42 protein-coding genes (2 of these 42 running past the window's edge) are annotated in these 57,671 nt (G+C 70.6%); 8 read left to right on the forward strand and 34 right to left on the reverse strand.

Going from position 1 to position 57,671, the window contains the following annotated elements:
* On the reverse strand, nt 1-475 hold the 5' portion of the coding sequence (gene pglW, locus OG417_RS22820) for a BREX system serine/threonine kinase PglW (RefSeq protein WP_329259573.1). The gene continues 3,773 nt to the left of window position 1, outside the view; 475 of the gene's 4,248 nt are visible here — the first part of the coding sequence; the start codon lies at nt 473-475; its stop codon lies off the left edge, out of view.
* A gap of 223 nt (nt 476-698) precedes the next feature.
* Between pglW and OG417_RS22825 the strand changes: the two genes are divergently transcribed.
* A complete protein-coding gene (locus OG417_RS22825) occupies nt 699-2,675 on the forward strand; it encodes a protein kinase domain-containing protein (protein WP_329259576.1) in 1,977 nt (658 codons plus the stop codon).
* Here the strand turns inward: OG417_RS22825 and OG417_RS54380 are convergent.
* The 3 genes from OG417_RS54380 to OG417_RS22835 form a co-directional block, all read right to left on the reverse strand.
* Nucleotides 2,617-2,829 (reverse strand): PIN-like domain-containing protein, encoded by a 213-nt coding sequence (locus OG417_RS54380; protein WP_442875713.1) that lies wholly within the window; start codon nt 2,827-2,829, stop codon nt 2,617-2,619. The two genes, OG417_RS22825 and OG417_RS54380, sit on opposite strands and share 59 nt — an antisense overlap.
* 72 nt (nt 2,830-2,901) lie before the next feature.
* Complete coding sequence (locus tag OG417_RS22830; protein ID WP_329259579.1) at nt 2,902-3,582, reverse strand: PASTA domain-containing protein; 681 nt, start codon at nt 3,580-3,582, stop codon at nt 2,902-2,904.
* Nucleotides 3,583-4,074: 492 nt separating this feature from the next.
* The gene (locus tag OG417_RS22835; protein WP_329259582.1) at nt 4,075-5,310 is read right to left on the reverse strand and encodes an HNH endonuclease; all 1,236 of its coding nucleotides are present in this window, start codon (nt 5,308-5,310) and stop codon (nt 4,075-4,077) included.
* A gap of 383 nt (nt 5,311-5,693) precedes the next feature.
* Here OG417_RS22835 and OG417_RS22840 point away from each other — a divergent pair, with 383 nt between their 5' ends.
* Nucleotides 5,694-5,930 (forward strand): hypothetical protein, encoded by a 237-nt coding sequence (locus tag OG417_RS22840; protein ID WP_329259584.1) that lies wholly within the window; start codon nt 5,694-5,696, stop codon nt 5,928-5,930.
* Nucleotides 5,931-6,249: 319 nt separating this feature from the next.
* Here OG417_RS22840 and OG417_RS22845 read toward each other — a convergent pair whose 3' ends face one another.
* The 7 genes from OG417_RS22845 to OG417_RS22875 all read right to left on the reverse strand — a co-directional run bounded on the left by OG417_RS22845 (nt 6,250) and on the right by OG417_RS22875 (nt 18,311).
* Nucleotides 6,250-9,003, reverse strand: a complete 2,754-nt coding sequence (locus OG417_RS22845) for a glycosyl hydrolase family 65 protein (protein WP_329259587.1) — start codon at nt 9,001-9,003, stop codon at nt 6,250-6,252.
* 254 nt (nt 9,004-9,257) lie between these two features.
* The gene (locus tag OG417_RS22850; RefSeq protein WP_329259590.1) at nt 9,258-10,640 is read right to left on the reverse strand and encodes a DNRLRE domain-containing protein; all 1,383 of its coding nucleotides are present in this window, start codon (nt 10,638-10,640) and stop codon (nt 9,258-9,260) included.
* Between the two features lie 125 nt (nt 10,641-10,765).
* Entirely contained in the window at nt 10,766-13,939 is a 3,174-nt protein-coding gene (locus OG417_RS22855; protein ID WP_329259594.1) for a glycoside hydrolase family 38 C-terminal domain-containing protein, read from the reverse strand.
* A gap of 58 nt (nt 13,940-13,997) precedes the next feature.
* Nucleotides 13,998-15,182: a glycoside hydrolase family 76 protein gene (locus OG417_RS22860; protein WP_329259596.1), complete on the reverse strand. Its 1,185-nt coding sequence runs from the start codon at nt 15,180-15,182 to the stop codon at nt 13,998-14,000.
* Between the two features lie 37 nt (nt 15,183-15,219).
* Nucleotides 15,220-16,035 (reverse strand): carbohydrate ABC transporter permease, encoded by an 816-nt coding sequence (locus OG417_RS22865; protein WP_329259598.1) that lies wholly within the window; start codon nt 16,033-16,035, stop codon nt 15,220-15,222.
* Between the two features lie 3 nt (nt 16,036-16,038).
* Complete coding sequence (locus tag OG417_RS22870; RefSeq protein ID WP_329259601.1) at nt 16,039-16,914, reverse strand: carbohydrate ABC transporter permease; 876 nt, start codon at nt 16,912-16,914, stop codon at nt 16,039-16,041.
* Between the two features lie 83 nt (nt 16,915-16,997).
* Nucleotides 16,998-18,311, reverse strand: coding sequence for an ABC transporter substrate-binding protein (locus tag OG417_RS22875; protein ID WP_329259604.1), 1,314 nt, complete (start codon nt 18,309-18,311; stop codon nt 16,998-17,000).
* A 136-nt stretch (nt 18,312-18,447) separates the two neighbouring features.
* Here OG417_RS22875 and OG417_RS22880 point away from each other — a divergent pair, with 136 nt between their 5' ends.
* The 3 genes from OG417_RS22880 to OG417_RS22890 are packed head-to-tail and all read left to right on the forward strand — an operon-like array spanning nt 18,448 to nt 22,186.
* On the forward strand, nt 18,448-20,169 hold the full coding sequence (locus OG417_RS22880) for a class I mannose-6-phosphate isomerase (RefSeq protein ID WP_329259607.1): 1,722 nt from the start codon (nt 18,448-18,450) through the stop codon (nt 20,167-20,169).
* Nucleotides 20,166-21,101: an ROK family protein gene (locus tag OG417_RS22885; RefSeq protein ID WP_329259609.1), complete on the forward strand. Its 936-nt coding sequence runs from the start codon at nt 20,166-20,168 to the stop codon at nt 21,099-21,101. The genes OG417_RS22880 and OG417_RS22885 overlap by 4 nt, the downstream gene beginning before the upstream one ends.
* Nucleotides 21,102-21,142: 41 nt before the next feature.
* Nucleotides 21,143-22,186 carry a LacI family DNA-binding transcriptional regulator gene (locus tag OG417_RS22890; protein WP_329259611.1) on the forward strand — a complete coding sequence of 348 codons (1,044 nt, stop codon included), beginning with the start codon at nt 21,143-21,145 and terminating at the stop codon, nt 22,184-22,186.
* A gap of 58 nt (nt 22,187-22,244) precedes the next feature.
* Here the strand turns inward: OG417_RS22890 and OG417_RS22895 are convergent, their stop codons facing one another.
* From OG417_RS22895 to OG417_RS22915, 5 genes are all read right to left on the reverse strand, one after another.
* Complete coding sequence (locus OG417_RS22895; protein ID WP_329259614.1) at nt 22,245-24,092, reverse strand: hypothetical protein; 1,848 nt, start codon at nt 24,090-24,092, stop codon at nt 22,245-22,247.
* A 124-nt stretch (nt 24,093-24,216) separates the two neighbouring features.
* Nucleotides 24,217-25,041: a uroporphyrinogen-III synthase gene (locus OG417_RS22900; protein ID WP_329259617.1), complete on the reverse strand. Its 825-nt coding sequence runs from the start codon at nt 25,039-25,041 to the stop codon at nt 24,217-24,219.
* Between the two features lie 159 nt (nt 25,042-25,200).
* Nucleotides 25,201-27,372 carry an FUSC family protein gene (locus tag OG417_RS22905; protein WP_329259620.1) on the reverse strand — a complete coding sequence of 724 codons (2,172 nt, stop codon included), beginning with the start codon at nt 27,370-27,372 and terminating at the stop codon, nt 25,201-25,203.
* A gap of 117 nt (nt 27,373-27,489) precedes the next feature.
* On the reverse strand, nt 27,490-28,134 hold the full coding sequence (locus OG417_RS22910; RefSeq protein ID WP_329259623.1) for a response regulator transcription factor: 645 nt from the start codon (nt 28,132-28,134) through the stop codon (nt 27,490-27,492).
* Nucleotides 28,122-29,276 (reverse strand): sensor histidine kinase, encoded by a 1,155-nt coding sequence (locus tag OG417_RS22915; protein WP_329259626.1) that lies wholly within the window; start codon nt 29,274-29,276, stop codon nt 28,122-28,124. The genes OG417_RS22910 and OG417_RS22915 overlap by 13 nt, the downstream gene beginning before the upstream one ends.
* A 113-nt stretch (nt 29,277-29,389) precedes the next feature.
* Here OG417_RS22915 and OG417_RS22920 point away from each other — a divergent pair, with 113 nt between their 5' ends.
* Nucleotides 29,390-30,616, forward strand: coding sequence for a serine hydrolase domain-containing protein (locus tag OG417_RS22920; RefSeq protein WP_329259630.1), 1,227 nt, complete (start codon nt 29,390-29,392; stop codon nt 30,614-30,616).
* A 116-nt stretch (nt 30,617-30,732) separates the two neighbouring features.
* On the opposite strand, the gene OG417_RS22925 is transcribed toward OG417_RS22920, so the two are convergent.
* The 3 genes from OG417_RS22925 to OG417_RS22935 all read right to left on the reverse strand — a co-directional run bounded on the left by OG417_RS22925 (nt 30,733) and on the right by OG417_RS22935 (nt 39,222).
* Nucleotides 30,733-33,882, reverse strand: a complete 3,150-nt coding sequence (locus tag OG417_RS22925; RefSeq protein ID WP_329259633.1) for a TIM-barrel domain-containing protein — start codon at nt 33,880-33,882, stop codon at nt 30,733-30,735.
* Nucleotides 33,883-34,062: 180 nt separating this feature from the next.
* A complete protein-coding gene (locus tag OG417_RS22930; protein WP_329259636.1) occupies nt 34,063-35,196 on the reverse strand; it encodes a hypothetical protein in 1,134 nt (377 codons plus the stop codon).
* Between the two features lie 192 nt (nt 35,197-35,388).
* On the reverse strand, nt 35,389-39,222 hold the full coding sequence (locus OG417_RS22935) for a glycoside hydrolase family 2 TIM barrel-domain containing protein (RefSeq protein WP_329259639.1): 3,834 nt from the start codon (nt 39,220-39,222) through the stop codon (nt 35,389-35,391).
* Nucleotides 39,223-39,471: 249 nt separating this feature from the next.
* Here OG417_RS22935 and OG417_RS22940 point away from each other — a divergent pair, with 249 nt between their 5' ends.
* Complete coding sequence (locus tag OG417_RS22940; protein ID WP_329259642.1) at nt 39,472-40,203, forward strand: nucleotidyltransferase domain-containing protein; 732 nt, start codon at nt 39,472-39,474, stop codon at nt 40,201-40,203.
* Nucleotides 40,204-40,376: 173 nt separating this feature from the next.
* Here OG417_RS22940 and OG417_RS22945 read toward each other — a convergent pair whose 3' ends face one another.
* The 12 genes from OG417_RS22945 to OG417_RS23000 all read right to left on the reverse strand — a co-directional run bounded on the left by OG417_RS22945 (nt 40,377) and on the right by OG417_RS23000 (nt 54,434).
* On the reverse strand, nt 40,377-41,219 hold the full coding sequence (locus tag OG417_RS22945) for an urease accessory protein UreD (RefSeq protein WP_329259645.1): 843 nt from the start codon (nt 41,217-41,219) through the stop codon (nt 40,377-40,379).
* Nucleotides 41,216-41,899: an urease accessory protein UreG gene (gene ureG / locus OG417_RS22950; protein ID WP_329259648.1), complete on the reverse strand. Its 684-nt coding sequence runs from the start codon at nt 41,897-41,899 to the stop codon at nt 41,216-41,218. Before ureG ends, OG417_RS22945 begins: the two co-directional genes overlap by 4 nt.
* A gap of 40 nt (nt 41,900-41,939) precedes the next feature.
* Nucleotides 41,940-42,614: an urease accessory protein UreF gene (locus OG417_RS22955; protein ID WP_329259651.1), complete on the reverse strand. Its 675-nt coding sequence runs from the start codon at nt 42,612-42,614 to the stop codon at nt 41,940-41,942.
* Between the two features lie 23 nt (nt 42,615-42,637).
* Nucleotides 42,638-44,467: an urease subunit alpha gene (locus OG417_RS22960; protein ID WP_329259654.1), complete on the reverse strand. Its 1,830-nt coding sequence runs from the start codon at nt 44,465-44,467 to the stop codon at nt 42,638-42,640.
* Nucleotides 44,464-45,120, reverse strand: a complete 657-nt coding sequence (locus OG417_RS22965) for an urease subunit gamma (protein ID WP_329259657.1) — start codon at nt 45,118-45,120, stop codon at nt 44,464-44,466. The genes OG417_RS22960 and OG417_RS22965 overlap by 4 nt, the downstream gene beginning before the upstream one ends.
* Nucleotides 45,121-45,334: 214 nt before the next feature.
* Nucleotides 45,335-46,159 carry a transporter substrate-binding domain-containing protein gene (locus tag OG417_RS22970; RefSeq protein WP_329259660.1) on the reverse strand — a complete coding sequence of 275 codons (825 nt, stop codon included), beginning with the start codon at nt 46,157-46,159 and terminating at the stop codon, nt 45,335-45,337.
* 12 nt (nt 46,160-46,171) lie between these two features.
* The gene (locus OG417_RS22975; RefSeq protein ID WP_329259663.1) at nt 46,172-47,590 is read right to left on the reverse strand and encodes a hypothetical protein; all 1,419 of its coding nucleotides are present in this window, start codon (nt 47,588-47,590) and stop codon (nt 46,172-46,174) included.
* Nucleotides 47,591-47,601: 11 nt separating this feature from the next.
* A complete protein-coding gene (locus tag OG417_RS22980) occupies nt 47,602-48,420 on the reverse strand; it encodes an FHA domain-containing protein (RefSeq protein WP_329259666.1) in 819 nt (272 codons plus the stop codon).
* A 3-nt stretch (nt 48,421-48,423) separates the two neighbouring features.
* Nucleotides 48,424-49,734: a vWA domain-containing protein gene (locus tag OG417_RS22985; RefSeq protein ID WP_329259669.1), complete on the reverse strand. Its 1,311-nt coding sequence runs from the start codon at nt 49,732-49,734 to the stop codon at nt 48,424-48,426.
* A 34-nt stretch (nt 49,735-49,768) separates the two neighbouring features.
* Nucleotides 49,769-50,767, reverse strand: a complete 999-nt coding sequence (locus OG417_RS22990; RefSeq protein WP_329259672.1) for a PP2C family serine/threonine-protein phosphatase — start codon at nt 50,765-50,767, stop codon at nt 49,769-49,771.
* Nucleotides 50,767-53,169, reverse strand: coding sequence for a serine/threonine-protein kinase (locus OG417_RS22995; RefSeq protein ID WP_329259675.1), 2,403 nt, complete (start codon nt 53,167-53,169; stop codon nt 50,767-50,769). The genes OG417_RS22990 and OG417_RS22995 overlap by 1 nt, the downstream gene beginning before the upstream one ends.
* Before the next feature lie 65 nt (nt 53,170-53,234).
* Nucleotides 53,235-54,434 (reverse strand): hypothetical protein, encoded by a 1,200-nt coding sequence (locus tag OG417_RS23000; RefSeq protein WP_329259678.1) that lies wholly within the window; start codon nt 54,432-54,434, stop codon nt 53,235-53,237.
* 329 nt (nt 54,435-54,763) lie between these two features.
* On the opposite strand from OG417_RS23000, the gene OG417_RS23005 reads away from it, so the two are divergent.
* Nucleotides 54,764-55,435, forward strand: a complete 672-nt coding sequence (locus OG417_RS23005) for a FadR/GntR family transcriptional regulator (RefSeq protein WP_329259681.1) — start codon at nt 54,764-54,766, stop codon at nt 55,433-55,435.
* A gap of 109 nt (nt 55,436-55,544) precedes the next feature.
* On the opposite strand, the gene OG417_RS23010 is transcribed toward OG417_RS23005, so the two are convergent.
* The 3 genes in view from OG417_RS23010 to OG417_RS23020 are tightly spaced (at most 23 nt apart) and all read right to left on the reverse strand, a layout consistent with a single transcriptional unit that may run on beyond the window.
* Nucleotides 55,545-56,759 (reverse strand): ABC transporter permease, encoded by a 1,215-nt coding sequence (locus tag OG417_RS23010; protein ID WP_329259684.1) that lies wholly within the window; start codon nt 56,757-56,759, stop codon nt 55,545-55,547.
* Nucleotides 56,756-57,421 carry an ABC transporter ATP-binding protein gene (locus tag OG417_RS23015; protein WP_442875714.1) on the reverse strand — a complete coding sequence of 222 codons (666 nt, stop codon included), beginning with the start codon at nt 57,419-57,421 and terminating at the stop codon, nt 56,756-56,758. The genes OG417_RS23010 and OG417_RS23015 overlap by 4 nt, the downstream gene beginning before the upstream one ends.
* 23 nt (nt 57,422-57,444) lie before the next feature.
* Nucleotides 57,445-57,671, reverse strand: the 3' portion of a protein-coding gene (locus tag OG417_RS23020) for a peptidoglycan-binding protein (RefSeq protein ID WP_329259689.1). It continues 835 nt past the right edge of the window; only the last 227 of its 1,062 coding nucleotides appear in the window; its start codon lies beyond the right edge, outside the window; it ends in the stop codon at nt 57,445-57,447.

Here is a 57,671-nt window from a genome sequence, read left to right on the forward strand (position 1 = left end):
GCAGGCCGGTCTGCTTCTCCAGGCCCTCCCGGCCGAACACCATGATCCGCTGGACGTCGTCGAATTCGCAGCGCAGGTCCGGCGCGGACAGGAAGACGGCCTCCTGGATGAACGGGACGGGGGCCCGGACGCCGAGCTCGCGTGCCGCCCAGCGGAGCTGGTCCTTCAGCTCCTTCGCCTTGAGGTTCGTCAGATGCAGCGGGTTGTCGATCGTACGGACCCGGTCACCGCGGAAGGTCCAGGTGCCGCCGTGGTTGGTGGCCCGGCCGGGGTGGCTTTTGATCTCGATGAGGAACAGCCCGGCCGGGGCGGCGACGAGCAGGTCGACCTCGCGCACGTGACCGGACCTGGCGGTGAAGGTGAAAGTGTGCCAGGCGCGGTACTGAGCGGCGGGCGGCATGAGGTCCCGGATGTGCTTGAGCGCGTCCTCCTCCCACGGGAAGTCGGACCGCGGACCCCACCACCGGTCTGACACCCTTGCCCCCTTCTCGACCTACACGCGCCCGACAGGATACGGTCCCACGCCCCCGCGCGGACGGCACTCTGTGCAGGAAAGGACGCGCACCGCAGTGATCCGGTCTACGCAATCGCGATCACGTTTCTGCATCGAACGGCCGTTTGGCCTGGTCCGGCCGGAGATGCGCCATTTGTCGGTGCGCAGCGCTATCGTCCGGTCACTTCGACAGGGGAGCGTGCGCATGGGGGGCAGGGCGGCCGTCATCGCGGCGGAACAGCGGGCGGTGGATCACGCCTACGTCTGCTACGAGCAGAAGCTGGCCAAGAACCGCGGACTCAAGAAGAAGACCTGGGACGTGACCGACTCGGAGGCCGGCACCGACTTCATCCCGGATACGCCACCAGAGATCAGGTACGTCGACGACCTCGGGGGTCAGGCTCTCGTGTTCCAGCGGGTCGACGTCGCCGAAGACGATGACGATACTCCGAGGACCTACTACGTCGGGCGTCGCTTGGTGCGCGATCCCGCAGGCGACATCATCGTTGTGGCGTGGCAGGCACCCATCGTCACGGAATGGCGCCTCGCCAGGCTGGACGCGCCGGGAGACGTCAGGCTTCGCCGGACCCTGAGCTGCGACGGCCGCCTGGTGAAGGACTACAGCGACGAACTTCGGATCGATCTCCCACAACGGGATGCGGCGAGGGCGGTACAGGAGACTTACGACCCTGCGCAGGAACGCCAGCGAATGAGTGACTTCCTGCTCGATGACCTCGAACGTGCCCGCGACGGGAAGATGCGGGACATCGTCGAGACGATCCGGCAGGAGCAGCTCCAGCTCGTATCGGACCAGCGTAAGGGGTTGCTCGTCGTCCAAGGAGGACCAGGCACCGGCAAGACCGCGGTCGGTCTGCACCGCGTCTCCTGGCTGCTCTACAACGGGGTCTTCGAACCCCGGAGAGTGCTCGTCGTTGGTCCGCACCGCGGCTTCCTCGACTACATCAGTCAGGTGTTGCCCTCCCTCGACATCCATGAGGCGCCGAGAGTCGAACTAGACCTCCTGTGGGCCGGCCAGTCGCGGCGGAACAGCCGACCGCAGGCAACGGACACCGCCCAGGCCGCCGCCGTCAAATCCGATGGCCGCATGGCCGAGGTGCTGAGCCGCGCTGTGGACAACCTGGTCCCTGTCGATGTGCTGACACGTCTCAAGGGCGGACGGCTCAGGATCTCTTTCGAAGGTGTCGAGCTGACGGTCACCGCGGAAGAGATCCGGTCGTTCGTGGAGTCGGACGTGCGGGGAATCCCCTATAAGGCGAGGCGGAAGCGATCCTCCGACGCCCTCGTCGACCGGCTGATGCACGCGTTCGCCGGAGTGAGGCCCAGGCAGACCCTCGATTCCGGACTTCGCGGCCGTATCAGCCGTCACCCCGGGGTGGCGAGCCTGATGCATTCGATGTGGCCTCAGATGACAGCTGAAAGCGTCCTGCGCAGCCTCCTCGGCAACCCGGACACACTCCGGGCGGCCGCCTCCGGGATCCTGGACGTGGAGGAGCAGCGGGCGATCTACCGCCCGGCCAACGTCATCCTGTCGCCCTCTGGTCCGCGTGTGGTGGACCTGGGGATCGCGCGTGCTGTGGACGAGACCCGGGTCACCCGCACGGGTCTGCTGATCGGCTCGCCAGCGTGGATGAGCCCGGAGCACTATCAAGACGGTGACGTGGGCCCGGCGACTGATGTTCACGCCTGGGGGCTTCTCGTCGCCTTCGCAGCGACCGGCCGGCGTCCGTTCGGCTCTGGACGGCCAGAGGTGCTCGCGGTCCGCATCATGCAGCAGAATGTCGACCTGACCGGCCTGGACCCGGACCTGCGCGGCATCGTCGCCGGCGCACTCGCCAAGAAACCGGAGGACCGGCCCACAGCACCCGAACTACTCGCCTCTGTCACTGCGGCATGGCGCCGCCGGACGGGTGTGGACGCCGGTGATCGGCCGGACGCCGACGTAACCGCCGTACTGATCGAACGTACGTGGGTGATGCCGGCCGTGGAGGACCCGGCATGGTCCTCCACGGCGTCGGACAAACCTCTCGGAAAGAAGATACGTCGACCGGCGATGCTTCTGAGCGGTGCTGCCGTTGTTACTGCCGTTGCGCTCTTTGGCGGCCTCATTCTTGTCCAGGGTGACAAATCGCAGCATTCTTCTCGGTACCGCGTGGATCCTTGAGCACGGCCTCGCGGCTACCCCAGAACTCGGCCATGACCTGATGGGGAACCCAGAGCTGGTTGCCGAGCGCGTTCAGCACCGACAGCAGGTCGTCGCGCGTCTGGTCGTGGTACCGGTAGAGGCGTCTCGTCTTCACGGCCGCCCTGCTGACCACCCGTACGGCCTGCGTCGTCCTACGCTCCGTACGTTAGCGATTCAGCTAGGTTAAGTCTTGGATGCCTCGTGTTCACTTCGCTACGAGTAGAATGATCACGGCATTCTTGTTATTGACTTTTGAGCCCGCGCTAGGGTTCTGGGCGACGACCCTCCAGTTTGACTTCAGCCACACGCCTTTTCCAGTCACGGATTTCCAGGTGATGTGATTGGTGGAGATACCGTTGGCCTGCAGCGTCCCGACGGCCGCATTTCCGTACTTGCCGACGAGATCTGGCATACGGACCAGTTTTTCAGGGTCGGCGGAAATCTTAACCTGGCTCCCGCTCCGGTAGTCCACCAGGATCCACCGATACTTAGGAATCCCTTGGGGATCTCCGGCCATGTTCCCGAACCACTTGGCCAGACCGCGAAGGGTGGCTGCCGGTATATGCAACTTCGAGTCGATCGCCACGCGTGCCTGGCCGTCCTCGATGTGCAGCCCCTTATAAGAACGAGTCCCCCAGTAGATGTTGTCGAATTTCTTCTCCGCAGCAGGGTCGAGGTTCGATCTGATCTCCTTGTCGTACTTTTTCTCTTCCGCCGTCCTTGGCTTCGGGTCGAAGCGCTTGGGGTTGGGGTGGGCATCAGCGGTCGCCGTAGGCGAAGAGCGCGAGACGCCGGAGGCTGAATTCGGCTCTTGATGGCTTCGGCAGCCCGTCGGCAGCAGACTCACACATGCCACGACGAACAGCGTGATGGGAAGAGAAGGCACTCGTCGTCCGCCGCTCGCCGCTCCGGTCCAGCGGGGCGCGGACGAAATTCTGGTCTGCAAAGCCGACCTCCAAGCTCCCGACGAGCTGCCGTTGAAAACAGAGCCGCATGTGCGCTGAGATTCACCGTGTAGCCGATCGTCGGGGGTGGCGAAGACGCTCCATGCGTCGCGTGAACCAAGCTCCCCGCTCTCCTCTGACCGTCATAAACGGACATCTGGAACCGTAGCGGTGACACGCCTATCTTTGGGATCTGTTCTGTATCGACCGTATAACTCTGCCTGTGAGTAGGTTCACCGAACTTGGTGATACAGATCGCCGTTGGCGTGGATTCGGGCCATCTCATGGCTTGTATTGACTGCGACGAGCCCTGACATCCACTGGGATAAGCATGGTGCTCACCGACCGAACAGCATGCGCAGCTCCGGGTTCCGAAAATCGGGCATCCGGCCAGGTTCGCCACATGCCGCCCGCGCCCTTGTGGCCGCGGCTGGCTACTCAGCACTTACGAACCCATCATGGAGTTCGCGTGCCCGCTGGGCGAGTACGGGAATGAGCCGGTGACGGCTTTGCCCGTGCGTCTTGATCTGATGGCAGTCGGGACACAGGGCGATCATCTGGATGGGATAGTCTCGGCCGCCGTCGGCCAGTTGCTCGATGTGGTCGACTTCCAGTAGCGCTTCTCCGCGGTCATTCCGGTCCGGGGCCGGCTTGGCACATCGAGGGTTCTCGCAGTGGCCTCCGCTGCGTATCAGCACCGCCCGGCGGGCGGTGCTGATACGCAGCGGGTCGTTGACGGTCCTGGTGCGCCGTTGCCCGTACGTGTGGCTCTCCCGGCGCGCCACCAGTTCGCACAGGCGGGCGTATTCGGCTCTGGAGTTTTCAGGGGTACTCCCGGGCGCCGTCTCCCGTCCGTGGCCTCCGGATGGCGGTGCTTCGTCGGTGGCGACGTCTTCGTCGTAGAGCCCGACGGCGGCAAGGAGTCCGCTCTCGTCAAAGTCCTCGAAGAACCGCGCGGTGATCGCGTCGATCATCCGGACCCGCGCCGTGCCCGAACGGCGGGCGAGTGCGTAGACGGACCATGGGAGACCGCCTTCGGGCGCGTGCTCGGCGAACCACGTCCGTACGGCGGCGTCGCCGTGAGCACGAGGAACGTCGGTGTGGCCGAGCAGGTCCCACAGCCCGGCGTGGAACAGCGCGGCGATCGGGTAGTCCGGCCGGCCCTCGCGGCGTTCGCCGTCTCGGCGGTGCGTCTCCAGCAACGGGGTCAGCGCGCCGATGGTGTCGGCCCATCCCAGGAGGCGATCGTGGCCGGCGCGGGCGCGGCCGATCGCCCACAGGAGGACCACGGCCTGCTTCAGCATCGGCTTGCCGGCGATCGAGGCGCGGCGCAGGCCGCCGATGGCCGACGCGATCTCGTCCGCGGTCTGAAGGCCGATCGGGTCGGCATCGGGTTCGCTGGTCACTTCGAACCCAAGACGGCGCAGAACGGTGACCGCGTGGCCGATGCCGCCGGAGAAGTCTTTCGCCGCCAGGGAAGACCGGCCAGGAAGGTGACCATGGGCGACTCCCGCGATGGCCTTGGAGTCGTAGCGCGCTCCGTCGTACCGGAGCCAGTATCGCCGGGAGGAGTCGAACCCGTGCTTTTCCAGGAAGGCGTCCCGGCCCAGGTGGTCGAATTCCGCGATCGCGGCGAGGACTGCTTCGCGCGTGATGTCGGAGAGCGCCATGATGGCACCGTACGCCCGCTATATGACAGACATGCCGCGTTGCGGGCCGGTCGGGCCCCGCTCCAGGCCGCGCAGCGAGAACAGGTCTGGCGGGCCATCGAGGAGTTCGCCCAACGGCTCGGAGCCGAGGGGAAGCGGACCTATCTGCAGCTGTGCGCGGACGCCGTCGACCTGTTGAAAGCCGCCGGCCGCAGGGACTTCAGCGGCCCGGGTACGGGGACGACACTGTGGAGCACCGAGAGACACGAACCAAGGCGCACGACTGAGCCGGCGAACCTCTGTGGTCACCGTATGAGCGGTGAATGGCGTGGTCTTTACGGAAGGACGCGCATCCGTTCGCCACGCGCCCCCGTGGTGGCGCGTGGGACGGGTATCACCGTCGCGTGGAGCCGAAACTGTTCCTGTCGGGCGTCGTGACCAGCGATTTCTTCCACCACATCGGGTGGATCCACAAGGTTCTGATTGCGGTGGGCCTGGTGCTCGTGGTCACGTTCGTCGTGAGCCGGATCGTCGTGGCCCGGCGGGGTCATGACCGGGAGAAGTCACGCCGTCGGCACCGAGGCGGACGGCACGGCCCCGGAGAGGAGGGGGCCGGTGGGCCCGGCGACGAACGGAGGTGACCGCGCCCGTACCGAGGCCGGCCACCGTGTCCTGGGACAGCGCCCCGACGTACCAACGTCTCCGCGAGGTGCCTTCCAGCCCCGGAGAGGTCGAGCGGCTCATCAACGGTGAGCTGGATCGCGGGCTCACCGATGACCGAGATGCGCAAGGAGATCCGGGAGCGCTACCTGATCGAGTCGCATGCTCGTCGCCCTCGGCCGGAGTGCCCGGGTGGGCGCGGCCGAGGGCGACGATCGGCACGGCCGGCACGCCACAAGCGTGCCGGCCGTGCCATGGGTCACGGCGAGGGCGGGGTGGTCGGGTCCGCGCCCGGCGTGGTCACGGGCATTGCGTCGCGTCGCCTGCCGGGTGCCTGGTCGGCGCTTGGAGCGCCTTGCCGGGCGTGACCTCGCGCACGTCGCCGTCCGCGATCCGGACCGGGAGTGGCGGGCCGGACCGCAGGGTCAGCTTCGTCGTCTGCTGTCCGACGGAAAGGTCGAACGTGCGTCCGTGCCACTTCACGCCCGTGATGTCGACGCCCGGCAGTTGCGGCGGCAGGAAGGGGTTGATGGTGATCTCGTCGGTTCCCCAGCGCAGGCCGGTGAAGCCGTACAGGAACTCCTGCAGGTAGCCGCCCTCACCGGTGGTGAAGGTGAACGCTCCGCCGTTGCGGGTCTCGTACCACTGGTTGAACGGTGCGGCCAGGAACGGGTCCGCGCTGTCGCGCAGGTAGGTGTAGACCGTGCAGCCGGGGGATCCGAGGGCGGCGCTGTTGATGGCGGCGATCGCGTCGGTCATCGACGGGCCGTTCGGGTCGGTGTGCTGCTTGTAGTAGTCGAGGTCGTTCTGCGCCAGGCCGGCCGGCATCGGCACACCCCACGGGTACTGCAGCAGGGTGACGTCGGCCTGCTTGACGGTCTGCCCGTTGTAGCCCTCGAACTCGGGGTGGATATTGGCCGTTGCGTCCACCGGGATCTTCAGGCCGTTCGCGACCTTGCTCCACGCCGGATCGGCGGTACGGCCGAGGATGCCGGCGGCGCGGGTCGCGATGCGCAGGGACGCCTGGGCGCCGGCGTTGGTCGTCGCGCTGTTGTTCACGTTGTCGTGGTACTCATCCGGGCCCATGACGTCGTTGACGTCGTATCCGCCGGCCGGGTCGGGCACGGCGCGCGTGGCCCAGTAGTCGGCGATGTCCCTCAGCACCGGCCAGGCCTTGTCCCGCAGCCACGCCTTGTCGCCGCTCGTCTCGTAGTACTGCCACTGCGCCAGAGCGACATCCGAGTTGATGTGGATCTCGCTCTTGCCCGTGGTGCAGCACGGCGGGGTCTGCTCCGTGCCGCTCAGCGCGCTCTCCCACGGGAACTTCGCGCCCTTGATCGGCTGGGTGGGAGTGGACAGTTTCGCGGCGTCGGCCTCGGCCCCGGGCAGCAGCCTCTGCCGGTAGGTGTTCGCGCCGACCGCGATGTCGGGGAACTGCGCGAGCAGCGCCGGGTACATCCAGGTCTCCATGTCCCAGAACACGTGACCGGCGTAGCCGTCCGAGGACAGCCCGCCCGGGCTGGTGCTCCAGGTGACACCGGCGCGCATGCTCGCGAGCAGGTAGAACATCGACGCGTGGATCCGCGCGGTCGTGGTCGTGTCGCCGGGGACCGAGATGCCGGACCGCCACAGGCGGGCCCAGGCGCTGTCGTTGCGGGCGAGCGCGTGCCGGTAGCCGCCCTTGGCGGCGCGGGACGCGGTGTCCGCGGCGGCCCGCTGCGGGCTGGCGGCCTTGAGCGACCGGTCCGTGTCGACGCTGGAGGCCACGCCGACGTACTTGGTGATCCGGTATGTCTGACCGGCGTGGACGGGGAAGGTCGCGCTCTGCCCGGCGCTGCCATCGCCGGGCGCGGCGATCGCCTCCGTGGGCACGGTCTTGTCATCGACGCGCAACACCGAGTTCAGCCCGGCGGTGACCAGCTTCCCGTCGCTCACGACGGTCTGTGACAGCGTCGCGGTCCTGCCGTCCACGCGCGGGTCCGAGGTGGAGGCGTGGTTCAGTCCCCGGCCGTCGAACTCGTCCACGACGGTGGCCGTTCCGCTCCAGTGCGGCACGGCCTTCACGCTCACCGTCCCCAGATGACCGTCCGCGCGGTTGGCGTTGACCTCGTACGTGAAGCTGGTCCTGTCACCCGCGGGCGAGGTCCAGTCGAACGACGTGCTCAGTACCCCGGTACGCAGGTCCAGCGACTGTTGGTAGTCGCTGGTGGTGCCGACCGTGTCGGGGGCGATCTGCGTCGGTCGCTGCCCGCCGTCCGGATACAGGGCGAGGTAGTCGACGTTCACCCGGGCCTCGTCACCCTGGGCGACGGTGATCTCGAGCGTGTTCGCGCCCGCGTTCAACGTCACCGGCACGGTCACCACCCCCCAGTCGTCCCAACTGGACAGGCTGGGCACCGTCAGCTGTTGGAGCGTGCCATTCACGCCGAGGTGGATGGTCTGCGGGCTCCCGCTCGCGTTGCCGTACCGTACGGCCAGCGTCGCCTTGCCGGCCGGCGCGTCGCGGATCTCGATCACGTCGGTGCCGCCGACCGTCGGTTGGCCATTGGTGTTCAGGCCGGCCAGGTAGCCGCCGACGGTCGAGCCGGAGTGGGAGGTCTCGACGAACGCGCCGCCGGAGATCTTCCCGTACGCCGCCGGGCACAGCTGGTCGAACGCGCAGGACCAGCTCCCCGTCCCGTAGACGCCACCGCTGCGGCCGAAGCCGAGCGTGGTCCAACTCGGCAGGCTGGCTCGCTGCTCGTTCTGGCCGGCGGGGTGGGCGTAGAAGCCGGCGAGCTCGGACTGGGTGACGATGGGCCTGCTGCCGTACCCCTCGCCCGCCGCGGGCACCCGCGCGGCCAGGTAACCGTTGCCGACGAACGTCGGGGAATAGTTCTTCGAGGCGTCGGTCGTGCTCAGCACCCAGCCTTCGCCGGTGAGCCGGCCCGGCGGCGCGGCCGAGGCCGGCACCGTCACCGTGCCCAGCACTACGCAGCCGAGTGCCGACACGACGGCCGCCGCGCTCCGTACGAGATGGCGGGGTCGGTAACGATGGGAGCGCGATCTCGTCATTCGACGCACATCCTTGCCCGGTTGATTCGGTGGATACGTCCAGGTGGGGGGTCTGGGCCCGGGTCAACGTACGGTCCGGCCGAATACGCCGTCAAGAGTGTATGAAGGGCGGCATGCAATCCTTTCCGGCGAATAATGGCGGCGCGGAAACCGATGAGCGCCCCTTTCGGCCCGGAAGCTGCGACGAGACGTCTCCGCAGGGTCAGCTCACCGCCCGCTTCACCAGCGCGCTGATCCGCGCCTCCCTTGACGGCCTAGGCAAGTGGCATCGGTGCGTACGGCGAGGGCCGCGTGGGCGTTCGCACCTGCCCGGCTCGCTTGGGCGACGTGTAGGTGATCACAAGTGTCGGGTCCAGCCCGGGGTTTTCGTCCTGGAGCCCGGAGAAGGTCATCTGATTCAGCGGAGCCGATGTCTCGTTGTCGGCCTTGAGCAGCAGCCCGTGCGTCGAGCCGGGTGAGTCGATCCAGTCGCGTACGGGCGCGGTCGCGTCGACGTCGCACGTCATCGGATCGTCGTGGTCCTTGGCCGGAATGACTCTGCCGGCTGGTTCGCCGTAGTCGCCTCCGGGGTCGGTCCACGCTTTTCCGGCCGCCGCGTTGTTCCATGTCGCCTGGGAACCGGTGAACGGGCGACGCAGCTCATAAAGCCGGAACGGGTCGGGCCGGCCCGACCTGGAGCCGCGGGTACAGTTCCACAGGCTCAGATGTGCCTCGACCTTGGCCGCGTGGCGGAGCATCGCCGGTAGTGGGCCGAAACGGAAGATCACGCGGTCGACGCCGGTGCCGGCGGTGTGGTGGCCCGCCCGCAGCGCGGGGGAGTCCGAGTGGCTGTCGGCGGCAACGGTCTTCGGGCGGTTCGAGGACAGCGTCGCGGCCGCGTCGGCGCGTAGGACGATCTCGGTACGGCCGACCGGCGGGAACTGCACCGGCAGGTTCTCGCCTGGGATCGACGCCCCGGACCTGGTCCATACGGTCACCCGGTAGGTGTAGCTTCCTCCGTTCGGGCCGGTGAGGGCGGGTACGGCCGAGTCGACGTACCTGGTGTCGTGCGGGCCCAGCCTCGCGATCACCTCCGACGTTGGGGCTGTGAAGGGTTTGTACGGGCCACTGCGGTACACCAGATACCCCATGACGTCGCCGGCGGGGAGGCTGGTCTCGCCGTCGTGGCTCAAATAGGTCGAGACGCAGCCGGCGATGGTGGAGTCCAGGTAGACGAGGTCGCCCTTGGTCCCGACTGGAGTTTTGGGGAAGGGCCCGCAGAGGTGTTCCGCCCACAACCGGCTGATCTCGTGGAGCATCGCCTCGTGTCCGTCAGCGCCGGGCCAGCGGCAGCCGTACAGGTACAGACGATCGGCCGTTGTCGGTGACCGGCGATGCCGCCGTTTTTCGGCACGGCGCCGGGCGGCGAAAGCCTCCATCTCGGCGAGCCAGGCGTTTCGGCCGGCCTCCAGGATGTCCAGCGCGCGGATCAACGCCTCTTCATCCGCTTTCATGTCGCCCACGGTGCTCAGGTAGGACCAGGTCCCGTTGAAGCCGATCGGGCAGTAGTGGCCGACGGCGCATCTCAACGCGCGGTACCGCGCCCCGTAGGGAAGATCGCGATCTCGCACGCGACGGGCGTAGGTCCCGAAGCTCACGAGCCGATCATGTCCTGGGTGTTCGAGTGGACGCCATCGGAGGGAACTTCCGACTGACGAGCGGCGACGGCCGAACGTCCGGTGATGCCGGCCGGGCCACGGGTCTCGGGGAGGAGAACGGCAGGTCAGAGCTGTTGGCTTTCGGCGTGGGACGCTGTGGGCGGGTGCAGATGGAGGATGACCGCGGCTGTTCCGAGCGCGGGCACGTCGATCGGGATGGCGCCGTCCGGTTCCAGGCCGAGTTCGCTCGGGGCAAGGCCGAGGAAGTTGGTGCGGAGCGCCCGCGTGACGGTGAACGGGCTGCTCAGGCGGCAGGTGATCGGGGTCTCGGTCAGGGACTGCAGGCGGACAAGGAGCGCGTCTTCGCTCGGGGAGGTCAGGCCCACGAGACGTACGCGAGGATCGTCGACGGTCAGGAACCGGGTCTGCGCCGGTGGCCGTGCCTGGGTTTCGGCACGCGCGCGGACCGGCACGAGCGGGTGGCCGGTGACGGCCGCGACGCGTACGGCCAGCCGCTCGGCGAGCCCCGCGGAGGCGCCGGCGGCGAAACCGACGCTGTAGCGGAAGACGTGGTCGAATGCCTGCTGGGACGGGAAGTTCGTGTCCCAGATGTTGTTGTGCACCCAGGAGAAGACGGTGGCCGGCTCCTCCTGCGGCAACGACTGCGGGTAGGGAACGTAAGGGATCGCGATTCCGCCGAGCTGGACCAGGGGAGCGTCGGTCGTGGCCAACGCGGCGTGGTGAGTGCCGTCGCTCAAGCCGATCCAACGCCGGATGGCCCGCATGTGGGTGGCGGACCCCGGCACGGTCGGCAGCCCGGTGCCCGTGACGCCCCCGGTGGCCTCCATGCGCACCGCGGGCTCGTCCAGGGCGAAGGGGAAGGCGAAGAACGCGCTCTCCTTCGTCAGCGTCGCGGTCTTGTCGATGCGGTTCTCGATGTCGATGCGAGCCGCGTCGTGAGGCAGGTGCACCTTTACGCGGAGCCGCTGGGTGCCTGCCGGGGCGCATTCGTAGACGATCGTCTGGCCGGTGGCGTCCGAGGTACGGTCGACGAGTGCCGCAGGGGGTGCGGTCCGGCGTGAGGCGAGCAGGTGCATCGAGTCGTCGGCGACGGTCTTGCTCGATTGGTGGTTGAACCCGCCGGCCGTGGCGTACTCGTCGTACACGTAGCCGTTGAAGCCGATGACGGCGTCCTGCCGGACGAGCTCGCGCCCGGTGCCCTTGTCGACGATGGAGGCGATACACGCCTGCCTCAGGTCGACCGTGACGCGCAGGTGGTCGTTCTCCAGGACGGCCGGGTCCGCGGGCGCGTCGATGCCGTCACCGTCCGTCGCGGCAGAGGGGGCACCGGGGACGATGTCCAGGCGTACGGCGCCGCAGGCCGGCACGTCGGTGAGGGGAATGCGCAGGAACCGGCCGGCCGCACGGTGGCGTTCGTTGCTCTGCGCCTCCTCCGTGAACGGCAGGGTGCCGGTGCGCGCGTCGAGGACCTGGACGGCGTCGCTCGGCGCCACGGTGCTCTCGGGCAGGAAGATCCGTGCCGTTTCGGTACGCGGCCAGTTGCAGGTGTTCACCACGTAGTAGGAGGCCAGAGCGCCGGTGAGGGGCGCGAAGGCTTCGCCGAGCAGAGCGGCGGCGGAGTCCAGCATCGCCTCCGCGTCGTCGTGGGCGCGCAGGGCCTGGGAGTACTTCCAGTGCCACTGTTTCTCGCCGGAGCCGTGACCGTGTTCGCCATGGGTCCAGGGATCGCCGCCACCCCAGGTGTGTTCGTTGAACAGCGAGGCCGCGCGGTAGACGGCCGGCGCCGTCGCGGCGACGGCCGTACTGCCGGGCACGCCCATCAGCCGGGCGTAGCCGGCCACGGTCTGGGCTTCGGCGAGGGCGGCCTGGCCACGGCGCGTGGCGGCGAGTGGGACGGCGCCGGCGCCGACTCCGTCCACCCACCAGTCGCTCCAGTCTCCCCGGAAGGTCTCCAGCCGGTCACCGATCCGCTTTTCGGCGTCTTCGAAGAAGTCCTGGTTGCGGGAGGCACGCAGTCGCGGGAAGGCCCACTGCTCGTTCCAACGGCGCACCGTGTCGGAGATGATCCGGCGGGGCGGGCCGTTGTCCGCGAACTTGCCCAGTACCCGCAGGTGCAGCACGTCCCACGGATAAGGGTCGGAGGTGACGGTGTGATCGAGGATGGGGAAGCCGGGGATCCCGCGGCCCTCGTGGGGGTAGGGGAACTCGGCCAGCGCGCTGAGGTAGGCGGGCAGAAGGTCGTCGACGTGGTCGTAGGACTCGTCGAAACCGAGGATGGAGCCTTCCATGTACGCCAGGCCGTGCGGCGTGTCCGTACGCCAGACCAGGACGCTGTTGCCGCTGGGCGCCTGCCAGCGGAACAGCCGTGGCAGGTGTTCGCCGCCGACGAGGTGCGGTACGGCGCGCCCGGCCCAGTTGTGCGCCACGGAGAGGTACCGGATGCCGTTGGTGGCCAGGACGTCGGGGAGGCCGACGACCTGCCCGGGCACGTCGGTCTGCATGGCGGTGCGGATGTCGATGCCGTGCCGGTCGCGTAGGTCCGCCACGGGGCGCACGAGCTCGTGCAGTTCGTCCGTGGAGCAGGTCTCCGTATGGAGGTTGAACGGCAACGCCGTGAGCTCGATGCGGCCTTCGCGCACGCGGTCGAGGAAGTGCTCGACCTGGCGGTGGGGGCGGTGCGCCCGCCAGTCCTGGAAGGAGTGGAAGCCTTCGACGGCCCAGCGGAACCGGGCGGGTTCCGGGCGGTCGTCGGTGTCGCGGCACAGCTCGAGCAGCGAGTCGAGGTAGGCGCGGTGCTCGGCCATGACCCGCCCCTGCGGATCGGTATAGCCGATGTCGAGGTGGGAGTGCTGCACCAGGTGCAGTGTCCAGTGACGCTGCGGGCGCGCCTCGAACGCGAACCGGTGGCCTTCTTCCAGGTCGGGAAGCTCGATCAGCAGGGGAGTCGGCTCGTCCACTTCCGGCACCAGGATGCGGGTGTCGGCCCCGGGGCCGGAAAGGATCTCGCAGTGAACGGGTGTGCCCCCGCTGGTGGTGACCCGCGCTCGGGTGATGCGCGGCGGGGCGTCGTGCCCGGCCGTGCCGGGGCGGCGCACCCGTACCCGGATCGACTGGAGCAGTCCATCGGCGCCGTCGCGGCGGCGCAGCAGGGGCTCGCCGGACAGTCGCACCTGCGTGTCGCCGATGCCGGCGGTGGTGGTGACCACGCGGTCACGCAGGATGTCGCGCGCGATGTCGGAGTCCCACCAGGAAGGCCGGGTCAGCGGTGGCTTGGACATGGTGCCGTGGTGTCCTTCGCGTTGCGGAATGGTGACGGGTGCCGGGACGGTGGCCCGGCTAGCGGCGCGTGTGGGCCAGGGTGGCGAAGATCTGGACCATGGCGGACTGTTCGAGGGTCTCGGCCGGTGCCTCGGGGTCGTAGTCGCCGCCGCCCGACGGCTGGAAGCGGAACAGCCCGGTGGCGGCGTCCCGGTTGCTGTCGTAGGTGCCGTCCGCGTAGGCGCTCATGGCCTTCAGGTACGCGGGGTCGGGACGGACGGCGTCGAGGGCGAGCAGATCCTTGAGGTAGAAGGCGTTGAAGATGGCCGGCTGGTCGTGCAGGCGGTCCTGCGTCCAGTACGCCAGGGAGCCACGGGCGTCTTCGAGGGCCTTCCTCAGGTAGCCGGCGTCACCGGTGCCGCGGTAGAGAGCGGTGGCCGTGCCGATCATCGCGCCTGAGTTGTAGCTCCACAGTGTCGGGTTGGTGGTGCCGTCGTCTCCACGGTCGTTGGCGTACAGGCCGGGCGCCGTGCGCATGCACGAGTACACCCACCCGTACCACCGCTCGGCCTGGTCGAGATAGGCGCGGTCACGGGTGTGCTCGTACAGCCTGGCGGCGAGCTGGGCGGACAGGGCGGTGACGTTGGTGGCGCGGATGTCGTTGCCGGGCGCGTCGAACCAGTCCATGCCGCCGGGGCAGGCCTTGGCGGTATCGCCGTCCCAGGCGCGGGCGACGATGGGTACGACCCGCTCGGCCCGGTCCAGGAATCCGCGGTCGCCGGTGCGTTCGTACTGGTCGAGCTCGCTCAGGCCGACCACGGCGTTGTCGTCGTAGTACACGTCACCGTCCGACCCCAGCGGGGCGGGCAGGTAGGAGTGGTAGCCCGGCCGGTCGCCGGACGCGAAGTACAGCTCGACGGTGTCGAGGCGTTCGGCCGCGTCCGGGCGGTAAGCCGCGCCCGTACGCGGGAGCCTCTCCATGTCCACGGCTGCCGCGGCGGCCTCGCGCATCGGCCACAGGTAGGAGTGTTCCGGGTCCGTGGCCTGCCTGGGTGTGCGCTCCAGGTACAGGCCGTGGTCGTCGGGGCCTTGGTACAGATGTGCCTGCAGCGCGTTGTAGGCGTCGGTGGCGCGGTCCGCCCACCGGGCGGCGGAGGTGGGGCGTACGGGGTGAGCGGCCTGGGCGTACGCGGGGGTGGCGCCGCAGAGCAGGCCCGCGCAGACGGCGGTGACGGTGGCACGGCGGAGCAGCGATCGCGACATGGTCAATCCTTCGCGGCGAGGGGGAAGCGTGCGGGGATCAGCGGTGGATCTTGAGGCCGCTGACGAAGAAACGTTGTGCGGAGAAGAACAGCACCAGGGTCGGCAGGGACACGAGGAGGGCTCCGGCCAGTACGACCGGGGGCCCGACGTTGGAGTAGTTGCCCTGCAGGTCGGCGAGCGCGGCCATGATGGGCCGGATGTTGCGGCTCGTGGTCAGCGTGATGCCGAACATCAGGTCATTCCAGACCGCCACGAACTGGAACACGAAAACGGCGATCATGGCGGATCTGGTCAGCGGGACGTGAATCTGCCAGAACAGCCGCCACCACGACGCACCGTCCATGCGTGCGGCCTCGACGACCTCCCGCGGGAGCGTCAGGGCGTAGTTGCGCATGACGAAGAACGCGAAGGGGATCGCGATGGCCGCGTAGATCAGAACGAGACCGATCTGGGTGTCGTACAGCGACGACTTCGCGTAGGAGAGGAACAGCGGCCGGATGAAGACCTGCAGGGGCAGCAGGGTGCCGGAGTAGATGACCCAGAACCACAGCACCCGCCGCCGCACGGGCATGATGACGGTGGCGAAGGCGGCGAACGAGGCCACCACCACGGCGGCCAGCGCGCTGACGACGGCGTACAGCAGACTGTTGGCGAGCGCCGGCCCGAGGTGGGCCTTGTCCCAGGCCTGGGACATGTTGCCGAACAGCCCGAAGCCCTGGGGCAGCCAGTGCGGTCCACCGGAGTAACTCTCGCTCGGCACCAGCGCGTTGACCACGAGGAGCCAGGTCGGAATCAGCCACAGCACGGCGAGCACCGCGACGGTGCCGCCCCGCAGGACTCGGCCAAGGGACATGGGTCATTCGCCTTTCACGTCGAGCTGACGGCGCAGATAGAGCCAGGAGGCCGCCAGCACGATCACGGTGAGGACGACCGCGATCGCCGCTCCCGCGCCGGGCCGCAGCTCCAGGAAGGTCTCGTTGTACATGGACACCGCAAGGGTCTCCGTGGCCCGTCCGGGCCCTCCCTGGGTGAGCACCCAGATCAGGTCGAACGATTTGAGGCCGTTGACGAGGCTCATGCCGATCACGATGATCGAGATGGGCCGGAGCTGGGGCAGGACGATGTGACGGAACTGCTGCCAGCTTCCCGCGCCGTCCAGGGCGCCGGCCTCGAGCGTCTCCGGCGGGATGGACTGCAGGCCGACCAGGAAGAGGATGACGGCCACGCCGGTGGCCTGCCAGGCGTTGGCGAGGATCATCACCAGGGTGTTGCCCGGCCAGGTCAGCAGCCACCCGTGAGCCAGTGAGCCCAGACCCAGGGTGGTCAGGACCTGGTTGACGGCGCCGTCGGTGGTGAGCATGAAGTTCCAGACCACCGCCACCGCGGAGCCCGAGAGCGCGTAGGGGAGCACCACGCACAGCCGCGCGAGACGCGACCAGCGGGTGGCGTTGGTCATGCAGGCGATGGCCAGCCCGAGCACGAAGGGGAGCACGACCGTGCCCACCACCCACATCGCCGTGTTCTCGACGGAGCGGAACAACGCCGGGTCGGAGGCGAACCTCGCGTAGTTTCCGAACCAGCTGAACCGTGAGGTCCGGCTGTCGCTGAAGAAGCCGCGGTAGATGGTCCACACGAACGGGACGAGCAGGAAGACGGTGACCAGGAGCACGGCCGGGGCCATGAACCCCCCGGCCGCCAGGCGCTCACGCCTCCTGCGCCAGGCGTTCGTCACCGCCGAACGCCGTGTACCGCCGGAGCGCGCTGCCGGCCTTCCGCCGCCCGCGGCAGGGATGGGCCGGTCGGTCGTCGATGTACTCATGCCTCGTCACGCCTCCAGGCCGCCCATTCGTCTTGTGCACGCTCCTGCATCCGGCGCAGCGTGGTGGCCGGGGAGGTCTGCCCGGCCATGAATCCGCCCAGGTCATCGGCGTTGCCCTGGATGAGGCTCGGCGGGCTGGCCTCCCAGTAGCGGACCAGTGGAATCCGTTGCTCCCGGGCGATGTCCGCCTGGAGGCGGGCCACGACCGGGTTGCTCGACCGCACCGTCGGATTGGCGGAGCTGTCCTCCAGGAAGTCGCTCCACACCCGCTGGACGGACGGGTCGAGCCACGCCCCGACATTCGCCATGGCGGCCTTGTGCGAGGAGGCACGGCTGGGCACCACGAAGACACCCGACTCGGCGATCACACTCTTCGGGGTGGACGGCCGCACCGTGGGAAGGATGAAGGCACCGTAGTCGACGTCCGCCTTCATGCCCGCGGCGGTCATCCCCTGCGCCTGCCATGTGCCGTGCAGGAACATGCCCACCGTGCCGGCCTTCAGCGCCCCGGGGCCACGTGCCTGGTCGAAGTCGGGGGACGTCATCCAGCCCTTGCGCATGAAGTCGTACCAGATGTTCATCGCCTGGCGGGCCGCGTCGTCCGTATAGGACGCCTGGCCCGCCACCAGCCGCTGGTAGAAGCGCGGGTCGACCTTGGTGACCAGCTCCTGGAACCACTCGATCGCGGGCCAGCCGCCGACCTGACTGGCGAGGAACGGCGTGATCTTGTTGCGCTTGAGCACCTCCGCGCAGTGCAGCAGTTCGGCCCAGCTGCCCGGGGCGGACAGTCCCAGCCTCTGGAACACCGGCTTGCTGTAGAACAGCACGTAGTACGACTCGTACAGCGGGACGCCGTAGACCTTCCCGTGATACGACATCGCCTCGCGTGCGCTGCCGCGCACCCACCCTTTGGCCGCGTACGTCCCCCAGACGTCCGTCAGGTCCGTCAGCCCGCCCGCGCGCGCCAGGCGCTTGAGCTGGTAACCGGAAGCCCACTTGACCAGGTCGGTGGCCTTCGAGGTCTGCAGGGTCATCTGGACGACCTGCTGGTAGGAGGTCACCGAGGGATTCGACAACGGCCGCAGCGCATAGCCGGTGATCTTCTTCAGTTGTCGTCCGGCCGAGAGATATCCCTCGTCCCAGGTGGCGTTGTCGTTGGAGATGCTGGTGGTCCCCGGCTGCGCCGACGTGCTCTCTCCGCGAGCGCACCCCTCCACCGCGAGCGTGGCCGCGCCCGCGGCCATCCCGGCGAGGAAGCGACGCCGGGCGAGCGGCACGGCCGCGCGGCGGGTCCTGCCCGATGCTGACATTGATCACCTTGGTGTCGCCGGTTGTGTGTTGCGTGGATGTTAACGACACCATTCCGCAGTGGCAAGAGTCACGAAGCAGATGGCTCCATACTCTTGTTATCGTTAACGAAGCCATGGAGCCCAGTGAGGAGCAGATGTGCAGCTTGCGCCGCGTTCGTACGATCCCCACCCCAGCTACCGGCCGGTTGACGGGTCGGTGATCACCGGCTGGTCCGCTGCTGTCGCCGAGCTGCCGGTCGGCCCGCTGGTCCTCTCGGTCGACGGTCCCGCCGCCCTGGATTGGGAGGCGCTGGCCGACGGGCTGGCGGCGGCCGTGCGCTCGGCGGGGCGCGAGGTGGAGTTGCTGGACGTGCGCGGTCACCATGCACCGTCGGCCGCGGAGCGGATCGTGGCTCGGCCCGTCCCCGCCGACGACCCGTTCTTCACCCCGCTGTCCGAGGCGCGGATCGCGGACCTGTTCGACTCCGTTCCCCGGCCCGGCCGGCCCGTGGACGACGGCGTCGTGGTGGCGTTCGGGCCGGGCGCGGCGCTGTGTGAGCCGGACGTGTTGTGGTACGCGGACCTGCCGAAACGCTATGCGGAGGCCGCCGTGGCACAGGGCCACCTGCCGGTGGGCGTCAACCTCGGCCGCCCCGGCGAGGCCGGTGATCTGGTGCGCCTGTTCTACACCGACTGGCCCATCCTGGACCGGCACCGCGACGCGATCGCGGGACGGGTCGAGCGGTGGTTCGACCTGCAGGATGCCGCTTCGCCCACCTCGCTGGCCGGCGCCACGTTGCGCGGCACCCTGGCCCACCTCGTCCAGGGCCCGGTGCGCACCCGCCCGTACTTCAACTCCACCCCGTGGGGAGGACGGTGGGCCGCGAGCGAACTCGGCTTCACCCCCCAGGCCGGCAACACGGCCCTGGGCTATGAACTGATCGCGCCTGAGGCGGGGATCCTCGTCGAAGACGAGAGCGGGGCGCGGGTCGAGGTCCCGTTCCAGCTCCTGTGCGTCCGCCACCCGAGGGAACTGCTCGGTGAAGAGGTGCATCGCCGTTTCGGCACCTCCTTCCCCATCCGGTTCGACTACCTCGACACGATGGGAGGCGGCAACCTGTCCCTGCACTGCCACCCCCAAGAGCAGTACATGCGGGAGGTGTTCGGCTGGCCGTACACCCAGCACGAGACGTACTACGTCACGGCCAGCGAGGCGGGCGCCCAGGTGCTGCTCGGTCTCACCGAGCAGGCGGACCTCGACCTCATGCGGCGCCAGGTGGAAGACGCCATCGCGAATGGCACCCCCATGCCCGTCGAGGACCACATCCAGACCCACCCGGCCACGGTGGGTCGGCTGTTCATGATCCCCGCGGGCACCCCGCACGCCTCCGGGGCGGGCAACCTGGTGCTGGAGGTCAGCGCGACGCCGTACCTGTACTCCCTGCGCTTCTACGACTGGCTCCGCAAGGACGCCGCCGGCGCGTCCCGGCCCTTGCCCTACGAGCACGGTTTCGCCAATCTGGACACCTCTCGGCGCGGGGAGGACGTGACGAAGGATCTGATCCAGCGACCGCGCACGCTGCGCGCGGGCGAGGGCTGGCGCGAAGAGGTCGTCGGCGCCCTGCCGGAGATGTTCTACGCCGTGCACCGCCTGGTCGTGTCCCCGGACGCCGGCATCGCCGACGACACCGCCGGCCGCTTCCACATCCTCAACCTCGCCGCGGGCCAGGGCGCGGTCATCGAGACCCGCGACGGCCGCACCCACTCCCTGGCCTTCGCGGAGACCATCACGGTGCCCGCCGCGGTCGGCCCCTACCGTGTCCGCTCCGTGGGCGACGAGGAGGTGCACATCGTGAAGGCCCTGGTGGTCGAGCCGTGACCGTGACTCCGGCAGAGCGCGCCCTTGCGCCGATCCCCGTCCTCGACGTCGGCGGTACGCACGTCACCGCCGCTCTCGTCGATCCGGCGACCGGCCGCCCCATCCCGTCCTCGGTGACGCGCAGGCCGTTGGGCTCCCACGCCGCGGCCGCCCGCATCCTCGATGCCATCGCTGTGGCAGCTCTGGCACTGCCTGCCGGCCACCGGCGGTGCTGGGGCGTGGCCATGCCGGGCCCCTTCGACTACGACACCGGGATCGGCCGCTTCGCGGGCATCGGGAAGTTCGAGTCGCTGTCCGGCGTCGACGTCGGGGCCGGTCTGCGGCGGCGACTGGACCACCGGGCCGAGCGCCTGCGCTTCCTCAACGACGCCGACGCCTTCGCCATCGGCGAGTACCACGCAGGCGCCGCCGCCGGGCACGACCGCGTGGCGTGCCTGACGCTGGGTACGGGCGTGGGCTCCGCGTTCCTGCGCACCGGCCGGCCCGTACACGACGGCACCACGGTGCCACCCGCCGGATACGTCCACCGGCTGACCGTGCGCCACCGGCCGCTGGAGGACACCGTGTCGCGCCGGGCCATCCGCGCCCACTACGCCCGTCTCAAGGCCCTCCCCGCCGACCGCGCCCTCCCGGACGTCCACGAGATCGCCGTACTGGCCGAGGAAGGCGACGCCGCCGCGGCGGAGGCTTTCCGCTACGCTTTCGACACCCTTGGCCAGGCCCTGGCTCCGTGGATCGACCGTTTCGAAGCCACCGCCGTGGTCGTCGGCGGTTCCATGGCCCAGTCGTGGGGCTTGATCCATCCTGCGCTCTCGGCAGGGCTGGCCGCGGCCGGCGGGACGGCGGTGAGTGTCCTGCCCGCCCGGCGGCCCGCGGAGGCACCGTTGATCGGGGCCGCGCATTGGGCGCAGGACGCACCGAGCGCTCCATGAGGTCCGGGACGCCGCCGCAGGCAGGAGGAAGGAGAAGGAGCATGACCGCTCGCCGAGGCGGCGGGCCGACCATGCACGACGTCGGGAAACTCGCTCAGGTCAGTGCCATGACCGTCTCGCGAGTACTCAAGAACGACCCCGGCGTGTCCGAGGAGACCCGCGAGCGCGTCTTCGCCGCGGTGGACCGTCTCGGCTACCGCCGCAACGAGACCGCGCGCAGCCTGCGGCTCGGCGGCAGCGGGATGATCGGCCTCGTCGTCACCAACCTCGCCAACCCGTTCTATTCGCGTCTCGCGCTCGGCGTCCAGGAAGTCGCGACCGAGCACGGCTTCCGGATGCTGCTCAGCAACTCCGCCGAAGAGCCCGGACGCGAGCCCGGCATCATCGACGGCCTCATCGATCATCAGGTCGAAGGGCTGATCGTCGTTCCCGCCGGAAGCCGGCAGCAGCACCTGGCCGCCGCCATGCGCCATGTCCCGGTCGTCCTCGCGGCCCGGCCGCCCGCCGGACTCGACACCGACTGCGTGCTGGTCGAAGACTTCCACGGGGCCTTCGAGGCCACCGCGTGCCTTCTGTCCGAAGGGCACTCCCGCATCGCCTTCCTCGGCAACCCGCCGGCGCTCTACACCGGCGCCGAACGCCTGCGCGGATTCTGGGCGGCACATGAGGAGGCAGGCATCGAGCCCGACAACGCCCTCATCCGCCAAGGCCTCGTCGACGCCGCGACGGCCGAGCGAGCAGCCGACGAACTCCTCGACCGGCCCGACGGTCCCACGGCACTGTTCTGCACCAACAACCGCATCAGCCAAGGCGCGATCCGGGCCCTCTACAAGAGGGGAGCCGCTCTTCCCGTGGCGGGATTCGACGACTTCGACCTTTCCGACGTCCTCGGACTGCCGCTGACGCTCGTCTCCTACGACGCTGACGAGATCGGCCGGCAGGCCGCACGCCTGCTGATCGACCGCCTCCACCACCGGGACGCCGAGCCGCCCGCCTCCCGACGCGTCACTGTTCCGACCCGCGTCATCCGCCACGGCCTCCGCTCCGGCGATCACCCGAGCAGCGCACCGCCCCCCAGCGCATAACGCCCGTTCAGGTGCTCCGCGGAGGACGCGTCGCTTCGTCGCCCCGCGAGGTCGTCGATCACCCGCGCGTCGTTGACCGGGAGGTCGCCTTGAAGGCGGCCTTGCGGGCGGCTTTGGCGATCTTCTTGTCGGGGTGATGGTCGCCGATCAAAGTCAGGACCTCCAGGACGTCCGGGTGATCCAGGCGCCACATCACGTCGAGGAGATCCTGCGGCCGCTCATCGGGCGGGAGCGCTTCGCGGAGCCGCTCGGCGACGTCGTCCGGCTCCAGAACGGGGCAGGTCGCGGCGATCGAGTCGGTGAGGAGCCACGCCAGGTCCTCCGGGGCGGGCTCCAGCTCGGCCGGGGCATCGGGAGTTCCGGCACCGGCGAGGGCGACCTTGGCGTACGGCCGCAGCCGCGGGTCATCCAGGGCCTCGCGCCACCGCGGTTCGGCGGCGGCGCCGATCCGGGTGGCCAGCGTCGTGGCGAACAACCGGTCCGCGGTGCTGCCCGTGGCGGCGGTACGGAGCAAGTCGTCGGCGGCGGCCTCGGCGCCGCGCAGTTCGACCCAGGACGTCAGCTCGGCGTCCATCTCCTCCTCGACGCCGCCCTCGGCCACCGCGACCAGGTCCGCGGCGGTCATCTCCTGCGCCGGCGGAAGGATCGGCACGTCGACACCGGCCTGTTCCAGCTGGAGGCGTACGGTCCAGATGGCCGGCGGGGTGAGCCGGACCCATGGCGCGGCGTCATCGGAGGGCCGGTCGAGTTCGACCGCGCCGAGATCCCGTAGGCACTCGAGCAGCAGGTCGGCCGGGTCTCCGTGTTCTTCGGTCCATGCCGACCAGCTGCGTTCCGCGAGGTCGGGCGGGAGGTCGGCGGTCGCTCCGTCGCGGATCATCTCGTGGAGTTCGACGGCCGGGATGCCCTCGGCGCGAGAGAGGAACAACGCCATGACGACGGCGACACCGGCCCCGTCGAAGACGAGTCGCGTCTGCTCGTCCGGGTCGACGCCGGCGAACTGTTCACACGACAGGACCTCGGTCAGCGCCATCTGCCAGGTGTCCAGCACCTCGTCGTCGTCCGCCGACGGCCAGTCCCCGGCGGACGGACCCGTCGTCACATAGGTGTCGTGCCAGGACAGGAACTCGGTGTGTTCGGCGAAATGCCACACATGCGCGAGTTCGCCGGCGTCGATGCCGAGAGCGGCCGTCGCGTCCGCCACGTCGTCGGCTTCCAGTTCGTAGCCGTCGGCGATGTCGCGTCTCTCGCCGACCCAGTCGGCCAGCCGCCGGGCGCGGTTCAGCAGGACGCTGGCCCGCGCGGCCTCGGCCAGCTCGCCGTCTCCGGGCAGTCGCAGCGGCGGCAGCCGGTCCGGCAGTCCGAACGCCTCCGCGATATCGAGGGTCTCGTCCTCGTCGAAGGGGCCGGCACCCTCAAAGCCCGTCAGGTCGTGGTCGTTGTCGCTGATCCAGCGGTCGACGGCGCTCTGATCGGACAGATCGACGCCGTCGGCCGCCATGGACTGGGCCAGCGACCGCGCGGGCCCCCAGTTCGCGGGGTCCATCACCGCACCGGCGAACCGCGGTTCGATCCCCTCCAGCTCGGTCTCCAGCCGCGTGACCTTCGCCTTGCTCAGCCTCCCGGTGTTACGGCAGAACGCCAGCAGGTCCCGTACGGTCGGGATCACCTCGGTGGCGTCCTCGGCCTCCAGTACGGTCACCTTCCGGGGGTAGACCTCCAGCAGGAGTTCGCTCAGGTCACCCACGGCCAGGTCGGTGAGGCCGAGCCCCAGATGATCGTGCAGCAGGTCCAGGAGCAGCCGCGCCTCATCGGCGTCGCCGCCCGGCGGGCGGCCGGCCCGCTCCGCCCACCCGCGCAGCTCCGTGAGCACCGCCTTGGCCGAGTCGTCGAACGTGTCCGCCACGTCGTCGAACGTACCGGCCATCGCGCACCGGGCGGGGCCGATCCCACACCACGGTCCGGATCCGCGCCGGAATCTTTGCCGCGACGAGATCGGTGCGGCGCCGACGGCCGCCGTGGTACGGCGTTCAGCCGCGGTCGGCCCACCAGCTCATCACCGCGCGTACCAAGGCGCCGGCGCGATTGTCGGACTCGATCGTCACGGCGTATCCCGCGTCACGGGCGCCGTCTCCGGTCACCGGGCCGACCGCGGCGACGGCGACCGGGCCGTTCAGTGCCTCGCGTACCCGGTCGCCGATCCCGGCCGCGTCCGCCAGCGTCGCCAGGCCGTGGGCGGCGCTCGGTGACATGAAGGTGACCACGTCGAGTTCACCGGCGACGGCCGCCTCGGCGAGTCGCGTGCCCGGGCCCGGGTCGTCGGGTGGGGCCGAGACGTACGGGGCGAGCTTCTCGACGATCGCTCCGGTCTCCATGAGTTTCCCGTACGGATCGCCGCCCGCGCCGTGTACCTGCACGGCGACCACCTCGCCGGTGCGGACGTGTTCGGCGAGCCAGGCCTCGACCTGGAAATCGCGTTCGTCCGGAGCGATCCATACCGGGGTGACGCCCAGGCGCTTGAGCCCGCCGGCGGCCTTCTGCCCGCGCGCCACCACGGTCGCGTTCTGTAGTGCCCGCACCAGGGCGTCCCGGCGGCCGGTGCGTTCGGCGGCGGCGGCGAGCAGGCGCATGCCCATGCCGGTCGAGGCGGCGAACCACAGCGGCCGAAGCTCCACCAGCCGGTCGATGGCCGCGGCGATCGTGTCGTCATCGACCGGACGGTCGCCGCCGAGCGTCGGGCCGTGCAGGACCCGCGCCCCGCGGCGTTCGAACGCCGTGACCAGCTCGGCGCCCTTGCGCGCGGCGGTCACGCCGACCCGGATCACTGACTCCGGGCTCGCCGGCTCACCCTTCATAGGTCCTCACAACAGGTCTGGGAACTGGCGGCTCGTGCCGGTGACGACTCCGGCCTCCCGCGGCCGGCTCGCGCCGGCGACGGCGTGCGCGGCGCCGACGAGCACCGCGCCCTTCCGACCAGGCTACCGAGGGCGACGACGGGCTCATGAAGGGAAGGGCTACGGCCGGTGGTGGCCGGAGACGGGCGTCTGCCTGGTGGGGATCCACGTGGTCATGTCGCCGCCCGCGCGGAGGCCGTCCATCGCCCCGGCGAGGTCGTCGGCCAGGGCGCGAAGCGTGCGAGCCGGCCCGCAGCGCGGGACGGGCGCCGGAGGCCTCCTCATGGGGGTGTACGGCGTGTCGATCCTGAGCGTGTAGTCGCCGGTCAGCCGGCGCAGGGGCATGGTCAGGGGAGCGATCAGGTCCAGGTCCGGGACCGGCGAGGTCTCCATGGCCGCCGCCGTGGCCAGGGCCTTGGCGCGTACCGTGATCGCGCTGTACGAGGCGAGCCGGCGGGCCACCGGTGCGCTGTCGATGCCGGCGAGTGAGGCCCCGCCCCAGGGGTGGGTGGCCAGGGCGAGCTGGTGCATTCGTGCGTCGAGGCGGCGGGCCGACATCAGCAGATCCGTCCCACAGCCTCGGCCGGCCGTCTTGTCCCGTACCTCCTTCACGAGACTCACCAGGTCGCGGACGAACGCGTCGCGCGCGGCGGCCGTGGTGTTCCGGTTGTGCACCGGCAGGATCAGAACGGCGATGAGGGCCGCGACACCGGCGCCGACCGCCGTCTCTTCGAGCCGCGTGAGGATCAGCGTGTCGCTGAACTCGCCCAGGGCGTTGTACAGCAGTCCCATCAGCGTGGTGATGGTGAAGGCGAGGACCCCGTAGGCGACGCGGATGAAGTACACGGCGAGGAAGACGCACACCGCCATGACCGTGACCACGAGGGTGTCGTGGCCACGGGTGAGGTGTACGGCCGCGATCGCCGTCACCACGCCCAGCGCCGTTCCCAGCACACGGTGGGCGCCCTTGACCAGCGTCTCGCCGGAGGTGGCCGTGCCGGTCAGGACGATCAGGCAGGCGAGCATCGCCCAGTAGAACCGTACGGATGAGACCGGGAGCGCGCACAGCAGCGTCAGCAGCGAGGCCAGCCCGGCCTGGACGCACTGCCGGCTGTTGAGGGACAGGCGCAGCCATCGCGGGCCCCTGACGCCGCCGGCCTCCAGCGCCTCGGCCGCGGTGCCGAGCGAACCCGGGAGGTTCCCGGCGATCAGCTGGACGCCCGGCTCGAAGGCGGGCGTCGGCGGGCCGTCGTCCGTGGCGTGCCGGGGACCCGTGTGCGGCCTGAGGGCGTCGCACAGCCGATCGGCCGCGTCCGCCAGGCTGGCGAGGGGGAGGCCTTCGCTCTGGTGGAGGCCGCGTCCGTCCAGCTCACGCGCGTGTTCGCGAGCGCGGTCCAGGTCGCGGACCGCCAACGCCCGGAGCGTGGCGGTGGCGGCCGAGAGCACCGGCTCCGGCAGCCCGGCCGAACCGGCCAGTGCGATCGTCGCCGTGGCGAGCTCTTCGACGGCGAGCTCGGTGGCGAGCAGGCGGGTACGCAGCCGGTAGGCGTGATCGTGTTCCACCGCCGCCGGGGAGGCCAGATGTCCCTCGGCGATGAGGGCGGCCTCCAGCACGTAGAACCTGCGGGCGTGCAGCTCGCGTGCGTTCTTGGCGCCCGGTTCGGTGAGCAGGTCGGCGCAGGCACGGGCCACCGCCGCGACCCGCAGGTCGAACGCGCGCAGCGCGGCGCCGAGCCTGGTCTGCGGACGCTGGTACGCCAGCCCGGCCATCAGGATGACGAGAATCGCCACCGCGGACAGGAACACCAGGCACAGGGGCAGGAGCTGATCCGGGCGGACCCGCGAGAACGTCCCGAACATGTAGGCGAACCACCCCAGCAGCCCGTAGTTCATGCCACGGATGCCGAAGCGCCGCACATAGACCGCGACCACCGTCAGCACGACGAAGCCGAGCCGCGAGGCGAGAAGGTGGCCGTCGACCGCGACGGCCACGACCACTCCGGCGAACGCGACGAACGGCATCCCGGCGGCCGTGAGGAGGGCGTCGAGGCGGGTCCGGCCGGCCAGCAGGAACGAACCGTTCATGGCGATCATGCCGCCCAGCAGCATGGCGACCAGCGCCGGCAGCCCGGCGGCCGGTCCCACCCAGTGCTCGGCGAAGGCCACGCACGCCACCGCGAGCGTGGCACGCCACGCGAGATGCCATCGAGAGAGTCCGGGATCGGCGGCGACCATTCTGTCGATGGTGGTGCGGGCTCGCTGACCGGCCCGGCCTGTCCACCCGGACGTCATCGCATGGCTCCTTGTCGTGAGGGGGTAGGTACTGAATCCTATAGACGCTCCTTACAGGGGCATCGGCCAAGGTGCCTCGACCCGGCCCGCCGCCCACGGATCAGGCTGCCGGGGTCCTCAGTGGCGGCTGAGGTAGGTGAGGACGGCGAGGACGCGGCGATGCCCGCTGTCGGCGGGAGAGAGACCGAGCTTGGCGAAGATGTTGCCGATGTGCTTGTGGACGGCGTTCTCGGTGATGACGAGCCGGGCCGCGATCGTGGCGTTGTCCTTTCCCTCGGCCATCAGGGCGAGCACTTCGCGTTCGCGCGGCGTGAGATCGGCGATCGGGTCACGGGCGTGACGGGTGAGAAGCTGGGCGATCACCTCCGGGTCCATGACGGTGCCGCCGTCGGCGACCCGCCGCAGCGCGTCGATGAACTCGCTCACCCGGCTCACCCGGTCCTTGAGGAGGTAGCCGACGCCGCCGCGGCGATCGGAGATCAGCTCGGTGGCGTACTGCTGCTCGACGTATTGGGACAGGACGAGCACCGGCAGGCCGGGGTGCCGGCGGCGGGCGTCGAGCGCGGCGTGGATGCCCTCGTCGCGGAAGGACGGTGGCAGCCGTACGTCGACGATGGTGACGTCCGGCCGGTGTTCGGTGACGGCGGCGACGAAGCCCGGGGCGTCCTGGGTGATCGCGGCGACGTCGAAGCCCTTGGCGGTCAGCAGGAGCTCGAGCCCGCTGGACAGCAGGACGTTGTCCTCGGCGATCACGACCCGCACGGCAGGCTCACAGCGATCGTGGTCGGGCCGCCGGCGGGGCTGTGCAGGCGGACGGTGCCGTCGAGCGCCAGGACGCGGTGGCGGATTCCGGCGATGCCGGTACCCCGCGTCTCGTCGGCGCCGCCGATCCCGTCATCGGTGACCTCGACGGAGAGCCGGTCACCGTCGCGTGCGATCCGGATCGTGCTCCGGGCGGCCCGGCTGTGCTTGACGGCGTTGGTCAGCGCCTCGGCGACGGTGAAGTAGGCCACGGCCTCGACCGCGGCGGGCACCGTCCCGAGATCGCCGATGTCGAGCTCCGTGCCGATCGCCGATCGGGTCCCCAGCGCCGCCAGCGCCCCGGCGAGGCCGCGGTCGGCGAGGATCGGCGGATAGATCGTCCGAATCACCGCACGAAGCTCCGTCATGGCCTCCTCGGTCCCCTCGTGCGCCTCCCGCAGGAGCCGGTCCACCATCTCGGGGTCCGTCTCCAGCGACTCACGGGCCGCGCCCAGCCGCATCGCGATGGCCACCAGCCGAGCCTGGGTGCCGTCGTGCAGGTCGCGTTCGATCCGGCGGAGTTCCGCACCGTGCGCGTTCATGGCGTCGGCTCGTGTCTCGGTCAGGGTCTCCACCCGCCGCGCCAGCCGCTCGGCGGCCGAGGGGGACAGCAGCGCCACGCAGATCCGGGCGTGCAGGCGCGCCAGCAGCGGAACCAGCCAGTAGGTCAGGGCCGCGAAGATGATGATCTGTAGAGTCCCCAGGGTCAACGCCGTGCTCCACCCGGACAGCGGAACACCGGCGGCGAAGCCGCCCGCGCGGGTGCCGGCGGGCAACGCCCACCACAGGGGCACCGTGACGGCGGTGGCGACCGCGTTGCCGGCGCACACGACCACGACGAGCCCGAACGCCAGGCTGGTCACGACGTAGGTGCACAGCCATCCGAGAAAACGCCACGTACCGACACGGACGAGGCCGGAACCGGGAGAACGCAGCAGCCGCTCGGCGCGGCCACGATGCCAGGACGCCCAGGTGCGAGCCATCGTCGGGACGAGGAGTACGGGCAGCGCGACCAGGGTGACCGCGGCGGCCGACAGGCTTGCCAGCAGGTAGCCCAGGCCACGCCACATCGCCGTGAGCCGGCTGGTCTCAGGGTCGTTCATTCGCACGAGTCTGGGCCATGGTGAGCGAGCCGGGCACTACAGCCTGCCACCCCTTTTTCCCCCTGGTGAGCGGTATCGTCCGCTCGCTTCCGCCGGACCTAGCGTCAACGCCCATGACGACCTCACCGATTCGTTCACCACGGCGGCGCGCCCGGTCCGTCCGGCGGAACCTGGCCCTGGCCGCCATCGTGACCGGGACCCTCTCCGCCGGCGTGCCCGGCGCGATGGCCGCACGACAGCACGACGACCAGGCCCAGCTCCGGCGTGACGTCACCGCGATCACCGCACTCGGCGTGACGGGCGTCCAGGCCCGCTTGATCACCTCTGATGGCCGGAACCTGACCGCCACCAGCGGCGTCGCCGACCTGACGAGCCGTCGGCCGGTCTCCCCGAACGGCCACTTCCGGATCGCCAGCGTCACCAAGGCGTTCGTCGCCACCGTGATTCTGCGACTGGCCGGCGACGGCAGGCTCTCCCTGGACGACACGGTCGAACGATGGCTGCCCGGCGTGGTCTCCGGAAACGGAAACGACGGCCGCGCGATCACCATCCGCCGGCTGCTCCAGCACACCAGCGGCATCCACGACGACTACCCCGACTACACCTCGGCGGAGGACTTCTACCGGCACCGATACGACGTCTACACCGCCGAGCAGACCGTCGCCCGGGCGATGCGTCACCGGCCGGACTTCCAGCCCGGCGAGGACTGGAGCTACTCCAACACCGGCTACGTCCTGCTCGGCATGATCACCCAGCGGGTCACCGGGCACCCCTGGCATGAGGAGGTACGGGACCGGATCACCCGGCCGCTCGGCCTCCAGCACACCTTCTGGCCGGGCACCTCGCCCACGCTGCCCCGGCCACACGCCGAGACCTACCAGAGGTTCCAGCCCGGCGAACCACTCACGGACGTCACCGAGCAGGTCGGCCCCGGCACCAACGGAGAGGCCGGACTCGTCTCCACCACCGCCGATGTCAACCGGTTCTTCCGCGCCCTGCTCGGCGGCCGGCTCCTGCCCGAGGCACAGCTGGCGCAGATGAAGCAGACCATGCCCGTCAGCGGGGAGTACCAGCGGTTCATGCCGGGCGCCCGCGACGGGCTGGGCCTCTTCTCCCGCCCGCTGTCGTGCGGCGGGGTGTACTGGGGTCACGAGGGCGGCGATTCCGGCTGGATCACCGCCGACGGCGTCACGGCCGACGGCCGGCGCAGCGTCACGGTCTCGCTGTCGGGCGTGTTCGCCGATGCACCGGACGACGTCCTACGGGTGGAACAGGCCGAGAGCAAGCTGGTCGACGACGCCCTGTGCACGGCCCCGAGCACCGGCCGCACACAGAGCTGAGCATCACCCACATGACACGGGCGCGCTCAACGGCGGGCCTGATCACCCGCGCGGATCACGCGCCAAGGGCCGGCAGGCTCACCGGGAGCCTGCCGACCCTGGAGATCGGACGCGGTTCAGCTGTAGCTGATCGTCGTGGCGGTTCGGATCGAACGGGCCGGGACCGTCACGGTCAGCGTGCGGCGGTCCGGGTCGTACTTCCAGCTTCCGGCCGGTGCCGGGGTGCCGTTGACGCGTACGGTCGACGGGGCGTTGGCGTTCGTGAAGACGGCCGTCCACTGGCGGCTGCCGACCTGGCCGCTGAACGAGCCCTTCGCCGGTTCGATCCGGAGCGTGTGGGTCTTGTCCGTGTAGCGCATCCTGATCGTCGCCGACTTCGGGGACGCGGACCGGCCGTCGTCCTCGTACAGCGAGTACATGCCGTCCGCGCCGCCCGACACCGTCAGCGTCACCTTGTTCAGCGGGTTCTGCACGTCGTTGGTCACGTTGTCCGTACGGGTCGGCACGATGCCGCCCGCCTTCACGAACACCGGCATCGCGTTCCAGTCCGACGTCACGTCCGCCACCGCCGGGCCCGTGTAGGTCTTGCCGGTGAAGTAGTCCGTCCACTTGCCCGGCGGGAACCACACCGACGTCGTCGAGGACGTGCCCGCCGACGTCGCCGGCGCGACCAGCACGTCCGAGCCGTAGAAGTACTCACGCGACGCCGCGTCGTACGCGCCCGGCTGGTCCGGGTACTCCAGGTACGTCGCCCGTACCGCCGGGATGCCGGAGACCGAGGCCTCCCGCGCCAGCCCGTACGTGTACGGCACCAGGTCCTCGCGCAGGTTGAGGAACTTCTCCGCCGCCGTACGCGCCTGGTCGCCGTACTGCCACGGCAGGCGGTCGCTGTGGTTGCCGTGCAGCCGCAGGATCGGCTGGAACGCGCTCAGCTGCACCCACCGTACGTACAGGTCGTCGGCGAGGTGCGACGGGCCGTTGAAGCCGCCGATGTCGTGGCTGACCGCCGACAGGCCCGTGGCCGCCGACTCGCCCGGCGTGTAGCCGACCTCGAAACGCAGCGTGTCCCAGCTCGACGTCGTGTCGCCCGTGAAGTGCACCGTCGTGCGCTTGTCCGCCCACGGGCCCGTCGGTACGCCCGCCTGGCCGCTGTAGCCGCCCGCCTGCAGGGACCCGAACGCCCGGGAGAAGGCGAAGCCGCGGCCCACGTTCTTGGCCGTGTCATCGGCGTACTGCTGGTTGATCCACGCGTCCGGGGTGACGCCCGCGAGGGACGAGCGGGAGTCCTCGCAGCACCAGTCCAGCCACCAGAAGTCCGCTCCCTGCTTCTCCGTCGTCTGGTGCAGGTCGAAGTAGGCCTTGAGCTGCTTCGGGTCGCCCCAGTCGAACACGTGGCAGGTCTGGCCCGGGTCGGCCGAGCAGCCGCTCGCGGCCAGTTTCCCGTCGGCCGTGGCCTGGGCCTTCGCGTACTGCGCGTCGTCGCTGCCGATGCTCGGGTGGATGTTCAGCGTGTTGTGCAGCCCCTGCCGGGCGGACCAGTCGAAGAACGCCGCCGGGTCGGGGAACTTCTTCGGGTCCATCTCCCAGCCGTTCCAGGTGGAGGGCGACTTGTAGTCCGTGTCGGTGACCAGGACGTCCAGCGGCACCCCCTCGGAGCGGAACCGCGGCAGCACGGTGTTCTCATAGTCCGCGGCCGTGAAGTCGTAGTACTCGGAGAACCACACGCCGTACGCCCACCGCGGCAGCAGGTTCGGCGGGCCGGTCAGCGTCGCGAGGTCGGCCAGGCCGCGCTTGTAGTCCTGCCCGTACCCGAAGAGGTAGGAGTCCTGGTACGTCTTCTGGGCGGGCCGCTGGTGGACGGCGCGCGTCGCCGGGTCGTACAGCGCCGACGTGGTGTCATCGAGCAGCTCCCAGCCGTCGCGGTACAGCAGGCCCGGTGTGGTGACTGCGCTGCCGTTGACGCCGTCGAGGCCGCGGCGGTACCCGCCCAGCGGGCTGTGGGCCGGCCGGATCGGCGACGTCGTCGAGGTGACGGCGACCGTGTCGAGGTTGACGTGGCAGCTGTCGGCGGACGGGCAGCCGATCGCGACGGTGTCGGAGCCCTTGGTCAGCGTGACCGGGATCGTGGCCGTCGACCAGCTGTCCCAGTCGGCGGTCACCGGCAGGCTGGAGGAGGTGGCCGCCCCGCCGTTCACCGCGGTGGAGACCGTACGCGCCGAGCCGCTCGCGTTCGCGTACCGGAGCTGGAGCGCGTACCGGCCGTCGGCGGGCACGTTCCGCAGCGCGATGGAGTCCGTGGCGCCGGCCCGCTCCAGGCCGGCGACGAAGCCGCTGCCGGCGTAGCCGTTGTGGTCGGCGCCGACCTTGGCTCCTCCGGTGAGCGCGCCGTCCTCGGCCTCGCACACGGTGCCGTAGTCGCAGGGAGCCGCCGTGGCGGCCGGCGCGGGGTACGGCGCGCCGGGCGCGGTGACGGCGAGGCTGTCGATGTTGACGTTCCCGGAGTCCTTCGCGCCCCGGGAGACCACCAGCGTGTGTCGGCCGGCGGTCAGCGACAGCGACATCGAGGCGAACGCCCAGGTGTTCCAGTCGGCGGTCGTCGGCAGCGAGAGCGTCGTCGCGTCGCCGTCGTCGACGGCCGCGCTCAGCGTACGGGTCGTGTTCCCGCCGTCGCCGCCCACGCTGTTGGCGTACCGGAGGCGCAGGTCGTACGTCCCGTCGGAGGGCACGTCGAGCTGGTACGTGAGCGAGGCGCCCACGCTCTGGAAACCGGCGGCGAACCCGGTGCCGGTGAAGCCGCTGTGGTCCGAGGCGACGCTCACCCCGCCCGTGAGGGTGGTCTTCTCCGCCTCACACAGCGTGCCGACGGGGCAGACCGCCGGCGCCGGCCAGGTGGGGTGCGCGGTCACTCCGGTATGGAGGCTCACCGACACGTTCTCGGCGGTGAACGGCCCGGAGCCGACCTTGTACCGCAGGGTCATCCGGTCGGTGGCGATGGTCAGCCAGCCCTTGCTCACCTTGTGCGTGAAGGGGGTGTTCCCGAAGTCGTCCCGGCCGATCGCGTTGAACGTCGCGGCGTCGGTGAATCTGCCCTCGCCCGCGTACTCCATCCGGATCAGGGTGGGGGAGAGGACCTCGAACCGCGCGTCGCCCGAACGGACCGCCCGGTGCCGCGCCCCGCCGCCGGGCGAGGCGGCGGCCGGTGGCGCCGCCGCGATGGCGAACACCCCGGCCAGCGCGGCGACCAGCGCGACCACTTTCGTGCGCAACGGCCGAGGCCGCCACGCTCGTCCAACCCGCCGGCGAGTCGACCTCATCCAACGCCTCCGGTGTTCGAAAATGTTCGATTAACTTCGCAGCAGATGATCAACCACCCGGTGCAGAGGAAAAATGGCACGCGATCGGACAAAGATCAAGAGGTTGGAACGCGCCAGGATCGGCCAGGTCTTCTACCAGTCGTGCCCGTGGTCCCAGCCGTGGTCATCGTCCCCGTCGTGATGCCCGGTGTCGTGATGTCCGCCGTCGTGCCCGCCGTCATGGGCGGGGCCGTCGGTGCCGTCGTGATCGCCGCCCTGCCGATCGCCGGCGCCCGCCCGGTGCCCCGGCTGCGATGCGAGGTGGCGTTCCAGGACGTCCTGGAGATAGTCCACGAGCGTGTCCGCGGCCTCCTCGAACCGATCGAGCCGTTCCTGGTCTTCGAGGGCTTCACTGATGATCCGCGCCTGGTCCGGCTCGGCGTCGTCATCGGGCCGCACGGCCTTCGTCTTCCGCCTGGCGCCTCCGGCCCGCTCCGCGGCGACGAGGAGGTAGGGCGCGTGGCGCGCCGTGACCTCGGCCGCGTCCGGATCACCGCGACGCGCGGCCTCGGCACTGATCCGCAGCCGGCGCAGGAAACGCCGGAGCTGAAGGTGGCGCCGGCGGTCCGGGCGCCTGCGCTGTTCCCCGACGTCCGAGCGCACCGCCGCGATGGTCACCGCGGCGAACCAGAATGACAGCGCCGTGACGCCCCATCCCTCGTACCCGAACAGCCAGGAGCGCCCGCCGACCAGGACGGCGAGCGCGAAGAACGTCGTCAGCCCTCCGGCCCACAGCAGGCCGGAGACGACTCCCCAGTACTCCGTCCAGCCTCTCGGGCGGTCGAACGGCCGATCCCACCCGCGTTCTCGCGCGGTGTTCTCAAGCTCCCTCACGATCGCCGGGGCGATGGAGTGCAAGGTGTCCGGGCGGAGCGTCGTGGTGGTGTTCCGCGTGCCGAACAGCGCGTTCACCAAGAGCCTCTCGTAGCCGGTGAGCCGCGCGTCCCGGCCGGTGTACGTCAGCCGCCAGGAGCCCCGGCCGTCACCGGCGGCGTGCACCACGCGGCGGTGGACCAGCTCGGCCAGGACCACCATCGGCGCGGCCTCCCGGGCGTTCCCCCGGAGCCCGGTCCAGGTCAGCAGGGCGAGTCCCGGATCGACCCCGCGCGGCGGCCGGCGACGGGTGCGCGCTCGCGCGTCGGAGCCGGGCCAGCGGCTCGCCCACCACAGTGCCGCGAGCGCGAGGAGCGTACCGCCGGCCAGCAGCCCCGCGACGACTCTCAGCACCGTGCACTCCCGCGCTTGCGGAGGAACCTGGCCCGCCATTCTCTCCGGGGCGGACGCCGCCGGTCCACCGCCGCCGGCTGAGCGGTCGCACCGCCCTGAGAGGCCGGCGACGCGCCGGCGGCGCGACGGATGGGGTCGGCTGCGCGCCGGTCGCCCGGCTCCAGCGCGCGGAGCCGGGCGGTGGAGCCGGGCTCATGGGGTGGTCGCGGTCGGGTGACGGGAGGCGGTCATGGCCTGGTCCACGCTGGTGAGAGGGCGCAGGCGGTACGTATACCGGTAGTCGTGGTCGGTGAAGAGCTTGTACGTGTCGTGCGTCTGGGCGCCCCAGCTGTTGTCGCCGCCCACGCCCATCTGCCGGTAGTTCAGCCGCAGGATCACGTCGTCACGGGGCGTGAGCTGATAGTCGTGCCGGGCACCCGTCGACAGGTCCTCCGGGGTGAAGTGCGAGGCGTTGAACTCCAGGAGCGGCTCGCCGGAGGCGAGCAGACCGACACCCCGGTCATCGGTCAGGGCGACCCAGCGGACGTCGGTCCGCTCGCCGTTCTCCTGTGGACGGATGTAGTCGGTCCCCAGCCTGGAGACCCTGGAGGAGTACAGCCCGACGTCGGAGGCGGTCTTGCGGTCCCAGTAGTTCTCGTCCGGGCCGCGGCCGTAGTACCGCACGTTCTCGAAGCGGCCTGGCAGAGACAGCATCGTGCCGACCTCCGGGATGTACGGGAGACTGGACGCGCCCGGGTGGAGGGTGTCGTCCACCTTGATCTCGCCGTTCCCGAACACCGTGTACGTCGTGGTGTAGGACGACGGCGTGGAGGTGGGCAGGGTACCGGTGACGTTGATCGCGACGGCCTGGCCGGCGATCGGCTGGACGGTGACGCCCGTGACGTGGCGGTCGGCGCCCGCGTGGCGCCAGGTGCCGTTGCGGTTCGGCTGACCGTTGCCGACGTCGTTGTCGGTCGGCGCGCGCCAGAAGTTCGGCTCCGGTCCGGACTTCACGAGCTGCACGCCGTTCGCCTTGTAGGACGTGATGGCACCGCTGTCCTTCGCGACGGTGACGGTGAAGCCCTTGCCGGTGACGGTGACCGAGTCGTCGTCGTTCGCCGTGCTGACATGCGGCACCCGGTCCAGCGGCACCGGGGTGACTACCGGGCCGCCGAAGCCGACCGGTAGCTGGTCCTTGGCCACCTCGAACCCGGGGGCCGCCCACCGCGTGGGTGTCTTCGTGGTGAACGACAGCTCCAGGAAGTACTCCGACCCCGGCGCGGGCCTGGCCGGCCGGTGGATCGGCAGGGTCACCGTCTTGCTCTTCAGCGGGGCGATGTCGAGCTGATCGGCCGTCAGGCTTCCGCGTTGTACGGGCCTGCCGTCCGCGACGAGGGTCCAGTGACCGTTGTACGCGTCGACGTTCGTGAACAGGTTCTCGTTCTTGATCGTGATCACGCCGGACGTGACGTCGGAGCCGGCGGAGACGTTGACGGCCTGGTAGACGTGCTTCACCTCGTCGGCCTTGCCGCCCGGCTCGCGCGTCGCGGGCAGGATGCCGTCGGACTCGAAGTTCCCGTCGTTGGGGTTGTCACCCCAGTCGCCGCCGTACGACAGGTACGTGGGCGAAGCCGGCTTCTGCTCGCCGTATGCGGCGGTCGCCGCATCGAACCAGAACCGCACGCCCGCGTCGGACGGGCTCCGGCCCGAGGCGGCCAGCTCGTCCGCGGACAGCGCCCGGTCATAGACGCGGGCCGCGCGGATGTGGCCGCTGAACACCCGGCTGGGGTTGTCGGCGTCGGTGCCGAGCGCGATCGGCGCGTTGTCGCTGTCCGGCGTACGGTCCGTCGTCCTCGTCGCCTTCGCCTCGCCGTCGATGTAGAGCGTCAGTTTCCCCGCCGCCTTGTCGAAGACGCCGGCGACATGATGTTCACGGCCGGTCCAGTCCGCCGGGAGGGGAGCCGTGGCCGAGATCCACGATCCGCCCGAGTAGATGAAGAACTCCAGGTGATCGTCGGTCTGCTTCAAGGAGTACTGCGTGTCCCCCTTGGCGACGATCGGCTGGTGCCCGCCGACGGCACCGGGCGTGACCCATGCCTCCGCGGTCACCGACCCGTTGATGTCCAGTCCCTTGTCCGGGGCGAACACGGCCGGGCCGGACAGCCCGCTCGCCTTGTCGAGCGTCGCGCTCGGGCCGAGCTCGGCGGTCAGGGTGTCCGGGCCGGTCTCGGTCAGCCGCTTGCGCGGCGGGGTCGGCCAGGTCAGGGCCTGGTCGACGAAGTCCCAGATGAAGCCGCCCTGAAGGACCGGGTGGGACCGTACGACGTCCCAGTACTCCTTGAGATTCCCGGTGGAGTTCCCCATCGAGTGGGCGTATTCGATCATTATGTACGGCCGGGTGTCACTCGTGTCCGCGGCGCGGTTCGCCACGGTGGCCGGGCTCTCGTACATGTGGGAGCGGACGTCGCTGACCTGCGGCCGGTTGTCGCCCTCATACTGGATGACGCGCGTGCTGTCGTAGGAGCGGATCCAGTCGTGCATGGCGACGAAGTTGCTTCCGCCGCCGGCCTCGTTGCCGAGTGACCAGATGATGACGGACGGATGGTTCTTGTCGCGGTGCACCATCTGCTGGGCGCGGTCGACCACCGCGGCGGTCCAGTTCGGATCGGAGGCCGGGTAGCGGTCGCGGATGCCGTGGGTCTCCAGGTTCGTCTCGTCGAGGACGTACAGGCCGTACTGGTCGGCGAGCTCGTACCAGGTCGGGTTGTCCGGGTAGTGCGAGGTGCGGACGGCGTTGATGTTCATCCGCTTCATCAGCGTGATGTCCTTGACCATGTCCGCGCGGGTCACGGCGGAGCCCCGGTCGGGCTGCGTCTCGTGCCGGTTCGTGCCGCGCAGTGAGATGGGCTCGCCGTTGATCCGCATCAGCCCGTCCTTGAGGGCGAACTCGCGGAAGCCCACCCGGGACGACAGCGTCTCGATCACCTTCCCGGCCGGGTCCCGCAGCCGCAGCACCGCCGTGTAGAGGTTCGGCCGCTCGGCGGACCACAGCTTCGGAGCCCGTACGGCCTTGGCCGCGCGCACCGTGACGTCCTGGCCGGCCTTGACCGAACCCAGGTCGGCGGGCTGCGTCAGCGGTGCGGACCAGACCGGGCGGTTCCGCGCGTCGTAGAGCGTGGTCTCGACGGTGTACCGCCCGGCGGCCGGGGCCGTTCCGTAGCCGCGGACACTCGCGGTGACCGACAGGTCGGCGTTCGTGTAGCCGTCCTTCAGCGGGGTGTCGAGCTTGAAATCGCGCAGGTGCACGGCCGGCGTGGAGAACAGGTACACCGAACGGAAGATCCCGGACAGCCGGATCATGTCCTGGTCCTCCATCCAGTCACCGTCGGAGAAGCGGTAGACCTCGACGGCGATCTGGTTCGTGCCGGGCTTGAGATAGCGGGTGATGTCGAACTCTCCGGGGACATAGGAGTCCTCGTGGTATCCGACCTTCACGCCGTTGATCCACAGGTAGAAGGCCGACTTCACCCCTTCGAAGTGGACGAACGTCTCCCGGCCCGCCCAGTTCGCCGGGACGGTGAACGTCCGGCGGTACTGCCCGACCGGGTTGAACCTCGTCGGTGCGAACGGCGGCTGCGCGTTCTCGTTCTGGCCGTTGGCTCCCCACCAGGGATAGGTGATGTTGGTATAGATCGGGAAGTCATAGCCGTGCAACTGCCAGTCCGACGGCACCGGGATGGTCTTCCATGAACGATCGTCGACGTCGGTCCGGTAGAAGCCGGCGTCCCGGTCGGCCGGGCGGTCCGCGTGCTGGAACCTCCACTCGCCGTCCAGGCCGCGGCGGTACGGGGAGTGCGTACGGTCCGCGGCCAGTGCCTCGCCCAGGTTCGCGTACGGCATCAGCGTCGCGTGCGGGGGCTCGGCGTTGACCTCGAAGGCCGGGATGTTGTTGTTCCACTCCGGGTAACCGTTGGGGGGATCCGTCCATCCGCCGGGCGCGGCGGACGCGACGGACGGTGCCGCGAGCCCGAGAGACAGAGCCAGCACCGCGAGGACTGCGAGAAGTCGATGACGGGTTGTCCTCACGCACGCCTCCGGTGTTCGAAAATGTTGAATTAACTGCGCAATATGCGGCTAACGGTGTCTTTCATCCGGAAAATGACATGCAAATTGACTCATAGCAAGGGAATCGCACACGGCCGTGACGGCCGGAATCGGACATTCGGCTCGCCGAACGGCGCCGAACGACGTCGGCCGCCCGGTCCCGGCCCGGGATACTCGCCTACGATCATGGGCATGCGAGACGACGAATTCCTCACCCATGTCGGCGAGCGGCTCGCCGGGCTTCCTCGCGTTCAGGCGGTAACGCTCGGCGGGTCACGGGCGGCCGGGACGCATCGGCCCGACAGCGACTGGGATCTCGCCGTCTACTACCGCGGCGACTTCCAGCCCGATGACCTGCGTGCGCTCGGGTGGGAGGGGCAGGTCTCCGAGGTCGGCGGCTGGGGCGGTGGTGTCTTCAACGGCGGCGCCTGGCTGCGGATCGACGGGCGGAAGGTCGACGTGCACTACCGCGATCTCGACGACGTCGAGCACCGCCTGGCCGAGGCGCGCGAGGGGCGCTTCGCGGTCGAGTGGCTCCTGTTCCACCTCGCCGGCGTCCCGACCTACATCGTCGTCGCCGAACTCGCCGGCAACCGGGTGTTGCACGGCACGCTGCCGCGGCCGGAGTTCCCGCGAGCGCTGCGCGACAGCGCGCCCGGGCGCTGGCGCGCCGACGCACGGCTCACCCTCGACTACGCGCGGGGGGCACACGCCGTCAATGGGCACGTCGCCGAGACGGCCGGGGCGATCGCGACCGCCGCCCACCAGGCCGCGCACGCCGTGCTGGCGGAGCGAGGGGAGTGGGTCACCAACGAGAAGACGCTGCTCGACCGGGCCGGCCTACGCGGCGTCGACGAGATTCTCGCCAAGGTCGCGGAGGAACCCGTGAAGGCGGTCGACGCCGCCGCGCGTCTCCTCGGGTGAGGCGCCGCAGCACCTGACCCGGCACGTGGTCGTGGGGTGCGCCCGCGGCGCTGGGTGGTACGAAGCTCGGTGATGTTGGAGGCGAAGTCCGTGCCGGCCACTCGCCGGCAGGAGTAGGCGTGCGGTTCGGCGGTAGTCGTCGTTCCCGGTGAGACCCACGCGCGCTTTTCCGGTCAACGGCTTTCGCCGGTCTGGTTCTCCAGGCCGAGGTAGAGGTGGCGGCGCAGAGCGGCGGCGTCCGGTGCGACGGCGGTGAGGAGTCGGCCGGGGCCGGGAAGCGGGGTGATCACGGCGTGGCCTCTGGCTGGATCGTCATCGAGAAGCCGGGCTTCGGACGGGTGTTGGATCGTGGGGTCGATGAGCAACAACTGGCCGATCGTGCGGTAGTCGGCCAGGACGGCCGGGCCGTCCCAGCAGGGGGCGCCGGGTCCGTAGGCGGTGCGCTGGTCCAACAGCGTCCGGCCGCAGCGCTGCACGGTGAGCCGGTTGGTCAGTCGGCCGGTTGTTTCGTGGGCGCGGCCGAGAATCTGGTGTTCGCTGAGCAACAGGCGGGCGGTAGGCGCCAGGTCGATTCGGGTCTCTTGGTGCAGGTCGCTGCCCGCGGCGGAGATGAGTGGTTTGGGAAGCCAGTGCAGACGTGCCGATTCGGCGATGGAGAAGAACAGTTCCAAGGTCGCAGGAGCGGGCGTGGGGCTGGGGAGCGCGACGGTGGCGGTCGCGGACGTGACCCGTAGGTCGGCGCCTGGTCCGACGGTGACTTCGATGCGGAGATGGTCTCCGTTGTGCGGGGCGTTCATGGCGCCGACGACGCAGACGCGCGCCTGGGCGCCGCGTGGTCGAAGGCGGCGTGGGTCGAGGGGGCCGTCGCCGTGGAGGTCGGACAGGCGGGTGGCTCCGGCTTCGGCGATGGCGGTGATACGGGCGGTGCCGCGCAGGCTGTGCGGCCTGTCCCGGACGTCGGCGTAGAGGCCTGGCGGGCGGCGAGTAGGCGTGGTGGTCAGGGTGTGTGCCGTCATGCCTGCGCGGTGTTCCACTCGGTGACATGGTGGCCGACCCATGCGGCGACGGGCTCGATGCCGCCTTCGGCGCGGACACTGGTGAGGACGACGGGGCGGGTGCCGCGTGCGGTCTTGGCGTCGCGTTCCATGGCCTGCAGGTCGGCGCCCACGTAGGGAGCAAGGTCGGTCTTGTTGATGATCAACAGGTCCGCGGTGGTCAGGCCGGGGCCGCCCTTGCGGGGGATGTCGTCTCCGCCGGCGACGTCGATGAGAAAGATCTGGTAGTCGACCAGGCCCTTGGAGAAGGTGGCGGTGAGGTTGTCGCCGCCGGATTCGATCAGGACGAGATCCAACGGATCGAGGCGGGCTTGGAGGTCTTCGACGGCCTCCAGGTTGGCGGAGATGTCGTCGCGGATAGCGGTGTGCGGGCAGGCGCCGGTCTCGACGGCGGTGATTCGATCCGGTGGCAGGACGGCCCGACGGAGCAGGGCGTCGGCGTCTTCGCGGGTGTAGATGTCGTTGGTCACCACGGCCATGGACAGGCTGTCACGCAGCCGGCGGCACAAAGCGGCGACGGTAGCGGTCTTGCCGGACCCCACGGGGCCGCCCAGGCCGATGCGCACGGCGCGTCGACCGCCGGTGGTGGTGCGGCCGGAGGCGGCTCCCGAGGACAGGGTTTCGGAGTGGCGTAGATGCATGGCGTGCCTCCGGTGAATGGGGCGTGAGAGTTGGCTGGGGTCAGCTGGCGAACAGCCGTAGCGGCCAGGTCGCGTGCTGTTCGGCGGTGAGGTCCAGCAGCGGCGCGGAGGCGGCGGGGAGGACCTGGACGCCCTCCGCCGGCACTCGGGCCGCCTGCTGTGCCGCGCAGTCGGTGACCTGGTCGATGTCGGCGGTGAGGCGGACCAGGACACCGGTGGCGTGCAGCGGGTCCAGGCTCAGCAGACGGATCGCGGCGGTGACCGGGCCGCTGACGCTGTCATAGGCGGCGGCGCGCGCGGCCTCGAGCGGGCTCAGTCCGGCCGTGCACCCGGCCACCCCCAGCACGATCGGCTGGTGCAGGCCACCGGGGTGAGCGGCGGCCAATTCATCGAGCCGGGGGTCGGGCCAGGCGGCGCGCGCGGCGCGCAGTAGTTGCCGTCCGAGCTTGCGGGCGATTCGGCGCAGCGCCAGGGAGGGAGTGCGGGCGTCGGCGGCCGCGTCCAACAGGAGCGGATCGCAGCCACCGGCCGCCGCGGCGGCCAGCGCGGCGGCCACCAGGCCGGTGGTGTGCAGCCGGCCGCGGCAGAAACGCTCCAGCGTGTCCGCGCCGTGGACGCGGCCGGCCGCGATGGCGGCCTCGGCCCCGCCGGAGTGGGCGTGACCTCCGGAGGGGAATCGGCCGTCGCTGAGTACCAACAGTGCCGTGGGGTTCATCGTCGCTCCTGACCGGCGGCCTTCTAGAACAGGAAGTAGCGCTGGGCCATCGGCAGTTCGGTGCGGTACCGCGGCTCGACCGTCTCCTGCTCGACCGATGTCGCCACGTCTTCGGCCTCACCGTCGGGCTGGCAGGCGCCGCCGCTGCCGGGAATGGTCACGGTGAAGGTGTCCGGATCGATGTCGATGACGGGGACGGCGTCGTTCTCGCGCATGTCGGCCTTGGACAGCCCGCGGGTGTCGGTGATGGCCACGAACGCCTTGCGCAGGCCGGACAGTCCGGTGAACCGGGGGGAGACGAAGTTGACCGCGTTACCGCCCGGCGCGTGCCCCAGGGCGCCGAACATGCGGCGGGGCAGGATCGGCTGAGGGGTGGGAATGGACGCGTTGGCGTCGCCGATCTGCGCGTAGGCGATCTGACCTCCCTTGATCACCATGTGTGGTTTGACCCCGAAGAACTTCGGCTCCCACAAGACCAGGTCGGCCAGCAGACCGGGCTGGACGGCGCCGACCACGTGGCCGATACCGTGCGCGATGGCCGGATTGATCGTGTACTTGGCGACGTATCGGCGGGCGCGCAGGTTGTCGGCGGGACCGTCGCCGTCGAGGCTGCCGCGTTCGCGTTTCATCACGTGAGCGGTTTGCCAGGTCCGCAGGATCATCTCACCGATGCGCCCCATGGCCTGAGCATCGGAGGACATCATCGCGATGGCACCCATGTCGTGCAGGATGTCCTCGGCGGCCATGGTGGAGGGCCGGATGCGTGAATCGGCGAAGGCCAGATCCTCCTCGTCCTCCCGGTTGAGATGGTGGCAGACGATCACCATGTCGAGATGCTCGGGCACGGTGTTGATCGTCAGCGGCCGGGTGGGGTTGGTGGAGGCGGGCAGCACGTTGGGATAGGAGGCCAGCCGGATCATGTCGGGGGCATGACCGCCGCCGGCGCCCTCGACATGGAAGGCGTGGATGCACCGGCCACGAATGGCGTCCACGGTGTCCTGCAGGTACCCCGCCTCATTGAGGGTGTCCGCGTGGATGGCCAGCTGGACCCCCGACTCCTCGCACACCTCCAAGCAGGCGTTGAGCACGGCCGGAGTGGCGCCCCAGTCCTCATGAATCTTGAACCCGATGACGCCTGCGTCCAGCTGGTCGCGCATAGCGCCACGCGACATCGTGGCACCCTGGCCGAGCAACCCGATGTTCACCGGGCTGCCGTCCAGGGCCTGCAACAACGTGGTGATGTGCCAGGCGCCGGGGCTGACGGTGGTGGCCTTGCTGCCCTCCGCCGGCCCCACGCCCCCGCCGATCAACGTGGTCACGCCCGAGGCGAGCGCCTCATCGATCTGTTCGGGGCAGATGAAGTGGACATGGGTGTCCACGCCGCCCGCGGTGAGGATCTTGCCGTTGCCGGAGATGATCTCGGTCTCCGGCCCGACGACGATGTCGACCGGCTTGGGCGAGCCGGTGAGAACGCCCGTCACATCGACGCCGTGGCGCCTGTTCATCGTGTCGGGGTTGTAGGCCCGGCCCACCGCGTGGATGCGGCCATCGCGCAGCGCGACGTCCGCCTTGACCACACCCCAGTGATCCAGGATCACCACTCCCGTGATCACGGTGTCGGCGGCTCCGTCCACGCGCCTCACGCAGGACTGGCCCATCGACTCGCGGATCACTTTGCCGCCACCGAACACCATCTCGTCACCGCTGTGGCCCGGGCCGCCCGCCCAATCCTGGGTGACCTCGATCCACAGATCGGTGTCGGCCAGCCGGACGCGGTCGCCGACGGTCGGGCCGTACAGCGCGGCGTAGTCGGCGCGCTCCAGCCTTGAACGCGTTTCGCGGGCCATCGTCATCGCAGCGCCCCTCCGATCTGGCCGCGCAGGCCCCAGACCACCCGATCTCCCTGCAGGGGGACCAGATCGACCTCTTCCTCGTCGTTCGGCTCGAACCGCCGGGATTTCCCTGCCGGGATGTTGAGCCGCATGCCATAGGCGCACTCGCGATCAGGTGGGCCGGACGTGGGCACCGGCCTGATCTCCAGTGCGGGATTGACCTCATAGAAGTGGTAGTGGGAGCCGACCTGGACGGCGCGGTCTCCTACGTTGCGGACCTGCACCCACGTCACCGGCAGGCCCTCGTTCACCTCCACCGGGTCGGCGGAATCGGGATGCTCGATCTGTCCAGGACGTCCCGCATCACCCTCGTTCGGGATGGGGCCGCTGATCGTGACCAGCTTCGTGCCGTCAGGGAACGTAGCCTCGACCTGAACCGTCTCGATCATGTCCGGCACGCCGTCCATCACCTCCTCCCGGGTGAGCACGCCGCATCCGGACGTCATGAGTTCCCTGACCGTCTTGCCGTCCCTGGCCCCTTCCAGCACGTGCGCGGTCAACAGCGCCATCGCCTCGGGATAGTTCAGCCGCAGCCCTCGCGCCCGGCGTTTCTCGGCCACCTCCGCGGCCATGTAGATCATCAGCCGTTCCTGCTCGTGCGGGGTCAGATGCACCTCATCCTCCGGGAGTGAAGCGGTAAACGATCGGCCGCCTGTCGCTCTGTAGTCGGATGATTGCACAAAGTAGCGGCGATGAGGAGTGGTCGGCCCGGACCGAGCGGTCGATCGGTACCGCTCGGCGGCGCCTCCTCCTGGTTCGCCGGCGATCCGCCCGACGCGAGCGCCGCCCGGATCCGTCAGGTGAGCAGCCGCGCCTCTCCTCGGGTGATCAGCCGCAGCCCTCGAACTGCGGCACCGTGGTCGTCAGGTGCAGGCCCGTCGCGCCGAACCACTTGCGCAGGAGCTGGGCCGCCGTCCCGTCCAGGTACATCCCGGTGATCGCCTTGTTGATGTCCTCGCAGCCCGTGATGTCGTCCTGCTTGATGCCGACGCCGTACCGCTCGTCGGAGATGGGCGCGTTGACGAAACGCACCGACCGGCCCTTCTGGGCGGCGAATCCGGCGAGGATCAGGTCGTCGGTCGAGATGGCGTCGAGACTGTTGTCGATGAGCTTGGTCATGCAGTCGCCGTACGTCGGGGCCTTCACCACGCGGGCCGGCACGCCGCGCTCGACCGTGACCCGCTGCCAGGACACCGACCCGGTGACCGCGCACAGGCGCCGGCCGGCCAGGTTGCGGACGTCCTTGATCCCGGTGTCGCTCGCGCGGACCAGCGTGTCCTGGTGAGCGACGTAGTACGGCCCGGCGAAGGCGACCTTCGTCTTCCGCTCGGGTGTGATCGAGTAACTGGAGATGACGAGGTCGACCTTGCCGGACTGGATCCAGCTCTCCCGCTTGTCGTACTGCACGACCTTGAAGTCGACCTTCTTCGGCTTCTTCTTCTCCATGTGCGCGGCGATGTAGCGCGCCACGTCGATGTCGAAGCCCTGGTACGTGCCGTCGGACTGGAGCAGGCCCAGACCCGGCTGGTCCTTCGAGACACCGATCACCAGGGTGTTCTTGTCCGCGACGGACGTGCCACCGCCGGTGCCGCACCCGGCCACGGTGAGGAGCAGCGCCAGCGCGGCGCCGATCCGATTCAGAGCTACTCGCATGACTCGCTCCCCTTACCGGAACTCGGACAGCCGCGGACGCACGCCGACCAGGACGAGGATCGCGATGACGACCGCGGCGACGGGCAGGCCGACGCTCCAGCCGCTCAGGCCGTGGTCGCCGTCGCGGATGGCGCTCTTGAACGCCTTCTGGTGGATCGCGGTGAGCGACACGAGCGACTGGTCGTACGCGGCGAAGTCACGCGAGGCCGTGCCCATGCGCAGGACGATCGCGTCGTGGCGTCGTCCGGCGGTAGTGGCCAGCGTACGCAGCTGGGAGTCGTCGTGCTGGACCGTCTCGTACCCCTGAAGCGTCCGGTCGACGGCGGCGCGCTGGCCCGGCAGCGTGACGTGCTGCGACTCCAGGCCGAGGAAGCCCGTGAACCCGCTGTGGGCCGCGATCCGCGCGTCGACCTGCTGGTAGTACTGCTGGAGGTTGCCGGCCGTGACCGAGAGGATCTCCTGCGACTTGTCCAGGTAGACCTGTTCGTACGTGTCGGCCTGGTCGGGGTCGAGCAGGTACCTCGTCTCGTCGGCGTCGGCGTTGTTGCTGATCGCGCGGGCCCGCGACAGCGACAGCACCGAGTCGAAGCCGTCGTTCTTGGCCTTGCTCAGGTGGCGCGCCTCGCTCGCGAGCAGGCCGACCGTGGCCGCGACGAGCACCACCGAGGCCAGCGTCGCCAGCGCGAGCACCGGGTTGATGAGCCGGCGGAAACGACGGGTCAGGTACACCTGGAGCCCGACGAGGATCGCGATGAGCACCAGGCCGGTGACCACCACCCACGCGATCCCGTCCAGGACCGCCGTGTGCTTGGACTCGTACGTGCGCCGCACCGTCGTGCCGTTGTCGAGCGTGAGGTTGTACGCCTTGGGCAGCACGTCGAGCTTCATCAGGTCGGTGGCCTGCCGGTACAGCTTGCGGACCTGGTCGCTCGGCGCTCCGGCGGCGTGAGGCTGCTGCTGGTCGAGTTGCTGCGCCTGGCCGGCGAGCTGCTCGTACCGGCCCAGCGCGTCGAGGATCGAGCGCGCGGTCTGCTGCTCGGCGCTGTCGCCGCTCGCCAGGTTGGAGCCCTGCAGCAGGGCGCGGTGCGCCTCGGAGCGCCGCTGGTCGTACACCTGCAGGGCCTTCGCCCGGCCCGAGCCGAGGTCCTCGCGGCCCATCAGGAGAACGGCGGCGAGCTGGGCGTCCATGTCGCTGAGTGCGTAGTAGAGGTCCCCGGTGGCGACCACCTGGGGGCCGGCGTCGTGGCCGATGATCTTGAGGCCGTCGCGGGCGTCCTGCACGGCGAGTGCCGCCACCGTGAACACCGCGGCGACGGCCAGCACGGCCAGGAGCGCGAGCCCCCGGATCCGCCCGGGCAGCGTCCTGAGCCGTACGACCCGTGCCACGCCGGCCAGGCGCGCCGGTGGCCGGGACGGCGGAGCTTCTGTCATGGTCACCGGCCTCAGCCCTTCCGCAGCGTGATGGTCGTCCAGACGCCGATGTGGATGCGGTCGCCGTCGCGCATCGGCACCTCGACGTTGACGGGGATCGGCTCTTCCGAGCCGTTGACGGTCGTGCCGTTGGTGGAGCCCGGGTCGACGAGGCTCACCGTGCCGTCCGGCCGGGAGAGCAGGACCGCGTGCGTGTGCGACGCTCCCGGATCCTCCGGCGGCTCGCTCAGATTGATCTCCGGGACGGTGCCCTGGGAGACGCTCCGCCGTCCGATGCGTACCTGCGGCCGGTCCAGCGGGATCCGGCGCTCGGGACAGTACGGCGGGAAGGTGAAGGCGCTGTTCGCCTCGTTCTGCCGCAGCACCGTCTCGTAGTAGTCGCGGTCGGCGTTGACGATCGCCGTCCACGCGGCCGGCTTCGTCGCACCGGACCCGCTCGTGCCCCACCGGCCGGTCGCCGGCTCCTCCGACGGCACCGACGGTGCCGAGGCCGCTGAAGGCACCGAAGGCACCGACGGCACTGAGGGGACCGAGGACTCCGAGGCGGGCGCGGGGCCGGTTCGCACCGGGCCCGTCGCGCCCGAGCGTCCGGCCCCGACCGCGAAGTCGTACCCGCAGCCCTCACAGAACCGGCCCGTACGCGGTGTCGCGCAGTCCGGGCAGGCCTCGCCCGACCCCGCCGCCGGGGGAGCGGCCGTGGCGGCCCCGTTCCCGGCCTCGCTGCCGGGTGCCGTGAGGATCGAGGACACCGTGGGCCCCGTCATGCGGGTGCCGCAGACGTCGCAGTAGTCGTCGGCGCCGGATGAGTGTCCGGCCGGACAGGTCGGCATGGATCAGGCTCCGCCCTTGCGCGTCCGTACGGTCTTGCTCGACCGGGTGTCCAGGGACATCTCGTCGGCCTTGTCGACGTTCTTCTTCAGCCGTACGGTGCCGGTCGCCTGGTCCTCGACGTCGACGACCTTGTCCAGCAGGCCGGCGATCGCCTCGTTGCCCGACTCGTGGGCGAGCTTGACCGCGCGGCCGAGGCGGGCGGTCGCGGTGTCGACGTCGCCGCTCTTGCGGGCCGCCAGTCCCTCCTGGATGGCCTCGGCGAGCTCGGCCTGGCCGGTGAAGTGGGCGACCTTCGGGTTGATGCGGGTCGACTGGGCCTCATCGTCGGTCCACTCCGCCAGGACGTTGCCGGTGGCGAGCACCTGCTCCTCGCCGCCGCCCGTGCCGGGCAGCACCAGCTTGACCCAGGCGGCGCGCAGCTCCTGGCCGATCGTGCCGGGGGGCACCTCGACGCAGATGTGGTAGTCGCGGCTCTCCGCGCCCCACGCGCCGATCGGGTAGTCGCCGGCGCGGGGCCCGGCCTCGACCCGCTTGCCGGTGAGGTCCTCGACGCTCGGCGTCACCTGTTTGACGAACCGCAGCCGCGCGGCCTGCGGCGTCCAGACCCGCAGGGCCACGTCGGCGACCGCCTTGCCCATGGCCGCCTCGGTCATCGCGCGGAAGTCGGCGACCAGGTCGTTCGGGCTGGCGACGATGTCGACGCTGCCGAGCATGGTCGAGGCCACCTTGCGCAGCTCGGCGACCTCCCAGTCCGTGCCGACACCGCGGCAGTCGCACACGAAGTGGCCGGCGCAGGACTGGAGGACGGCGTCGAGCTGCTCGGGGCTCTCGTGCTGGTTCTTGCCGTCGGTGAGGAGGATGGCGTGCCGGATGCCCTCCTGGTGGGCGGCGAACAGCCGGTCGGCCAGGCCCAGCCACGCGCCGATCGCGGTGCCGCCGGCCGGCCGCACGCGCTCCAGCGCCGCCTTGGCCTCCTGCCGGGTCTGCGGGTTCGCGGGGACGAGCTGCTCGCCGGCCGGGTAGACCATCCGCGCCCGCGCCGAACCGGACACGACCGCGAAGGCGACCCCGTCGCGGAGCGAGTCCACCGCGGTCTGCGCGGCCCGGATCGCCGCCGACATCTTGGTGCGCGGGTAGTCCATCGAACCGGAGGTGTCGATGATGATCACCTCGGCCGCGGAGGTCGACCGTACGGCGCCGGCGGCGGGTACGCCGCTCGCCTCGACCGTCACGATCGCGTGTACCTCCTGGCCCCCTTCGGGGAGGTACTTGTTCTGGTCGACCGTGAGAGTGAAATCGGGGTTGCCCGTCATGCGACTTCCTTCGTCGGAGGAGTGACCCGAGCGCTCATCGGGCCGGCTCCTGGGTCGGTTGTGCGGAAGGCGGCGTCTGCGGCCGGAAGGGGATGACGACGACGGTGATGTTGTCGCGTCCGCCCGCCTCGTTCGCCAGTCTGGTCAGCGTCCGCGCCGCCTCCAGGGGCTCCGACGCGGCGGCAGGGGCGGCCTCGGCGAGCCGGGCGGGCTCGGGGTAGTAGTTCCACAGCCCGTCGCTGCACACGAGGATCACTCCCGGGGTGTCCGGGGTGAGGGTGCGTACGTGGGGTTCCGCGTCGATGGCGTCCGCACCGAGCCACGCGGTGATCACGTGCGCGTTCGGGTGCCGTTCGGCCTCCTCCTCGGTGAGCGCCCCGGAGGCGACCATCTGGCCCGCCCACGAGTCGTCCTCGGTCAGCTGCGCGCCCTCGCCGCTTGCGGGCAGCCAGTAGGCGCGGCTGTCGCCGATCCAGCCGATCGTCACCGCGTCGCCGTGCACCAGCGCCGAGACGTAGGTGCACGACGGGGGCTCGGTCGGCTGGGTGTCGTCCCCGTCCCCGCCGACCAGGGCGGCCACGGCCTCGGCGGCCCGCGCGGCGGCCGTACGGGTGGCGGACTCGGCGTCCTGCCCGGCCGCGCGCAGCTCGGCGAGCGCGGCGGCCCCGGTGTCGGCGGCGACACGCGAGGCGTCCTCGGGGCGCGTGGAGGAGGAGACGCCGTCGCACACGACGCCGGCCACGCCGTCGGCGGTCACGGCCAGCGCCATCGCGTCCTCGTTGCGGCTGTGCCGCAGGCCGCGGTCGCTCACGCCCGCCGCCCCGGTGACCTCCAGCTCGATGTGATCGGTGCCGTCGGGCTGGCGCAGCCCGCACTGCTCGCAGTAGCCGTCGCTGATCGTGGTGCCGCCGCACCCCGGGCAGCGGGGCACGGGCGCGTCGAGGCGGTGGCCGCACGCCTCGCAGTAGTCCTCATCCGGGTACACCGGCAGATCGCAGATCGGGCAGGCGCGCTCTTCGGTCGTCGCGGCCATCAGATCAGCGTCCTCGGGCGCGCGGCGTTGGCGCGGACGACGAGGTCGTGGCGTTCGGCCGGGGTGTCGGCGAGGCGGGCCAGCGCGCGGTAGGTCTCCTCCAGCCGGCCGCGCAGGGCGCGTTCGGTCAGAGACGCATCGAAAAGTGTTCCGTTGCGGGGCGCGTCACCGGTGGCGTGCGCCCAGGTGAGGGCGGTCTCCAGGACCTCGGCCACGAGCCGGCCGCGCTGCTCGCCGTCGAGCTTGAGGGGGGACAGCCGGCCGCCCGCGCCGAGGAGTTCCGGCTCGGTCAGCTCGGCCGGGTTACGGCCGCGGATCGCGGTCGCCACCGCCGCGACCTGCGCGGCGACGTGGTGGCTGGAGATGCTCGGCACCGAGTCGAGCACGGCTACGGCGGCGGCGCGGTCGCCGGCCGCCAGCCGCGCGCGTGCCAGCCCGAACGCGGCGCTGATGTAGCCGTTGTCGGTGCGCCAGACCCGCTCGTACAGGTCCGCGGCCCCGGCGTGGTCGCCGCGGTGCGCCCGGCAGTAGGCGAGAGCCAGCTTGGGCGGCGCCTCGCCGGGCAGCAGGGAGTACATCTCGTCGAAGAGCCCTTCGGCCCGCGCGACGTCCCCGGAGGCCAGCACGGCCACCGCCTCGTACCACGGGATCCGCCAGTCGCCGGGCCGCTCGGCGGCCAGCTCGCCCAGCAGCCGGTGCGCCTCGGCGATGTCGCCGAGCTCGATGCGGACGCGTGCCAGCGTCAGGCGCACCTCCGGCGAGGGGTTCGGCGCGGCGGACAGCGCGGGCACGAGCTGCTCCGCCTCGGCGCTGGTCAGGCCGGCGAGGAACCCCGCGGAGGGGTCGCCCGCGTCCACCAGGGGAGTCGGCAGCGCGGCGGCCACGTCCGCCGGCGTGGGCGAGTCGAGCACCGAGCCCGTGTCGCCGGCCAGCTCGGTGCCGACGGCCCGCAGCTCCATGCCGAACAGCGAGGAGCGGCCGGGGCGCGGCTGCCCGTCCTCGGCCGACAGGACCTCCCGGAGCACGCCCGTGAGCTGGTCGGCCATGTCCGTCGCGTCGGCGAACCGCGCCTCGGGCTCGGTGTGGGTGGCCCGCCGCAGCAGCCGGTCGTAGGACTCGAACCGCTGGAGCAGCGGGATCTCCGCGCGGTCCGGCAGGCGGTTGGCGTACGTGGTGGTGAAGTTCTTGAACGGGAAGCTGAGCACCGCGAGCGTACGGCCGACGGTGTAGAGGTCGGAGCTGACCGAGGGGCCCCGCTCGGCGATCTCGGGGGCCTGGTAGCCGATCGTGCCGTAGATCGCGCTGTCCATGTCGTCGACGCGGCGGACCCCGCCCAGGTCGATGAGCTTGAGCTGCTCATCGGACTGGATGGCGTTGTCCGGCTTGAGGTCGCAGTAGAGCAGGCCGACGCCGTGCAGGTAGCCGAGCGCGCGCAGCAGCTCCAGCCCGTACGCGATGGCCTGTCCGAGCGGCAGCGCGTCATCGCCGGCCTTGCGGCGTTCGAGCAGCACGTCCTTGAGCGGCTTGCCGCCGACGTACTCCATGACGATGTAGCCGGAGCCGCCGTGCTGGACGAAGTTGTAGATCTTGACGATGTTCGGGTGCTCGACCTCGGCGAGGTAGGAGCGCTCGGCGGCGGCGGCCGCGAGCGCGTCCGCGTCGCCGGTGTCGAGCAGACCCTTGAGCACGACCCAGCGGTCGTTGACGTTGCGGTCGCGGGCGAGGTAGATCCAGCCGAGGCCGCCGTGCGCGAGGCAGCCGAGCACCTCGTACTGCCCGCCGACCAGGTCGCCCGCCTTGAGCTTGGGGGTGAAGGAGTAGCCGGCGCCGCAGTTCGGGCAGAAGCCCTCCGTACGGCCCGGCCGCCCGCCGCGCGCCCGGCCGACCGGCTCACCGCAGCCGCTGCAGAACCGCTTGTGCTCGGCGACCTCGGGATTCTCCTTGATCGCCGTGGTCGGGTCGCGGTAGGGGACGCGGGGTACCTCGACCAGCCCGGCGCCCAGCATGCCGCGCCCCGACGACCGCGAGCGCGTGGAGCCGGTGCGGACGCTGCGGCTGGACCGGATGCTGCCGGTGATCGAGCTGCCGGTCGTGACGCTCGGCGTGCTGCCCGAGGCGCCGCCGGACGTGGCCGGAGGCGACGCGGGAGGCGACCCGCAGGTGGAGCAGTAGCCGTCCTCGATCACGCCGTCGCAGCCCGGCCGGCCGCACCGCCCATCGGGCACGGCGGCGGGCGCGGGGGCCTCCGGCGCAGGGGCGGCGGGCTTCGCGGCGGGGGCGGGCGCCATGCCGCAGGTCGTGCAGTAGCCGTCCTCGACGGTGCCGGCGCACCCCGGCTGGGTGCAGCGGCCCGCCGGGGCGCTCGCGGCCGACGCGCTCGGGCCGCTGAGTCCAGGTGCCATACCGCATTGGACGCAGTAACCGTCCTCGACCGTTCCCGTGCATCCCGGCTGGGTGCACCGAATCATCAAGCCGTCCCCTCCGCGCGCGATGCGATCGCCCGCTGGTAGTCCGCCAGCGCCCTCGTGGCCCCGCGCAGGTCGCACGGTGAGGTCCAGAGCAGGTCATACGCCCGCTGGTGCAGTCCGGTGAGCTCGGTGTCCTCGGCCAGCCCGAGCCGGCCCGCCTTGGCCTTGTACGCGTCGAGCCGTCCGCGCAGTTCGTCGCGCCGGTCCAGCACGCCGGTGATCAGCGCGGTCGTCTGGCGCGCCTGGTCGAGCGCGGTGGCGGCGGCCTGCTCGACCTCGGCGGCGCGCGTCGCCAGCTCGAGCCACCGGCCCTCGCCGCGCAGCCCCTCCAGGGCGGCGAGCCGGTCGCGGAGCGCGACCGACGTCACCGGGATGTCGGGCAGCGCCGGTGAGTCGATCTTTGCGAGGACCTGGTCCCTGGCCTCGGCGGCCTCGTGCTCGGCCGTCTCGACCAGGCCGATCGTGGCCTCGATGCCGCGGGCCCGCGCGTCGTGCTCGTCGCGGATCCGCAGGGCGTCCTCCAGCCGGCCGCGCAGGGCCGCGAGGTCGGTGCCGATCGCGTCGATCCGCGTGGTGTCGGCCTGGCCGCCGGACGTGAGCGCCATCGGGTCGGACCGTACGGTCTCGCGTACCGCCGCGAGGAGCCCGGACAGCTCGTCGAACTCCGGTTCGCGCACGCCGAGGGCGCCGTGCAGGGCGGCCACCGCGCGCGCCGTCTCCTCCACCTCGCCCAGGCGGGTGAGCAGGGCCGACCAGACCTCGTTCACCGCGGCGACCAGGCCGGCGGTCTCCTCGTACAGGGGCGTCATCCGCTCGATCACGCCGTCGAGCGTCAGCCACTCGCCGGTCGGCCCGAGCAGGGTCCGCTCCTCCAGCGGGATCTCCTCGCTCACCAGCTCGACGGAGGTGCCGGTGAGCAGGCGGGTCAGCTCGGCGAGCTGGGCCTGACCGGGCTTGGAGTGCCGCGCCCGCAGTTCCTCGGCCTCGCCGAGCACTTTTCCGTGGGCCTCGAACAGTTTCCACAACGTGGCCATCCGGCCGCTGATGCCGGCCCAGGACCGCTCGGTCTCGCCGGTCAGCCGGGTGCCCTTCAGCATCTGGTAGCCCTGGTGGTCCTCGAGCTCCAGCAGGCCCTGGGTGATGCGTTCGCGCTCGCCTTTAAGGCGTGTCAGCGTACGGTCGATCTCGTCCCGGCTCATCGACCGGCCGACTCCCGCGTCCCCCAGCAAACCGACCCTCGTCCGTGCTCGACCCCGTGTGCACCGTGAGAAAAAAGGCGGCTCGACGCATTGTTCCGATGCCGCGCTTATCGGTGGATCAGTTTCCACCAAGAACCGTGGTCATCACAAGCGATCTGCGCATTCTGGGAGATAAGGCCTCCGTCGGTCATGCGCGGGGACGGCGCGCGGTATCGGCGGTGGAGGAGAGTCAAGGCGGGTTACGGGGCGGCCCGGGCATGCCGCGTGGGACGCTTGGCAGAGACGGACGGGCCCGGGACGGTCGACCCGGGGAGCTGGGGTAGGGGAACATGCCGATCACTGACGAGGCGATCGAGAAGATCAAGGGGATGATCGTTTCGGGTGAGCTCCGGCCTGGGGACCGGTTGCCGAAAGAGGCCGACCTGGCCGCCCAGCTGGGGTTGTCCCGCAATTCTCTGCGCGAGGCCGTGCGCGCGCTGTCGCTCGTGCGCATCCTCGACGTGCGCCAGGGCGACGGCACGTACGTCACGAGCCTGGAGCCCAAGGCCCTCCTCGACGGGCTGAGCTTCATCGTCGACCTGCACCACGACGCGACCGTGCTGGAGTTCTTCGAGGTCCGCCGCATCCTCGAGCCCGCCGCCACGGCCCTCGCGGCGCAGAAGATCAGCCTCGAGACGGTGGACTCGCTGCGCGACCACCTCGCCCGCGTCACCGGCGACTCCTCCGTGGAGGACCTCGTCGAGAACGACCTGGAGTTCCACCGCCGCATCGCCGAGGCGGCCGGCAACGCGGTGCTCTACTCCCTGGTTGAGACGCTGTGCGGGCCGACCGTCCGGGCGCGGGTCTGGCGCGGGCTCACCCAGGAGGGCGCCCTCAGGCGCACGCTGGACGAGCACCACGCGATCCTCGACGCGCTCGCCGCCCGCGAGGCGGACGTCGCACGCGCCCTGGCGACGGTGCACATCGCCGGCGTGGAGCAGTGGCTGCGCAAGGCGCTCTGAGCGGCACCCCGCGACGTGCTCGACCGCATCGGCGGCCGGGTCACCTTCCGGTACGGTACGGCGCTCGGACCTGCGACCTGACTCGGGTCACGCGGTCGGGTTCCGCCGGTCAGCCGGTGGCGAGGGCTTCGACCGGGGTCAGGCGGGCCGCGCGGGTGGCAGGGTAGAGGCCGGCGAGCATGCCGATCACCAGTGCGGAGCCGATGCCGCCGAGCACCGCGCCCGCGGGGATGACCGCGGGCCAGCCGCGGGCCACCGCGTAGCCCGCGGTGCCCAGCGCGCCGAGCGCCGCGCCGGCGAGTCCGCCGTAGACGCTGAGAGCCATCGACTCCACGAGGAACTGGCCGCGGACCTGCCCTCTGGTGCTGCCCAGGGCGCGTCGCAGCCCGATCTCGGGACGGCGTTCGAGTACCGCGATCACCATGGTGTTGGCCACCCCGACACCGCCGACGAGCAAGGCCACTCCGGCGAGTCCGAGGAACAGCCCGGAAAAGGCGGTGACGGTGATGCGCTTGGCGGCCAACACGTCGGATGGACGGCTGACCTCGACGCGGGCCGGGTTCTCGGGGAACACCGTCGCGGCGAGCACCGACCGTACGCTTTCGATCTGGTCTTCCTGTGCGCGGACGAAAAGCTCGGTCGGGTGGCCGTCGAATCCCAGCCATCGGCGTGCGGCCGGCCAGCCGACCAGGACCGAGCGTTCGACGTCCGGCGCGAGCGGGAGCGGCGCGAGCACGCCGACGACGGTGAACCGGCGGCTGCCGATCCACACGGTCGGCGCGGATCCGCCCGGCACGACCTCGGTGATCCCGAGCCGCGTCGCGGCCTTGTCGCCCAGGACGACCGTCGGCAGCGCGGCGGTGGTCGCGTCCAGGTACCGGCCGGACGCGACGTGTCCGCCGATGGCGGGCAGCAAGCCGGTCTCGGCGGCGAGCACGGTCAGCCCGGAGCCGTCTTCGGGCGGGATGCGGTCGGAGCGGCGCACCTCGGCGTGGGTGTTCGCGACCGCGCTCGCGCGCTGGACCGGCCCGATCCGGGCGACCATCCGCGCCGCGGGCTCGGGCACCGGCGGCAGCTCGTGGGTCCGCTGATCGAATGTCGACTGCACCACCAGCAGGTTGGTGCCGAGTGCGGAGAGCCGGTCCTCCAGCGCCCGCCGACCGGACGCGGGGATCCCCACCACCATGACGATGGTCGCGATCCCGATCGCGATCCCCAGCGCGGACAGCACGGCGCGTACCGGGCGGGTTCGCAAGCCCGACAGCCCCAGCACGAGCAGGTCCGCCGGCGTCATCCGCACCGGCGTGGTCGGGGGACGACTCACCCGCACACCTCCTGTGGTGTTCCGGAGTCCAGGCGGACCCGGCCGTCGACCATCTCGACCCGGCGGGGCAGCGCCGCGGCGATGTCGCGGTCATGGGTGATGACCGCGATGGTGGTCCCGGCGCGGTTGAGGTCCTGCAACAGGCCGAGGATCGTACGGCCGGTCGCGGTGTCGAGTGCGCCGGTCGGCTCGTCCGCCAGGACGATCGCCGGTTCGTTGACCAGCGCGCGGGCGATCGCCACCCGCTGGCGTTCCCCGCCGGACAGCTCGTACGGGCGGTGTGCCGCGCGGGGACCGAGGCCGACGCGTTCCAGCGCCTCGGCGACCAGCGGGCCTCGCCGCCGCCGGGGCACCCCCGCGTACAGCAGTCCCGTGGCCACGTTCTCCGCCGCGGACAGACCGCCGGCGAGGTGGAAGTGCTGGAACACGAAGCCGATCCGCCGTGCCCGCAACGCCGACAGGCTGCGGTCCGGCAGGGCCGCCACGTCGATGCCCTCGACCGCGAGACCGCCGCTGGTCGGCCGGTCCAGCGTGCCCATCACGTGCAGCAGGGTCGACTTGCCCGACCCGGACGGTCCGACGACCGCCAGCAGCTCACCCCGGCGGATCTCAAGGGACACGTCGTCGAGTGCGCGCACGCCACCGGGGTAGACCTTGCTCACGTTCCTGACGGTGAGGGCCGGCGTCATGACGCGACCACCACCCGCAGGCCCTCGGCCAGTCCGGTGCCCGCGACCTCCACCATGCCGTCGGCGAACAGGCCGGTCCGAACGCCGACGAGGGCCGTTCTGCCACCGCCCACGACCTGCACCGCGTACCCGCCTTCGGCCAGCGCGAGCAGCGCGGTCACGGGGACCGCGAGCACGCCGCGGCGCACCTCGTTGGTCACCTTGATCTGAACCGTCCCCTCCA

The sequence above is a fragment of the Actinoallomurus sp. NBC_01490 genome (assembly GCF_036227085.1).
Lineage (GTDB): Bacteria > Actinomycetota > Actinomycetes > Streptosporangiales > Streptosporangiaceae > Actinoallomurus > Actinoallomurus oryzae.

What these genes read in the sequence shown, in the direction of transcription:
- OG417_RS22855 (WP_329259594.1), bottom strand. Translation starts at nt 13,939, where the DNA reads ATGTCCAAGCCACCGCTGACCCGGCCTTCCTGGTGGGACTCCGACATC.
- OG417_RS22905 (WP_329259620.1), bottom strand. Translation starts at nt 27,372, where the DNA reads ATGACGTCCGGGTGGACAGGCCGGGCCGGTCAGCGAGCCCGCACCACC.
- OG417_RS22835 (WP_329259582.1), bottom strand. Translation starts at nt 5,310, where the DNA reads ATGGCGCTCTCCGACATCACGCGCGAAGCAGTCCTCGCCGCGATCGCG.
- OG417_RS22955 (WP_329259651.1), bottom strand. Translation starts at nt 42,614, where the DNA reads ATGAACCCCACGGCACTGTTGGTACTCAGCGACGGCCGATTCCCCTCC.
- OG417_RS22975 (WP_329259663.1), bottom strand. Translation starts at nt 47,590, where the DNA reads ATGACAGAAGCTCCGCCGTCCCGGCCACCGGCGCGCCTGGCCGGCGTG.
- OG417_RS22990 (WP_329259672.1), bottom strand. Translation starts at nt 50,767, where the DNA reads ATGGCCGCGACGACCGAAGAGCGCGCCTGCCCGATCTGCGATCTGCCG.
- ureG (WP_329259648.1), bottom strand. Translation starts at nt 41,899, where the DNA reads ATGCATCTACGCCACTCCGAAACCCTGTCCTCGGGAGCCGCCTCCGGC.
- OG417_RS22860 (WP_329259596.1), bottom strand. Translation starts at nt 15,182, where the DNA reads ATGTCGCGATCGCTGCTCCGCCGTGCCACCGTCACCGCCGTCTGCGCG.
- OG417_RS22995 (WP_329259675.1), bottom strand. Translation starts at nt 53,169, where the DNA reads ATGGCACCTGGACTCAGCGGCCCGAGCGCGTCGGCCGCGAGCGCCCCG.
- OG417_RS22920 (WP_329259630.1), top strand. Translation starts at nt 29,390, where the DNA reads ATGACGACCTCACCGATTCGTTCACCACGGCGGCGCGCCCGGTCCGTC.
- OG417_RS23000 (WP_329259678.1), bottom strand. Translation starts at nt 54,434, where the DNA reads ATGAGCCGGGACGAGATCGACCGTACGCTGACACGCCTTAAAGGCGAG.
- OG417_RS22980 (WP_329259666.1), bottom strand. Translation starts at nt 48,420, where the DNA reads ATGCCGACCTGTCCGGCCGGACACTCATCCGGCGCCGACGACTACTGC.
- OG417_RS22825 (WP_329259576.1), top strand. Translation starts at nt 699, where the DNA reads ATGGGGGGCAGGGCGGCCGTCATCGCGGCGGAACAGCGGGCGGTGGAT.
- OG417_RS22865 (WP_329259598.1), bottom strand. Translation starts at nt 16,035, where the DNA reads ATGTCCCTTGGCCGAGTCCTGCGGGGCGGCACCGTCGCGGTGCTCGCC.
- OG417_RS22875 (WP_329259604.1), bottom strand. Translation starts at nt 18,311, where the DNA reads ATGTCAGCATCGGGCAGGACCCGCCGCGCGGCCGTGCCGCTCGCCCGG.
- OG417_RS22985 (WP_329259669.1), bottom strand. Translation starts at nt 49,734, where the DNA reads ATGACGGGCAACCCCGATTTCACTCTCACGGTCGACCAGAACAAGTAC.
- OG417_RS22960 (WP_329259654.1), bottom strand. Translation starts at nt 44,467, where the DNA reads ATGACGATGGCCCGCGAAACGCGTTCAAGGCTGGAGCGCGCCGACTAC.
- OG417_RS22970 (WP_329259660.1), bottom strand. Translation starts at nt 46,159, where the DNA reads ATGCGAGTAGCTCTGAATCGGATCGGCGCCGCGCTGGCGCTGCTCCTC.
- OG417_RS22945 (WP_329259645.1), bottom strand. Translation starts at nt 41,219, where the DNA reads ATGACGGCACACACCCTGACCACCACGCCTACTCGCCGCCCGCCAGGC.
- OG417_RS22915 (WP_329259626.1), bottom strand. Translation starts at nt 29,276, where the DNA reads ATGAACGACCCTGAGACCAGCCGGCTCACGGCGATGTGGCGTGGCCTG.
- OG417_RS22940 (WP_329259642.1), top strand. Translation starts at nt 39,472, where the DNA reads ATGCGAGACGACGAATTCCTCACCCATGTCGGCGAGCGGCTCGCCGGG.
- OG417_RS22900 (WP_329259617.1), bottom strand. Translation starts at nt 25,041, where the DNA reads ATGAAGGGTGAGCCGGCGAGCCCGGAGTCAGTGATCCGGGTCGGCGTG.
- OG417_RS22890 (WP_329259611.1), top strand. Translation starts at nt 21,143, where the DNA reads ATGACCGCTCGCCGAGGCGGCGGGCCGACCATGCACGACGTCGGGAAA.
- OG417_RS23005 (WP_329259681.1), top strand. Translation starts at nt 54,764, where the DNA reads ATGCCGATCACTGACGAGGCGATCGAGAAGATCAAGGGGATGATCGTT.
- OG417_RS22845 (WP_329259587.1), bottom strand. Translation starts at nt 9,003, where the DNA reads ATGACGAGATCGCGCTCCCATCGTTACCGACCCCGCCATCTCGTACGG.